This is a genomic window from Massilia frigida, assembly GCF_011682175.1.
GTDB classification, from domain to species: Bacteria; Pseudomonadota; Gammaproteobacteria; order Burkholderiales; family Burkholderiaceae_D; genus Telluria_A; species Telluria_A frigida.
This window is the reverse complement of record NZ_WHJG01000010.1, coordinates 1-57,671: the sequence shown is the minus strand read 5'-3', so window position 1 is coordinate 57,671 and position 57,671 is coordinate 1. Positions and strand designations below refer to the sequence as shown.

General features: G+C 64.3%; 42 protein-coding genes (1 of these 42 running past the window's edge). 23 read left to right on the top strand and 19 right to left on the bottom strand.

From position 1 onward, the window contains the following. From F2P44_RS12180 to F2P44_RS12170, 3 genes are all read left to right on the top strand, one after another. A protein-coding gene (locus tag F2P44_RS12180) for an NHL repeat-containing protein (RefSeq protein ID WP_167086966.1) crosses the window boundary here: on the top strand, nt 1-1,190 show its 3' portion. It extends 715 nt beyond the left edge of the window; the window shows 1,190 of its 1,905 coding nt (coding positions 716-1,905); the start codon falls outside the window, past its left edge; it ends in the stop codon at nt 1,188-1,190. 121 nt (nt 1,191-1,311) lie between these two features. Next, nucleotides 1,312-2,682 (top strand): signal recognition particle protein, encoded by a 1,371-nt coding sequence (gene ffh / locus F2P44_RS12175; RefSeq protein ID WP_054268437.1) that lies wholly within the window; start codon nt 1,312-1,314, stop codon nt 2,680-2,682. 384 nt (nt 2,683-3,066) lie between these two features. Continuing rightward, nucleotides 3,067-3,480: an SWIB/MDM2 domain-containing protein gene (locus F2P44_RS12170; protein ID WP_099875175.1), complete on the top strand. Its 414-nt coding sequence runs from the start codon at nt 3,067-3,069 to the stop codon at nt 3,478-3,480. A gap of 119 nt (nt 3,481-3,599) precedes the next feature. On the opposite strand, the gene F2P44_RS12165 is transcribed toward F2P44_RS12170, so the two are convergent. The 7 genes from F2P44_RS12165 to F2P44_RS12135 all read right to left on the bottom strand — a co-directional run bounded on the left by F2P44_RS12165 (nt 3,600) and on the right by F2P44_RS12135 (nt 19,730). Further along, complete coding sequence (locus F2P44_RS12165) at nt 3,600-12,653, bottom strand: calcium-binding protein (RefSeq protein WP_167086965.1); 9,054 nt, start codon at nt 12,651-12,653, stop codon at nt 3,600-3,602. Then, nucleotides 12,650-13,510 carry a hypothetical protein gene (locus F2P44_RS12160; RefSeq protein ID WP_167086964.1) on the bottom strand — a complete coding sequence of 287 codons (861 nt, stop codon included), beginning with the start codon at nt 13,508-13,510 and terminating at the stop codon, nt 12,650-12,652. The genes F2P44_RS12165 and F2P44_RS12160 overlap by 4 nt, the downstream gene beginning before the upstream one ends. A gap of 312 nt (nt 13,511-13,822) precedes the next feature. Then, complete coding sequence (locus F2P44_RS12155) at nt 13,823-15,220, bottom strand: alkaline phosphatase (protein ID WP_167086963.1); 1,398 nt, start codon at nt 15,218-15,220, stop codon at nt 13,823-13,825. Between the two features lie 26 nt (nt 15,221-15,246). Beyond that, nucleotides 15,247-16,686, bottom strand: coding sequence for an alkaline phosphatase (locus F2P44_RS12150; RefSeq protein ID WP_167086962.1), 1,440 nt, complete (start codon nt 16,684-16,686; stop codon nt 15,247-15,249). A 232-nt stretch (nt 16,687-16,918) separates the two neighbouring features. After that, entirely contained in the window at nt 16,919-17,245 is a 327-nt protein-coding gene (locus tag F2P44_RS12145; RefSeq protein ID WP_167086961.1) for a hypothetical protein, read from the bottom strand. A 134-nt stretch (nt 17,246-17,379) separates the two neighbouring features. Next, nucleotides 17,380-17,988, bottom strand: coding sequence for a lytic transglycosylase domain-containing protein (locus tag F2P44_RS12140; protein ID WP_370662681.1), 609 nt, complete (start codon nt 17,986-17,988; stop codon nt 17,380-17,382). An 8-nt stretch (nt 17,989-17,996) separates the two neighbouring features. Beyond that, nucleotides 17,997-19,730 carry a proline--tRNA ligase gene (locus tag F2P44_RS12135; RefSeq protein ID WP_167086960.1) on the bottom strand — a complete coding sequence of 578 codons (1,734 nt, stop codon included), beginning with the start codon at nt 19,728-19,730 and terminating at the stop codon, nt 17,997-17,999. A gap of 204 nt (nt 19,731-19,934) precedes the next feature. Here F2P44_RS12135 and F2P44_RS12130 point away from each other — a divergent pair, with 204 nt between their 5' ends. Together F2P44_RS12130 and F2P44_RS12125 are read left to right on the top strand one after the other, a co-directional pair. Continuing rightward, complete coding sequence (locus F2P44_RS12130) at nt 19,935-20,543, top strand: RNA pyrophosphohydrolase (RefSeq protein ID WP_167086959.1); 609 nt, start codon at nt 19,935-19,937, stop codon at nt 20,541-20,543. 183 nt (nt 20,544-20,726) lie between these two features. After that, nucleotides 20,727-21,152 carry a DUF1841 family protein gene (locus F2P44_RS12125; protein ID WP_054268428.1) on the top strand — a complete coding sequence of 142 codons (426 nt, stop codon included), beginning with the start codon at nt 20,727-20,729 and terminating at the stop codon, nt 21,150-21,152. Nucleotides 21,153-21,240: 88 nt separating this feature from the next. Here F2P44_RS12125 and F2P44_RS12120 read toward each other — a convergent pair whose 3' ends face one another. From F2P44_RS12120 to F2P44_RS12100, 5 genes are all read right to left on the bottom strand, one after another. After that, nucleotides 21,241-22,716, bottom strand: a complete 1,476-nt coding sequence (locus tag F2P44_RS12120; protein WP_167086958.1) for an amidohydrolase family protein — start codon at nt 22,714-22,716, stop codon at nt 21,241-21,243. 49 nt (nt 22,717-22,765) lie between these two features. Further along, nucleotides 22,766-23,920 (bottom strand): helix-turn-helix domain-containing protein, encoded by a 1,155-nt coding sequence (locus F2P44_RS12115; RefSeq protein ID WP_229423515.1) that lies wholly within the window; start codon nt 23,918-23,920, stop codon nt 22,766-22,768. Between the two features lie 7 nt (nt 23,921-23,927). Beyond that, on the bottom strand, nt 23,928-25,448 hold the full coding sequence (locus F2P44_RS12110) for a SulP family inorganic anion transporter (RefSeq protein WP_167086956.1): 1,521 nt from the start codon (nt 25,446-25,448) through the stop codon (nt 23,928-23,930). A 112-nt stretch (nt 25,449-25,560) separates the two neighbouring features. Then, nucleotides 25,561-25,902 carry a c-type cytochrome gene (locus tag F2P44_RS12105; protein WP_167086955.1) on the bottom strand — a complete coding sequence of 114 codons (342 nt, stop codon included), beginning with the start codon at nt 25,900-25,902 and terminating at the stop codon, nt 25,561-25,563. 10 nt (nt 25,903-25,912) lie between these two features. Continuing rightward, complete coding sequence (locus F2P44_RS12100) at nt 25,913-26,233, bottom strand: c-type cytochrome (RefSeq protein WP_167086954.1); 321 nt, start codon at nt 26,231-26,233, stop codon at nt 25,913-25,915. A 176-nt stretch (nt 26,234-26,409) separates the two neighbouring features. On the opposite strand from F2P44_RS12100, the gene F2P44_RS12095 reads away from it, so the two are divergent. From F2P44_RS12095 to F2P44_RS12075, 5 genes are all read left to right on the top strand, one after another. Next, a complete protein-coding gene (locus F2P44_RS12095; protein WP_054268423.1) occupies nt 26,410-27,276 on the top strand; it encodes an AAA family ATPase in 867 nt (288 codons plus the stop codon). Beyond that, complete coding sequence (locus tag F2P44_RS12090; protein ID WP_167086953.1) at nt 27,276-27,884, top strand: GNAT family N-acetyltransferase; 609 nt, start codon at nt 27,276-27,278, stop codon at nt 27,882-27,884. Before F2P44_RS12095 ends, F2P44_RS12090 begins: the two co-directional genes overlap by 1 nt. Continuing rightward, nucleotides 27,878-29,047, top strand: coding sequence for a vWA domain-containing protein (locus F2P44_RS12085; protein ID WP_167086952.1), 1,170 nt, complete (start codon nt 27,878-27,880; stop codon nt 29,045-29,047). The genes F2P44_RS12090 and F2P44_RS12085 overlap by 7 nt, the downstream gene beginning before the upstream one ends. A 141-nt stretch (nt 29,048-29,188) precedes the next feature. Further along, nucleotides 29,189-30,364, top strand: coding sequence for a cation:proton antiporter (locus F2P44_RS12080; protein WP_167086951.1), 1,176 nt, complete (start codon nt 29,189-29,191; stop codon nt 30,362-30,364). A 1-nt stretch (nt 30,365) separates the two neighbouring features. Further along, entirely contained in the window at nt 30,366-31,487 is a 1,122-nt protein-coding gene (locus F2P44_RS12075) for a YbdK family carboxylate-amine ligase (protein WP_167086950.1), read from the top strand. A gap of 140 nt (nt 31,488-31,627) precedes the next feature. Here F2P44_RS12075 and F2P44_RS12070 read toward each other — a convergent pair whose 3' ends face one another. Next, on the bottom strand, nt 31,628-32,626 hold the full coding sequence (locus F2P44_RS12070; RefSeq protein ID WP_167086949.1) for a gamma-glutamyl-gamma-aminobutyrate hydrolase family protein: 999 nt from the start codon (nt 32,624-32,626) through the stop codon (nt 31,628-31,630). 69 nt (nt 32,627-32,695) lie between these two features. Then, nucleotides 32,696-33,391 carry a response regulator gene (locus tag F2P44_RS12065; protein WP_229423514.1) on the bottom strand — a complete coding sequence of 232 codons (696 nt, stop codon included), beginning with the start codon at nt 33,389-33,391 and terminating at the stop codon, nt 32,696-32,698. A gap of 291 nt (nt 33,392-33,682) precedes the next feature. Between F2P44_RS12065 and F2P44_RS12060 the strand changes: the two genes are divergently transcribed. The 4 genes from F2P44_RS12060 (at nt 33,683) to parC (ending at nt 40,824) form a co-directional block, all read left to right on the top strand. Then, the gene (locus F2P44_RS12060) at nt 33,683-35,680 is read left to right on the top strand and encodes a DNA topoisomerase IV subunit B (RefSeq protein ID WP_167086947.1); all 1,998 of its coding nucleotides are present in this window, start codon (nt 33,683-33,685) and stop codon (nt 35,678-35,680) included. Between the two features lie 93 nt (nt 35,681-35,773). Then, on the top strand, nt 35,774-37,483 hold the full coding sequence (locus F2P44_RS12055; protein ID WP_167086946.1) for a molecular chaperone HscC: 1,710 nt from the start codon (nt 35,774-35,776) through the stop codon (nt 37,481-37,483). Further along, entirely contained in the window at nt 37,480-38,424 is a 945-nt protein-coding gene (locus F2P44_RS12050; RefSeq protein ID WP_167086945.1) for a hypothetical protein, read from the top strand. Before F2P44_RS12055 ends, F2P44_RS12050 begins: the two co-directional genes overlap by 4 nt. A 78-nt stretch (nt 38,425-38,502) precedes the next feature. Then, nucleotides 38,503-40,824 (top strand): DNA topoisomerase IV subunit A, encoded by a 2,322-nt coding sequence (gene parC, locus F2P44_RS12045; RefSeq protein ID WP_167086944.1) that lies wholly within the window; start codon nt 38,503-38,505, stop codon nt 40,822-40,824. Between the two features lie 196 nt (nt 40,825-41,020). Here parC and F2P44_RS12040 read toward each other — a convergent pair whose 3' ends face one another. Together F2P44_RS12040 and F2P44_RS12035 are read right to left on the bottom strand one after the other, a co-directional pair. Beyond that, nucleotides 41,021-41,500: a hypothetical protein gene (locus F2P44_RS12040; protein WP_167086943.1), complete on the bottom strand. Its 480-nt coding sequence runs from the start codon at nt 41,498-41,500 to the stop codon at nt 41,021-41,023. Between the two features lie 239 nt (nt 41,501-41,739). After that, on the bottom strand, nt 41,740-43,170 hold the full coding sequence (locus tag F2P44_RS12035; RefSeq protein WP_370662680.1) for an IgA Peptidase M64: 1,431 nt from the start codon (nt 43,168-43,170) through the stop codon (nt 41,740-41,742). Between the two features lie 137 nt (nt 43,171-43,307). On the opposite strand from F2P44_RS12035, the gene F2P44_RS12030 reads away from it, so the two are divergent. The 3 genes from F2P44_RS12030 to F2P44_RS12020 all read left to right on the top strand — a co-directional run bounded on the left by F2P44_RS12030 (nt 43,308) and on the right by F2P44_RS12020 (nt 47,110). Next, complete coding sequence (locus F2P44_RS12030) at nt 43,308-43,736, top strand: Fur family transcriptional regulator (RefSeq protein WP_167086942.1); 429 nt, start codon at nt 43,308-43,310, stop codon at nt 43,734-43,736. A 132-nt stretch (nt 43,737-43,868) separates the two neighbouring features. Beyond that, nucleotides 43,869-45,956 carry a TonB-dependent siderophore receptor gene (locus tag F2P44_RS12025; RefSeq protein ID WP_167086941.1) on the top strand — a complete coding sequence of 696 codons (2,088 nt, stop codon included), beginning with the start codon at nt 43,869-43,871 and terminating at the stop codon, nt 45,954-45,956. An 8-nt stretch (nt 45,957-45,964) separates the two neighbouring features. Continuing rightward, nucleotides 45,965-47,110, top strand: coding sequence for an acetyltransferase domain-containing protein (locus tag F2P44_RS12020; RefSeq protein ID WP_167086940.1), 1,146 nt, complete (start codon nt 45,965-45,967; stop codon nt 47,108-47,110). Nucleotides 47,111-47,113: 3 nt separating this feature from the next. Here F2P44_RS12020 and F2P44_RS12015 read toward each other — a convergent pair whose 3' ends face one another. Then, nucleotides 47,114-48,370 (bottom strand): cyanophycinase, encoded by a 1,257-nt coding sequence (locus F2P44_RS12015; protein WP_167086939.1) that lies wholly within the window; start codon nt 48,368-48,370, stop codon nt 47,114-47,116. A gap of 171 nt (nt 48,371-48,541) precedes the next feature. Between F2P44_RS12015 and F2P44_RS12010 the strand changes: the two genes are divergently transcribed. Beyond that, nucleotides 48,542-49,660 carry a succinylglutamate desuccinylase/aspartoacylase family protein gene (locus F2P44_RS12010; RefSeq protein WP_167086938.1) on the top strand — a complete coding sequence of 373 codons (1,119 nt, stop codon included), beginning with the start codon at nt 48,542-48,544 and terminating at the stop codon, nt 49,658-49,660. Beyond that, nucleotides 49,657-51,045 carry a YfcC family protein gene (locus F2P44_RS12005; protein WP_167086937.1) on the top strand — a complete coding sequence of 463 codons (1,389 nt, stop codon included), beginning with the start codon at nt 49,657-49,659 and terminating at the stop codon, nt 51,043-51,045. The genes F2P44_RS12010 and F2P44_RS12005 overlap by 4 nt, the downstream gene beginning before the upstream one ends. A 187-nt stretch (nt 51,046-51,232) precedes the next feature. On the opposite strand, the gene F2P44_RS12000 is transcribed toward F2P44_RS12005, so the two are convergent. Next, nucleotides 51,233-51,670, bottom strand: coding sequence for a GNAT family N-acetyltransferase (locus tag F2P44_RS12000; protein ID WP_167087084.1), 438 nt, complete (start codon nt 51,668-51,670; stop codon nt 51,233-51,235). 145 nt (nt 51,671-51,815) lie between these two features. Here F2P44_RS12000 and argH point away from each other — a divergent pair, with 145 nt between their 5' ends. The 4 genes from argH to F2P44_RS11980 all read left to right on the top strand — a co-directional run bounded on the left by argH (nt 51,816) and on the right by F2P44_RS11980 (nt 56,861). Then, nucleotides 51,816-53,213: an argininosuccinate lyase gene (argH, locus tag F2P44_RS11995; RefSeq protein WP_167086936.1), complete on the top strand. Its 1,398-nt coding sequence runs from the start codon at nt 51,816-51,818 to the stop codon at nt 53,211-53,213. Nucleotides 53,214-53,319: 106 nt separating this feature from the next. After that, nucleotides 53,320-53,910 carry a TRAP transporter small permease subunit gene (locus F2P44_RS11990; RefSeq protein ID WP_167086935.1) on the top strand — a complete coding sequence of 197 codons (591 nt, stop codon included), beginning with the start codon at nt 53,320-53,322 and terminating at the stop codon, nt 53,908-53,910. A 33-nt stretch (nt 53,911-53,943) separates the two neighbouring features. Then, nucleotides 53,944-55,632 (top strand): TRAP transporter large permease, encoded by a 1,689-nt coding sequence (locus F2P44_RS11985; RefSeq protein ID WP_167086934.1) that lies wholly within the window; start codon nt 53,944-53,946, stop codon nt 55,630-55,632. Nucleotides 55,633-55,637: 5 nt separating this feature from the next. After that, nucleotides 55,638-56,861 carry a M24 family metallopeptidase gene (locus F2P44_RS11980; protein ID WP_167087083.1) on the top strand — a complete coding sequence of 408 codons (1,224 nt, stop codon included), beginning with the start codon at nt 55,638-55,640 and terminating at the stop codon, nt 56,859-56,861. A 222-nt stretch (nt 56,862-57,083) separates the two neighbouring features. Here the strand turns inward: F2P44_RS11980 and F2P44_RS36110 are convergent. Beyond that, the coding region (locus F2P44_RS36110; RefSeq protein WP_223165027.1) for a hypothetical protein at nt 57,084-57,671 on the bottom strand (588 nt) is incomplete at its 5' end.

The following is a 57,671-nucleotide window of genomic DNA, read 5'->3' as shown; positions in this document are numbered from 1 at the left end:
TGGACGGCCCGGGCCGCACTGCCCGCTTCAAGTTCATCCGCCCCGAGACCGTCGTGCTCGACCCGGCCGGCAACCTGTACCTGGCCGACGCGTCGATGCTGCGCAAGGTCACGCCGCAAGGCGTGGTCAGCACCCTGGCCGGTGCCGACGATACCGCAGCCGCGCGCGACGGCACGGGCAGTGCCGCCCGCTTCACCGAGCCGGCCGGCATGGCGTACAAGGGCGGCCTGCTGCTGGTGATCGACAACGGCGTGCTGCGCCGCGTGAGCCTGGCCGGCGTGGTCACCACCAGCACGACCACGCTGCCGAACGCACGCGTGCTGCGGGCGGACCGCGACGGCACCGTGTATGTGGTCTTCCCCGACCACATTGCGACCCTGGGCGACGATGGCCAGGTGACCTTGTTTGCCGGCAAACCCAACCTGTCGGAAACCTCCGTGGACGGCATCGGCGCGGCCGCCCGCCTGCGCGGCCCGCAATGGCTGACGGCCGATCCGTCCGGCAACCTGTACGCCATCGAACGGCAAACGCTCGGCTACCGCAGTACCGGCCCCTATATCAACAGCGGCGTCAACTTGCGCAAGATCGCGCCGGACGGCAGCGTCACCAGCCGCTTCCTCGCCGCCGGCCTGCCCAGCGGCATCGCGGCCGACAAGGCCGGCAATGTGTATGTCTCGACCCACTGGTACAACTCGGTCAACCCCGGCGCCGCACGGGCCGGACGCGCCATCCACAAGCTCGGCCCGGATGGCACGTGGACCGTGTTTGCCGGCCTCGATGCCGGTCCGGATGAGAAAACCGACGGCACCGGCGCCGCCGCCAGGTTCAGCGCGCCGCGCATTCTCGGCTTCGACAAGGCCGGCGACCTGTACGTGGAAGATGCCGGCCCGGTGATCCGGCGCATCACGCCCGCCGCGCTGGTCACCACGGTCGCCAGCGCGCCTGCGGAAGTGGGCCAGGTGCTGGACGACGCAGGCAACCGCTACGCCGCAGACACGGCGCACAGCACGATCCTGAAAATCGTCCCAAGCGGCGCATCGAGCATCGTGGCCGGCACGCCGGACCGCGCGGCGACCGTGCCCGGCCCCCTGCCCGGCGCCGTCGAATACCCGAAGGGCCTGGTGCGGATCGGCATCAACAGCTACGCGTTTATTTCAGGCAACGCCATCGTCAGGCTGGCGCTGCCGTAATCGGGCGCGCGCGGTGTGAGGAGAGCGGCCCGGTGGCCGGTCTTTTTTCGTTGTGACTAGGGTAAAATGACGCCACAACCGGCACTCGCCGGCATCGCCCTATATATTAGTCAGGTCTGCCATGCTAGATAACTTAACCCAACGCCTTGCCAAGGTCGTCAAGACCATGCGCGGTGAGGCGCGTCTGACCGAATCGAATACCGCCGAGATGCTGCGCGAAGTGCGCCTGGCCCTGCTCGAAGCCGACGTGGCCCTGCCCGCCGTGCGCGAGTTCATCAGCCGCGTCAAGGAAAAAGCCCTCGGCGAAGAAGTCATGGCCTCGCTCAGCCCGGGCCAGGCCCTGGTCGGCGTGGTCCAGCGCGAGCTGGGCGCACTGATGGGCGCGGACCTGGGTCCGGAAGCGTCGCAGCTGAGCTTTGCGCAGCAGCCGCCGGCGATCATCCTGATGGCCGGTTTGCAGGGCGTGGGTAAAACCACCACCGTCGGCAAGCTGGCCAAGTACCTCAAGGAAGAGAAAAAGAAGAAGGTCCTGACCGTCTCGGCCGACGTCTACCGTCCGGCCGCGATCGCCCAGCTCGAATCGGTGACCAAGCAGGTCGGCGCCGACTTCTTCCCGTCCGCCGCCACCGACAAGCCGGTCGACATCGCCCTGGCCGCGCTGGACTGGGCCCGCAAGCACTACCACGACGTCTTGATCATCGATACCGCCGGCCGCCTGGGTATTGACGAAGCGATGATGCAGGAAATCTCCGCCGTGCACGCGGCGGTCAACCCGATCGAAACGCTGTTCGTGGTCGACGCCATGCTGGGCCAGGATGCGATCAACACGGCCAAGGCCTTCAACGACGCGCTGCCGCTGACCGGTATCGTGCTAACCAAGCTCGATGGCGACTCGCGCGGTGGCGCGGCGCTGTCGGTGCGTCACATTACCGGCAAGCCCATCAAGTTTGCCGGCGTGTCCGAAAAACTCGACGGCCTGGAAGCGTTCGACGCCCAGCGCATGGCCAACCGTATCCTGGGCATGGGCGACATCCTGGCGCTGGTGGAAGAAGCGCGCAAGGGCGTCGACAGCAAGGCCGCGGCCGACCTGGCCAACAAGATCAAGGTTGGCGGGCGCTTCGACATGAACGACTTCAAGTCGCAGCTGGGGCAGATGAAGAAAATGGGCGGCATGTCGAGCCTGATCGACAAGCTGCCGGCGCAATTCCAGCAAGCGGCCGGCGGTGCCAACATGGACCAGGCCGACAAGCAGGTGCGGCGCATGGTCGGCATCATCGATTCGATGACGCCGCAGGAACGCGCCAAGCCGGAACTGATCAAGGCCACGCGCAAGCGCCGCATCGCCGCCGGCGCCGGCGTGCAGGTGCAGGAAGTGAACCGCATGCTGGCCCAGTACGACCAGATGCAAGCCATGATGAAGAAATTCAAAGGCGGCGGCATGATGAAAATGATGCGCTCGATGAAGGGCATGATGCCGGGCGGGATGCGCTAAGCGCACCTCGTCTCCACATCGTTTCTTCCGACCGACGCCCCTGAAACCGTCGCCCCCGCGCCAAGGCGGCACTCGGCGGGGGCCCAAGTTCGTCGCTGATCCGCTAACTTGGGGGGAACGCATGCGTTCCCGCCGAGTGCCGCCTTGGCGCGGGAAGTCGGTTCCGCCAGTGGCGGGACCGACGACTCACCGGTTCCGGGCACAATCCCCCTGCACCATCCCCCGCCCCATCAAAAACCGCCTTCCGGGCCGTAGTTCTGGCTTTTCCCTATGAAAACGCCGAAAAATTCTTGAAAAACACTTGCGTCATCGGTAAATCCCCACCAATATAAGCCGTGCGATGAATTGCGCAATTTCCCATGTGTTCGTTAAGGAGGCTTGAAGATGGCAACAGCCAAAAAAACCCCAGCAGCAGCGCCAGCAAAAAAGGCCGCCGCAGCTAAGCCGGCCGCAGCGGCAAAGCCAGCAGCAGCGAAGAAAGCTGCTCCAGCAAAAGCTGCAGCCGCACCAAAAGCAGCAGCCGCAAAAAAACCTGCAGCAGCCCCACGCAAGCCGAACGCCGCTTTCATGAAGGCGATGACTCCGTCCGCCGTCCTGGCAGCCGTGGTTGGCGCAACGCCGCTGCCACGCACCGAAGTCACCAAGAAAGTCTGGGACTACATCAAGAAGCTCGATCTGCAAGACGCGGCCAACCGCCGCATGATCAATGCCGACGACAAGCTCAAAGCAGTTTTTGGCGGCAAAGCACAGGTATCGATGTTTGAAATGACCAAACTCATTTCCGACCATCTGAAATAAAAAACAGATTGCTCGTCCAAGCCTGATTACAAAAAGCCCCGGTGTCACAACCGGGGCTTTTTGTTTTTCCAGCCCGTGTCATGCGGCAGGCGCCGGACATGATGTCCGGCGCCGCACCGTTACGCCAGCCGTGGCGTCAAGTCCTGCAAGGCGCTACCGGCCTGCAAGTTCTGGACCGCCGCACCGAATGGCGCCGCCGCCAGCAAGGCGTCCGCCGGCGCCAGCGACAAGGCCGCCAGATTGCCATTTTTGGCGTACTGGTAAGCCAGGTCGCCGCCGATGGCCGCCGTATCGCTGCCGCCCAGGTGAAAGCCCAGCAGCGAGGACGACAAGGCCCAGCTGGTCAAGGCCGGATTGGCCTGGCGCGCCTGGTCGAAGGCCGTTGCCAGCCCATCGAAATTGAAGCGCTCGATCTTCTTGTTGTTGATCGCACTGGCCGATGCCGCGTTGTAGTCGCTGGTGCCCTCGATCACCACCTGCAGATTGGCCACGTTGCGGTTGTTGGCACTCAGGTACCAATCCTTGAAGCTGAGCTGCTCGCTGGTCCCGGTGACCAGCACCAGATCGTTGCCGGCCTTCTTGAACAGCAAGTCCGCATACTTGACACCTTTGCCCAGCGACAGCGTGTTGTCCTTGCCGCTGCTGGCCGCGACCGTATCCTGGCCATCGCCGCGGTTAAACGCAATGATGTCGGCGCCAGTCGAGGTGACGATGCTGTCGTTGCCGGTGCCGCCGATGAACAGCTCGTTGCCGCTGCCACCGGTCAGGCTATCGATGCCGGCGCCGCCATCGAACACGTTCTTGCCGACCGTGTCGTTCAAGGTATCGGCGCCCTCCCCGCCCTGCAGGATATCGTTGCCGTCCGCACCGGCCAGGACATTGGCGGCGCTATTGCCGATAATCAGGTTGTCGAGCAGGTTGCCGCTGCCATTGATGAGCAGGGTGCCCGTCAGGCTCAGCGCTTCGACGTTGGGGCCGAGCGCATGGGTCACGCCGGAGAACACCTGGTCCATGCCTTCGCCGGCGTTTTCGGTGACGCTGTCGGTGCTGTTGTCGAGCACGTACATATCGTTGCCGGTGCCGCCGGCGAGCTTGTCCGCCCCCGCGCCGCCATCGAGCCGGTCGTCGCCGGCGCCGCCGTTGAGGGTATCGTTGCCGCCCAGGCCATTGAGGCTATCGTTGCCGGCGCCACCGTTGAGCAGGTCGGCATTCGCGCTACCGTTGAGCACCTGGTTCTTCACGCTGACCACCAGGTCGAACACGTCGGACACGCTCAGGCTGCCGCTGTCGGTGGCGGCCAGGCGCACGCTGACGGTGCCGCTGGCCGGCGGCGTGCCGCTGAAGGCGCGCGTGGCCGGATTGAAAGCCAGCCAGGCCGGCAGTGCGCCGCCGTCGGCCAGGGTGGCCGTGTAAGCGAGCTTGTCGCCCGCATCCGGATCGGTAAACGCTGCCGAAGGCACGGTCCAGGCGAACGGCGTGCCCGGCGACGCGGCCTGGTCGGCCAGCGGCGCGGCCAGCACCGGGGCCCGGTTGGCTGCGCCGACCACCAGGTTGACGCCTTGCCCGGCGCCATTGCCGGCGCTGTCGGTGCCCCACAGCTGGAACTGGAGCGTGCCGATATTGCCGGCCGCTGGCGTCCCCGACAGCACGCGCGTCACCGGGTCGAACCTCAGCCAGGAAGGCAGCGCCGCGCCGCCGGCCATCTTGACGCTGTAGGTGACCGTATCCCACGCGTCCGGGTCGGTCACGGTATCGACCGGCACCGTGTAGCTGAACAGGGTATTGGCCTTGGCCTGCAAGGTCGGCAGATAGCTCTTGACCGTCGGCGGGCTGTTGCTGCCGGCCCGGTCGAGCATCAGCTGGACTTTGGCCTGGTCCCACACCGCGCCGCCGGCGAAGGCGATCTTGTCGAGCTTGCCGTCGGTGGCGGCGCCGTTGCCATCCTGGCCGGTGGCGAAGTAGCCCATCAGGGCCACCTGGTCGGTGCCGCCCTTGAGCATCAGGAACACGTCGTTGCCCTGCTTCATGGCCGATACATCGGTTTCCAGGATGCCGGCGCCGAAGCGCAGGATATCGATGGCGCCCGCGATATCGGTATTCTTGATGGTGTCCTTGCCATCGCCCTTCTCGAACACATACACGTCGTCGCCGGCGCCGCCGTCGAGGTAATCGCTACCCTTGGCGCCGGTGAGCACGTTATTGCCAGCGTTGCCCCACAGGCCGTTGGCCAGTGCGTTGCCGGTGGCGGTGAATGCCTCGTCGCCGTTGAGCGCCAGGCGTTCGAGGTTCTCGCCCAGGGTCCAGCTGAGATTGGCGCGCACGAAGTCGTCGCCCTGGCCGGCCAGCTCCTCGATGCGGTCGCCCTCATCGTCGACTTCGTAGTAATCGTCACCCGCCCCGCCGACCAGCAAGTCCAGCCCTTCGCGGCCAAACATGGCATCCTTGCCCAGGCCGCCGATCAGGGTATCGTTGCCCTCCAGTCCCAGCAGGTTGTTGTCGGCATCGTTGCCGGTGATGAGGTTATCGAGCTCGTTGCCGTTGCCGCGCACCGCCTCGCCCACCAGGGTCAGGTTGTCGACACCGTTGGCCAGGATATAGGTCGTGTCGTAGCTGCGGATGATGGTGTCGGTACCCTCGTCGAGCGCTTCGTTGACCTCGTCGCTCTCGCTGTCGGTCAGGTAGGTATCGTTGCCAAGCCCGCCGCTCATGGTGTCGGCGCCGGCGCCGCCATCGAGGCGGTTATTGCCCTCGTTGCCGCGCAAGGTATTGCCGGCCTCGTTGCCGCTGCCATCGACATCCAGGCTGCCGGTCAGGACCAGGCCTTCGAGGTCGCTCGCCAGGGTGTAGCTCAGGCCGGTTTCGACGGTATCGAAGCCGGCCTCGCCAGCTTCGACGATCTGGTCGGCCAGGGTATCGACCACGTAATAGTCGTTGCCCTGCCCGCCATCGAGCGTATCGGCACCGGCAGCGCCATCGAGGCGGTTGTCGTAATGATTGCCGGTGAGGCGGTTGGCGAGCGCATTGCCGCGCCCGTCGATGGCACCGGTGTTTTCCAGCACCAGCGTTTCGATGTTGTCCCCCAGCGCAAACGTGGCGCTGGCCCTGACCGTGTCCTGGCCCTCGCCCGCCGCTTCGACCGCCAGGTCGGTGCTGGCGTCGACGATGAAGACATCGTTGCCCAGGCCGCCGATGAGCACATCGTTGCCAGCCCCGCCGTCGAGCCAGTCGTCGCCGGCGCCGCCATCGAGGGCATTGACCGAGGCATTGCCAAGCAGGGTGTTGGCGAGCGCATTGCCGATGCCGTCGGCGGCGCCGGCGAGCGCGTCGAGCTCCAGGATCTCTACGTTCGCCGGCAAGGTCGTGCTGACCGAGGCGCGCACCGTGTCCATGCCTTCGCCCGGCAGTTCGAGCACGACGTCGGCCGTGCTTTGCGCCAGGTACAGGTCGTCGCCGGCGCCGCCGCTGGCGCTGTCGTCGCCCAGGCCGCCGTCGAGCGTGTCGTTGCCGGCGTCGCCGCGCAGCTGGTCGTCGCCCGCCTGGCCCAGCAGCAGATCGTGGCCGGCACCGCCGCCCAGCGTATCGGCGCCATCGCCGCCATCGATGCGGTCGTCGCCGCCGGCGCCATTGATGCTGTCGGCCTTGGTGTAGCCGGCAATGAGGTCATTGCCTTCGGTCGGCAGCAAAGCCTGTTCGAGGATCGCGGCCAGGTTCCACAGCGTGCCGTCCTGGAACGCAATCTGCTCGATGCGGCGCCCGGTGCCCGCTTCCTTTTCGAAAAATCCCGGTACGCTCAGGCTGTCGCCGCTGCCTTTCAATTGCAGCTGCAAGTCGTCATTGACGCGGGCGATGCGCACGCCGGCGGGGGTGACCCCGGCGCCAAGGCGGATCGTGTCGGTCTTGCCGGGCGTATTGTCATATTCACTGACCAGGTCCTGGCCGCCGCCGCTGCCGAACAGGAACACGTCGTTGCCCGCGCCGCCCATCAGGCTATCGTTGCCGGCGCCACCGTCGAGCGTGTCGTCGCCCTCCTCGCCGGACAGCTGATCGTCGCCGCTGCCGCCATCGAGCGCATCGGCGCCGCCATAGCCGGACAAGCTATCGTTGCCGCCCGCGCCAGCGAGCTGGTCGGCCGTCTCGTAGCCCGTGAGTTGATCGTTGCCGCCCGTGCCGAGCAGCACGCGGCGCTTGACCTCGGCCACGTCCCACAGCTCGCCGCCGGCAAATTCGATGCGCTCGACCCGGTTGCGCTGGCCATTGAAATAGTCTTCGATCGTCACCGTGTCGGCGCCGCCGCCCACGCTGAGCACCAGCGCATTGCCGACCCGCTGGGCGCTGGTGTTGGCCACCGTCACATTGGCGCCGAAGCGCAGCACATCGACCTCGCCCTCCGTGCTTTCCGTGTCGCGCAGCACATCCTTGCCATCGCCGCCCGCGAACTGGTACAGGTCGGCGCCACCGGCACCGTCGAGCAGATCGTCGCCCGCCCCGCCCTGCAAGACATCGTCGCCGGCGCCGCCCGCCAGGCTGTCGTTGCCGGCGCCGCCGTTCAAGCTGTCGTGCCCCGCGCCACCGAGCAAGGTATCGTTGCCGCCGGCGCCGGCAATGCTGTCGTCGCCGGGGAAACCGGCCAGCAGGTCGGCCTGGTCGGTCGGCGCCAGCACGCGCTGCTTGACCGCGGCCGCGTCCCACACCACCCCGTCGGCAAATTCGATCCGTTCGAGCTGGGTGACGAGCTGCGTGTCGTAGGTAAAGAAGCCGTTGACCTTGACGCTGTCGCCGCTGCCGAAATCGAGCACCAGATCGTCGCCGACGTGGCGCGCGAGCGTGGTCGAAGCGCTGATGCCGCTGCCCAGGCGCAGCACATCGACCATGCCGTCGGCATACCAGCCATTGTTGTCGGTGATGGTATCGCGTCCATCGCCGCGCTTGAAGACATACACGTCGCTGCCGATGCTGCCGTCGAGCACATCGTCACCGCGCCCGCCTTCGAGGGTATCGTCGCCGCCGTAGCCGAAGATGGTGTCATTGCCGGCCAGGCCGGCCAGGGCTTCGTTGATCTCGTAACCGTAGATGGCGTCGGCCTGTTCGGTGGCGATGCCGACCAGGGTCTTGACCTTGGCCACCGACCACACGGTCTGGTCGGCGAAAACGATCTGGTCGACCTCGTTGCCGCCGGCGCCATCGCGGTAGAAGTAATCCTTGATCGTCACCTTATCGGCGCCGCCGAAGGCCAACACCAGGCTGGCGCCTTCGCGCCGCGCCACGGTGCCGGCCGGGGTCAGGCCGGCGCCCAGGCGCAGCGTGACCAGCTTGCCGGCGCCGGGCTCGTAGGTATGGATCGCATCGCTGCCATCGGCGCGGTTGAACAGGAACACATCGTTGCCGCCGCCGCCTTCGAGCATGTCGTCGCCCGTCCCGCCGTGCAAGGTATCGTTGCCGCCCCGGCCATCGAGCGTATCGTTGCCGGCCAGCCCGCTCAGGACGTCAGCGCTGGCGGCATAGCCGTACAGCGCCTCGTCGCCGGCGGTGGCCACCAGCACCATGGCCTTGATCTTGTCGATCTCCCACAGCGTGCCATCCTGGAACTCGACGCGCTCGATTTGCAGGTAACCCAAGGCATCGTTGTGGAAGAACTGGCGCACCGTGACCGATTCTTCCTCGCTAAAGCGCAGCACCAGGTCGGTGCCGACGCGGCGCGCCTGGGTGGCGCCCGGCAGGAAACCGGCGCCCAGGCGCAGGGTGTCGATGGTCTGGTCGCCATTGTCCTGGTCATGGATGATTTCATGGCCATCGCCGCGTTCGTACAGATAGACATCGGCGCCGGCGCCGCCTTCGAGCAAGTCGTCGCCCTTGCCGCCGTGCAGCAAGTCGTTGCCGCCGAGGCCGCTCAAGGTATCGTTGCCGGCCCCGCCATCGATCCAGTCGCCGCGCTGGGCTTCACCTTGCAGCACATTCTTGCCGCGGTTGCCCAGGAGCATGCCGCCGTCCAGCGCATAGCCCACCGGCGTCGGATACGGCAGTTGCGCGCCGATCGCGCGCAAACGTTCGACCTCGAGCGGCGCACCGTCCGCTTGCAGGCGCGCCAGCAGGCGCGCCATGCTCACGGTATCGTCGTAGCTGGTGCTTTGCGCCAGTTTCAGCGCCAGGCTGTTGTTCAGGCGCGCCGGATCGAAGGCATCGAAACGGTCCTGGTCGACCGAGTAAAACACGCCATCGAGCCAGCCCTTGTCGAAGGCCTGGGCGGAAAAACTGAGCGCCATGCGGTCGGCGATGAAGCCGAAGCGTTCGGCGATATAGCTCTCGTCGAAGGTGGTGCGCCAGGGCGTATAGAAGGAATTGCTTTCGATGAGTTTCTTGCTGATATCGACGCCCGCCAGCGATTCGAGCATCCACACCTTGTCCATGGTGCTCAGTTCGCCACTGCGCACGCGGCCCTGGCGCACATAGGCCGCGTCCAGGCCGGTCCACTTGGCCATCAACTGGTCGATCTCGTCGCTGACGGCGGCCTTGCCGCTCCCGGCCAGCGCGCTGACATAGGCGCGCAACTCCAGGTTTTCCTGGATCGCATACGACAGGTCGCGCACGGCGCCGAAACCGCGCAGGCGCGGCAGCATCGCCACCTCGCTGTCGAGTTCGAGCTGTTCGTCCAGATGGCGGGCCGGATTCGAATCGGTCAGCGCAAAGTTGACCGCCAGCTCGATATCGGCCACCAGCCGGGCCTGGCCATCCTGGACAAACTCGCCCTGGGCGATGATGCGGTTATCGTTGCTGGCGATGGCCACCTTGGCCGATTCGGTGCCGATCGCGGTGATGCCCAGCTGGTCCAGCGTTTTCAGCTCGCCGGCCTGGGAAATGCCATCCTGGTTGGCATCCTGCCAGACCAGCAGTTCGCTGAACTTGGCGTCGCGGCGGTCGATCACGCCGTCGAGGTTGCCGTCGAAACGGCGCTTCAGGCTACTGAAACCATCTTCCTGGGCATTGCCGAACAGCTCGGACAGATTGTCGACGAAGCGGTTCTTGTTTTCGTCGGACACCAGCATGCCGTCCGCCGGGCTGATCCAGCCGGTGCGCTCGGCGATCGCATCGCTGTTGAAATCGAAGTACACGCTCGACTGGTCGGAGCCGACCGAATTGATCAGGCCATCGTGGTTCAGGTCCAGCACCAGTGGATCGACGCGGGCGCGGGTGCGGTTCGGATCGAACGGCGGCTTGGTCGGCACTTCCTTGTCGGTTTCCGACAGATAGATCTCGAGCTGGCCGTTGGACCAGTTCTCGATGGTCAGCGCGCCCTCCGGGCCCTTGACCAGCAGGGTCGAGCCCTGCTGGGTGTAGGAGATCTTTTTATCCCACGAATAGTAGACCGTCTCGCCCTTCTTGCGCCAGGCGCCATCGATATAGCGGCGCACGAAACGTACCGTTCCCTGGCCATCGCTGTCGCGGATGGTGTCGCCCCCGGCCGTGTGGTAAAAGTCGAAGCCGGCGCCGCCTTCGAGCGTGTCCGAACCCTGGGTATCCCACTTGTCGGTGGCGCCCTTGAGCACATCGTTGCCGCTGCCGCCTTGCAGGGAATCGTTATCGGCCTGGCCATCGAGGGTATCGTTGCCATCGCCCCCGATCAGGGTATCCTTGCCCTTGCCGCCGAGCAGCTTGTCGTTATCGCCGCCGCCGTCGAGCGTGTCGGCGCCGATGCCGCCGTCGAGCGTGTCGTTGCCCTCGCTACCGGAGAGCTGGTCGTCGCCGCTGCCGCCTTCCATATAATCCTTGCCCTTGCCGCCCGTCAGGACATCGTTGCCGGCCATGCCATACAGGTGGTCGTCGCCCTCGCTGTAGCCGGGCGCGTCGCCCGCAGCGGCGCCGAAGATGGTCTTATGATTCAGGGAGGAAGGGGTGAGGCGGCGGTCGGTCTTCAGATCGAGGAACAGGCGGTCGCCGGCCGGCGTGTCGGCACCGTCGGTCTTGTTATCGGCGAGCACCGCCACCAGCATCGCCGCCCGGTCTTTCAGGTAATTCTCGGTCAGCTGGCCGTTGCCGGTTTCTTCGTTGAAAACATCGAGCTCGCCGTCGTTATTGAAGGGCGCATAGTTGGCGCCCACCACGGCGAACGGCAGCATTTCGCGCAGCGCGTAGCGGATCGCGATCGCCTCGCCGCTCGAACCGGGTACATTGGCGCGCGCGGCGATGGCCTCGCTGCTCAAGCCAACCAGGTTGACCAGCTTCAGCGAGCCATTGAGCTTGGTGCGCACTTCATTGATCGCCGTTTGCATGACCGCGGTGTTAGCGTACACCAGGTCGGGCGGCGTGGGCGCTACCTCGGCGCCGGCGAGGATGGTGCGCAAGCTGTCCACCACTTTTTCCAGCGATTCGAGCGGCTTGTGCGAGGCCGCGTCAAGAATCTTGCGCGCGTCGACCAGGGTCAGCGCCGGGTCCATCCGCTCCAGCAATTCAGCCACGGCCAGCGATTGATTGAGCAAGTCGAGACTGTGGTTCGATACTGGCTGGTTCTCGATAAAGACCGGCAGCTGCTGCCCAAGGGCCTTGGTGAATATCCCTCCGGCACCGGAAATGATCTCGACACCGGCGTCGCCGTACACATGGGTGATTTTTGCGCCCACGGCGGATGGCGTATTCCCGTTGAGCAGGATATACGGCACGCTGATGCCGGGCGCTTCGAAAATGACGGCCTTGTCGACGTTCTCCAGATGACTGGCGGTAAACGCCGTGGCCAGGTGGCCGCCGAGCGAATCGCCGGTGACGTCGAAGGTGGTGCCGGCGGGCAGTTTGGCGCCGTCGGCGGCGAACAGCTTCTTATAAAAGGTAGCGAGTGCAAGAATTTGCGCGCCGGCCAGGCCGGTCTGGAAGATGGCCACATCGGCGGCGAGGTCGCGCAAGTCGCCCGAGGTCGCGCTGGCCAGTTCGGTGCCGCGGAAGGCGATCACCAGCTTGCCGGTCGCCGTGGTCCGGAACACCGAAGCGGCAAAGCCCGAGTCATCCGAATAATGGTAGACCAGCGAATAATGCTGCGTCACTTCCTTGGCGTGCTCGTCGCTGGCAAACTCGAAGACGATATGGTTGCTTTTGCTTTGCAAATCGGCTTCGGACATGCTCGATCCGGCGAATTCGGTATAGGCGGCGCGGGCCAGCATGGAAAGCTGATAGGTCTCTTTGATATTCACTGTCTACCTTTACTGGTTAAAATAGCTTCGATAAGTCCCTGGGCGCCGGAAGCGAAACGGCTGCCGCAAAAGTCATAGGGTGTATTGCTGTCGTACGGCGCCGGCGCCTCGGGAAACGCGGCCCGGTTGCGCCATCCGCCGACATACGCGTACGTCACCGCGCGTGCCACCAGGGTGCCCGTGGCGCGCTCGGTCATGGTCCAGCGCATGGCGCACAGACGGAACGTGGCCGCCGGCTGGGCGCACGGTTCCATCCTGTGTTCGAGCAGATAGGGGCTGGTGAAGGCATCGATGCGGCGGGCGCGGAAACACGTGCGCGGCAGCGGCAAGACCGGGCCGGGCGCGGCGCTGCATAGATTGTCGACCCGGTAGTAACCCGGCGCGGCCGGCTGGCCGTCGAGCGTCAGGGGCTGGGGCGCATTGCGCCCGCGGAAAGGTCCACCATCGACAGCGGCTGCGACGCTCGCCGAATCGAATTGAAACTCCACATACGCCAGTTGCTTGCCCACATGGTTAGCGGTATAGGTGGCGGCGATATCGACAATGTCGCCGCTGCCGCCGATGCCGGCCGGGTGCACGGCCAGGCTGTCGAGCCGGTCGAGGTGACGGGCAATCTGGTCGCCGCCGTCGGCCCGGCAGGCGGGCCTGACATAGCGCCACTCGCCGTACAGGCGGTCGATATTGACCAGCCAGTAGGCGGCAACCGGGGCGCCGAGCATCCCGGCCGTGGCCAGTGCGCGCGCCAGCGGCCCCGCACGCCCGCGCGCGGCGCGCCGGATGCAGAACCACAGGACCAGCGTGACGGCGCCGTAGCAAAGCAGGCCGACCAGCGGATCATGGCCGAAAAACGGCTTCATGCGCAGCAACCGAATGCGGCCGGCACGGCCGCTAGCAGCGGTAATGCGGGAGAAAAGTGGTGCCGGTGCGCTACGCCAATTCCTTGCCCCACCGTGAAAAATGTTTGCTTGCGGATTGCTTGTGGGTTCATGCGGAAAAAGGCCTCGGCCGATTGGCAATATCGGCTGATATTTACATGAAAATATAGCTCAAAAGCTACATTTTCGCTACGGAATTATTGCCCGTTTTATACAACCATTATTTTCCCCACAGCATCGGGATAAAAAAAAGCCCCACTCTCGCGAGCGGGGCCGGGATGGGGCAGCGCGCCGTCAGAAACCGAAGGCCGCTTTCATCAGATGAAACACCTTGGTGTTTTCCATCGTCCCCCTGAACACGCCCGAGCCGGCGCCGGTGGCGAACAGCTTGACGTCGCCGCCGCCGTGGGTTTCGCCCTTCAGGCGCACGCCGGTCTCCTGATGGTAGCTGTCGGCCAGCGCCGTGGCGCTGTCGACATCCACCCGCTGATTGAGGCGGTTCGGGCCATTGCCGAACACCAGCGCGGTGTAGGTCTTGCCATCGGCATCGCGCGCCGGCTGGCCGTCGTCCACATTGCGCACGATATCGAGAATCGGATTGCCGCGCCGGGCGTACCCGTTCATCACGATCGTATGGTCGTGGTCCGCCGTGACCACCAGCAGCGTATTGCGCAGGCCCGGATCGAGCGCCTCCATCTTGTCGAGTGCCGCCTTGATGGCATCATCGAAGCCGATGGTTTCGGCCAGCGCATTCTTCACGTTCGAATCGTGCAGCGCATGATCGATCTTGCCGCCTTCGACCATCAGGAAAAAGCCCTTCGGGTTGGCGGCCAGCAGGTCGATCGCCTTGGAGGTCATCTGCGCCAGGGCCGGCTGGCCGGCGCGCCGGGCCAGCGCGTAATCGAGGTGGCTCACATCGCTGTAGATGCCGACGAACTTCCTGCCCTGCGGCGCGGCCTGCATCTGCTCCGCATTGGCCGCCACCGTGTAGCCGCGCGCCGCGAATTCGGCCAGCATGTCGCGTCCGTCGGCGCGGCCCTTCGGATTGCGCGCCGCGTCGAACGGCGTGAAGTGATTGCGCCCGCCGCCCATCAGCACATCGACGCCATCCTTCAGCGCCGGGTTGTAGCCGGCGCCGCCCGGCACGATCTGCGCCGCGATCGAATACGCCATGTCGCGGTCGCACACATGCGAAAAGGTCGACGCCGGCGTGGCGTGGGTCAGTTCCGTAGTCGTGATCGAGCCCACCGACTTGCCGCTGGCCTTGGCCAGTTCGAGGATGGTCGCCGCCGCGCGCCCGTTGCCGGCCGGGCAGGCATCGATGCTGGCGTTTCCGTTGGCATCCTTCTGCGGAGCGAAGGGCTTGGCGTCGGCCATCGAGATGACATCGTTGTTGATCTTGATGCCGGTCATGTAAGCCCCCATCGACGGGGCGCTGTCGGTGGTCTGGGCGTCGTTCGAATAGGTCTTGATGCGCGCCGAGCGCTCCATCCGCTCGAAGTGCAGCAAGCCCTCTTCCTTGTAGCGGTAGATGCGCGCGGCGGTGATGGTGGTCGGCCCCATGCCGTCGCCGAGGAAGAAGATGATGTTTTTCGCGGCCGGCGCGGTGGTGGACGATGCGGCGGCCGCGAAGGAAGGCGCCAGCGCGCACGCAGCGGCCAGCAGGAGCAAGGGAAAGCGGGAAGGCGTCATGGTCAGTCTCATAAATGGGGCGCGGCTTACCAGCCTGCGGCCGCCTTGATCAGTTCAAACACGCGGGTGTTATCGATGGTGCCGCCGAAGCGCGCAGCGCCGGCGCCGATCGCGCCGAGGTACACATCGGTGCCGCTGTGGGTCTCGTAACCGGGCTCGGTGCGCACCACGGCCTCCTGGCGGTAATCGTCCGCGCTCACCTGGACGTCGGTCAGGTGCGGCGCCGCGCCACGGCTGCCCTGCACGCGTTTTTCGCCATTGCCGAAACCGATGATGGTAAATGGCGCGCCATCGGCATCGAGCTTGATCTCGTTGTTATCGACGCGGCGCATCAAACCCAGCACACCCGGTTCGGACGGCGTGGTCTTGCCGGTGCGGCGCGCGTAGCCGTTCAGGAGCAGCGAATGATCGTGATCGGCGGTGGCCACGATCAGCGTGTTTTTCAGGTCCGGATCGATGCTGCGCATCTGCGCGATGGCCGCCTTGAGGGTATTGTCGAACACGACCGTCTCCTGCAGGGCGCGGCGCGCGTTCGAATTATGCAGCGCCAGGTCGATCATGCCGCCCTCGACGACCAGGAAGAAGCCTTTCGGATTGTTCGCCAGGATGGCGATGGCCTTGCCGGCCATCTCGGGCAGGCCCGGTTCCTTGGCCGCATCGCGCATCGAATCGAAGCTCATGTCGTGCGTGGTGAACAGGCCGACCAGCGGCTGGGTGGACGTGGTGTCGACCGCCTTGAGCTGGGCGCTGTCGGCGACCGCGCGATAGCCCTGCGCGGCCAGTTCGGCCAGCAGGTCGCGCCCGTCGCTGCGCTTGCCGCCCTTGGCCGTGGTGGTGAAATGGGCGCTGCCGCCGCCGAGCAGCACATCGAGCCCGCGCGGGCCGAGGGCCGCGTTGTAGCCGGCGCCGCCCGGAACGAGGGCGGCAGCGATATCGTTTTCCATGGCGCGATGGCACACGTGCGAAAAGACCGCGCCCGGGGTGGCATCGGTGACGCGGGTGGTGGTGACCACGCCGACCGACATGCCGCGCTGTTTGGCCAGTTCGGCCAGGGTGGCGACGGGGCGCCCGCCAGTGCAGCGGCCGGCCAGCTTGTTGCCGGCGGCATCGAGGGCTGGAGCGGCGGGCGCCGTATCGGTGCTCATCGACAGCACATTGTTATTGACCTTCACGCCGGTCATATAGGCCGACATGGACGCGGCGCTGTCGGTGACCTGGGCGTCGTTGGAAAAGGTCTTGATGAAAGCCGATTCGGGCAAGGTATCGAGGGTCAGCTGGCCATCCTCGCCGACGGCGTAGATACGGGCAGCGGTCAGGGTATTGATACCCATGCCATCGCCGAGGAAGAAGATGATGTTTTTCGCTGGCGCGTGGGTGATGGCCGGGGCCGTGGCCGGCGGCTGGACGCTGGCGCATCCCGCCAAGACCGCCAGCGCGGACGCTGCGGCAAGAAGAGTCAATCGCATGTGCACTTTCGTGAGCTCGGAGAAAAAAAGCAGTCTACACCGCCGGCCACCGCCGCGCCTAACCGGGGTCAGCGCATTAACTTGCCCTATTCGCCAAAATCTCCTACAAGCGGCATCGAGCCTCCTACAACCGGGGTCTGACCTCTGATTAGAAATCTTTCCCGCATCCTACAACCGGGGTCAGAGCTCTGATTAGAAATTTTTCCGGTGCGTCAGCAGGGGGTGGCGTTGATCATTTGCCCATCCACTTGTGCATCAGGCGTTTTTTGATGGCCGCGCGTTCGTGCGGGTTCTGTCCCCTGCGCTCGGCGCCCCACTCCGCCCACTTCACCTGCTCCCTCAGAGGACGGTAAATATGACCGTCCTTATCCATCGCCCAGACGTTACTGACCTCACGTTCCAGCACGGACAGATGGGCTTCCAGGCCATCGGGCAAGGCGCAGGCCAGCGCTTGGCGTTCCCGGGTACGGAAGCGGCGATGCCAGGCCTTCTTGTCCCAGCGCTCACTGCTCGATATACAAAGACCCTTGATGGGCTTTTGGCGACGACTACGGCTCAAGATTGGGCAGGCCTCAATGTAGGATTTAGAGTGTCGGGCAGGCAAACCGGGGCTGCCTTGCTGCGCCAGCCGCCGGTTTTGCAATTCATTTCAGATTAGAGCTCTGACCCCGGTTGTAGGGGGACTCCGCGTTTTTAGCTAGGAAATTTCCACTTTTCCCAGGCGGCGAGCACTGAGTTGGGGTAGGCGGGCTTGCCGCGGCTGCCGTTGTAGCGGCCCAGCGCCAAGTAGGTGTTGCCATTCTCCATGTCGAGGTACATGCGCAAGATCGAGCAGCCGTAGCGCAAGTTCGTTTGCATGTGGAACAGCTTGCTGCGGTCGCTGTCGCCGATCACGTTGGTCCAGAACGGCATCACTTGCATGTAGCCGCGTGCTCCCACCATCGAGACGGCATACTTGCGGTACGCCGATTCGACCTGGATCAGCCCCAGCACCATCCCCGTATCGAGCCCGGCACGGTTCGATTCGTACCAGACCGATTGCAGGAATTCGAGCCGCACCTGGTCGTCCGGCAGCTTGCGCTTGAGCCGGTCCGACATCGCCGCCAGCCATTGCTGGTAGCGCGCCCGCCCCGCCTCGTCGCGAAACACGGGCTGCGGCGGATGCGTGTCCTTGATCGCGTTCGACAGCGCCAGCCGCACCGAGTCGGCCATCGCTTCTTCTTTCTGGTTGCCGGCCCAGGCCGACCAGGAACACAGCAGCCCCGCCGCCAGCGCCAACTGCGCCAGCGTATTGACAATCACCGACGCGCTCACTGGCTCAATTTGCCTTTGATGAACTCGACCATGCCGGCCACCGGCACGGCGGTCGCCTCGGCATCGCGCCGGCCCTGGTATTCGAGGTTGCCTTCCTTCAGGCCACGCTCGCCGATCACCACGCGGTGCGGCACGCCGATCAGTTCCCAGTCGGCGAACATGGCGCCCGGACGCAGCCCGCGGTCGTCGACGATCACGTCCACCCCGGCCGCTTGCAGCGCCGCGTACAGGCTCTCGACTTCAGTCTTGACCATCTCGCTGCGGTCCATCCCCATCGGGCACAGGACCACTTCGAACGGCGCGATCGCGGCCGGCCAGATGATGCCCTTGTCGTCGAAATTCTGCTCGATCGCCGCGCCCAAAATACGCGTCACGCCAATCCCGTAGCAACCCATCTGCAGCGGCGCAGGCTTGCCGTTTTCGTCCAGAAAAGTAGCTTTCATGCTCTCGGAGTACGAGGTCCCGAGCTGGAACACGTGACCGACTTCGATCCCGCGTTCGATCGCCAGCACGCCCTTGCCGTCCGGCGAAGCGTCGCCTTCGACCACGTTGCGCAGGTCGGCAACAAGCGCTTCCGGCAGGTCGCGCACCCAGTTGGCGCCCGTGTAGTGGAAGCCTTCTTCGTTGGCGCCGCAGACGAAATCGGCCATGTTGGCAACCGTGCGGTCGGCCACGATGGTGACCGGCTGCTTGGTGCCGATCGGACCCAGGTAGCCGGGAATGCTGCCGTAGCAAGCCAGGATTTCGGCTTCGGTGGCGAAGCGGTGCGTGGCCAGGCCGGCTACTTTGCCGACCTTGATCTCGTTCAGTTCATGGTCGCCGCGCAGCAGCAGCATCCAGTTTTCCAGCACCTGCTTGCCGGCGACTTCCTTTTCCACCGTCAGGGCGATGGTCTTGACAGTCTGCGACAGCGGCAGCTTGAGCATCTCGGCCACGCTCTCGCACTTGGTGGCGCCCGGGGTGGCGGTCTTGGTCAGCGGTGCGGCGGCGGCGGCGCGCGCGGCGGCCAGCGGCAGCGCTTCGGCCGCTTCCATGTTGGCCGCGTAGTCGGAGGTCGGGCAGTAGACGATGGCGTCTTCGCCGGTGCTGGCGATGACGTGGAATTCGTGCGAGCCGGAGCCGCCGATGGCGCCGTTGTCGGCCGCCACTGCGCGGAATTTCAAGCCGAAGCGGTTGAAGATGGCGGTGTAGGCGTCGTACATGATCTGGTACGAGACCTTCATGCTCGCTTCGTCGCGGTCGAAGGAGTAAGCATCCTTCATCGTGAATTCACGCCCGCGCATCAGGCCGAAACGCGGACGGCGCTCGTCGCGGAACTTGGTCTGGATGTGGTAAAAATTGAGCGGCAGCTGGCGGTAGGACTTGATCTCGGAGCGCACCACGTCGGTGATGACTTCTTCCGACGTCGGCTGGATCGCGTACTCGCGGCCGTGACGGTCTTTCACGCGCATCAGTTCCGGGCCCATCTTTTCCCAGCGCCCGGTTTCCTGCCACAGCTCGGCTGGCTGCACGAGCGGCATCAGCATTTCAATGCCGCCCGCCTTGTTCATTTCTTCACGAATAATCGCTTCGACCTTGCGGATCACGCGCAAGCCGGTCGGCATGTACGTATAGATGCCGGAGCCGAGGCGCTTGATCATTCCTGCGCGCATCATCAGCTGGTGACTGACGATTTCAGCGTCGGACGGTGCATCTTTTAAAGTTGAAATAAAAAAACGGGAGGCACGCATATCGGTGAATTCTTTTTAAAAAGAGAGGGTTATAATCAACCTAATTTTAAAGGATTAGCTGGCTGATGCGTCCAATCTTTATACAAATGGGCCCGTTTGACGCGGTTCCCGCCGTTTTCGTACCCCGAAAGCCTGGCGGGGGCCAGAATTTGTGGGTAAATATGTAAGAAGGACGCGCGCTGGCAGAAAGTTTCGAGGTGCACTATGCTCGACCGTGAAGGGTTCCGGCCCAACGTCGGCATCATCCTGCTGAACGCCCATAACGAGGTGTGGTGGGGCAAGCGGGTGCGCGAGCACTCGTGGCAGTTCCCGCAAGGGGGCATTAAATACGGTGAGACACCGGAACAGGCAATGTATCGCGAACTGGAGGAAGAGATTGGCTTGCGCCAGGAGCATGTGAAGATTGTGGGACGCACCCGCGACTGGCTGCGCTATGAAGTGCCCGACCATTTTATCAAGCGCGAGATTCGCGGCCACTACCGGGGGCAAAAGCAGATCTGGTTCCTGTTGCGCATGTGCGCGCGCGATAACGACGTCAACCTGCGCCTGACCGACCATCCGGAATTCGACGCCTGGCGCTGGCACGATTACTGGGTGCCGCTCGATGTGGTGATCGAGTTCAAGCGCGATGTCTACCAGCGCGCCCTGCAGGAATTATCGCGTTTCCTGACCTGGCCGGCCAACGGCGGCCATACGCACGAACGGCGCCACACGGCCCGTTACCTGCGCCAGCCGCACGCGCCGCGCCAGCCATCTCCGGAACAGCCCTGCGCTCCGGAAGCGGAGCTGGTACTGGTGCCGGGCAAGGAATAGCAAGTAATCGCAACACCCGACGGCGCTTCACGGCGCCGTTTTTTCACCCTCGGAGTTGCACATAAGGCAAGCCAGCGCGCCAGCATCGCACCCTTGCCCGCCCCGGGTCATTGGACGGGCCGGGACGGCGCCGCGGCGATGGCGGTACAATGTGGCCTACCTCATTTGCCTGTCCCGCCAACCATGTTCACCCCCTCTTCCGACGATGTGCGCCGTTTTTTCTGCGAAGCCTACCGCAAGCAGCGCAGCGGCGAGATTCTCAGCCCGATGGACGCCATCGCCGCCGACTGGATCGTCCAGCACCCCGAATATGCCGATGTACTGTCCGACGCCGAGGCGGCCCTGGCGCGCGATTACTCGGTCGATGGCGGCCAGGCCAATCCCTTCCTGCACCTGTCGATGCACCTGTCGATCGCCGAGCAGGTGTCGATCGACCAGCCGCCCGGCATCCGCGCCGCCTGCACTGCGCTGACCCAGCGCCTGGGCGCGCACGACGCCCATCACGAAATCATGGAATGCCTGGGCCAGATGATCTGGACCTCGCAGCGCAACGGCGTGCCGCCCGACAGCGTCGCCTACGTCGAATGCGTGCGCGCGCGCTGCGCGTGACCCTGCCCAAACCGTCATTCCTGCCATCGGCAGAAATGACGGTTTGGAGGATAACGATTTTTAGGTGCTGTATCGCGCTTAAACCACGCTATTTATAGTCGGCGGCCAGCGCCTCCCGCGCCGTCTGCTGCCCCCGCACCCACACCGTCACCACGCTGTCATACGCGCTCACATCCTCCAGCGGCGAGGTTTTCATCAGCAGCAGGTTGGCCGCCTTGCCCACTTCAATCGATCCAAGTTCGGCATCGAGCTTGAAAGTGCGCGCATTGTTGATGGTGGCCGCCTTGAATATCTGCGCCAGCGACAGGCCGGCCGCGTGCAGCTGCCGCATCTCGCGGTAGCCGTTCAGGCCGGGCAGGTTGCCGTACGTCGGCGACGATGGCGTGTCCGAGCCGAACACGAAATTGGCATCCCGGCTGGCCAGATACGCCACCACTGCGCGCTGGCGCCGCAGCGGTCCTTCCATGCCCTGCATGACGGCGGCATCGTCCTCCCCCTCGGTCACTTCGGGCTTGAACCACTGCCCTTGCGGCGTGGAAAACCAGGCCAGCAGCGACGCCGGCACCACCTTGCGCAGCGCCGGATCGTTCAGGTAGCCCGGTTCCACATAGGCGCGCAGTCCGTACAGCACCTGCATGGTCGGCTGAAAACCGGTGCGCCGCCCGGCGATCTGGTCGAGCAGCGCCTTGATCTGGTCCGGCAGGCCGGCCTGGCCATTCAGCGCGCCCCAGTGCCACATGCCGTGCGCCAGCACGTCGGCCTTGCCGGCCACCGCGAACGACTGCGCCTCGAACGAATTGGCGTGGGTGACCAGGACCTTGCCGGCTTGCGTGGTGGCGGCCCGCACTTCGGCAAATTTGGCGGTGCTCATCACCGGCAGGTTGCGGTTGGCCCCGAAGCCGCGCTCGAAGTGGGTCTTCACGCAAATGCCGCCAGCCTTGACCACCCGCGCCACCCCGGCGGCCACGGTGTGGCTGGACGGGGCAAATTCGGCCGGCACGGTGGTCGGCATGGCCGGATCGAACAGGAAATTGCCAAAACTCTTGAAGCGCGTGTCCGGCGCCATGAACGACATCGGGTAGCCGTTGGCCAGCACCAGCGCTTCACCGCAGTGGAATACGTCCGGATGCAGTGGCTCCTTGCGCAAGCGCTCGATCACGCCGTAGTCCGATACCGCCAGGTCGATCACGCTGGTAAAGCCGTGATACAGGAAGGAACGCGGCATCTGGCGCAAGTAGTTTTGCGCCAGGCTGTCGCCCGACGCGCCCTGCTCCATGCTCATGCCCGGCACGGCGTGCAGGTGCACATGGGAGTCGATCAGGCCCGGCGTAAGATAGTAGCCCTTGCCGTCGACCACCTTGGCGCCGCTCGGCGCCGCCCCGGACGGCCCGCGTTCGACCCGGGCGATGCGCCCGCCGTCGATCAGCACACTGCCCGTTTCGATGCGGTCGAGCTTTTCCGGAGAGACCAGTTTGACGTTGGAGATCCAGATCCGGTCGGCGCAAAAGGCCGGGTTGCACAACATCAGGGTGGCCAGGCAGGCCGACAACAGGGTGCGTTTCATGAAAACTCCGTGGCTGTGAGTGAAGGGTGAATGGACCCATTTTCACGATTTAGCCCGGGAGAGTCGTCCCAGATGATGATTCGGCACCTGTTTCCGGGCCCGCGCCGGCGCCGCCACGGCGACATTCGGACGGGGTCAGGCCGGTCTGCTTCTTGAAGGCGCGGTTCAAGGTCGTCTTGCTATTAAAGCCACATGCGAGCGCCAGGTCAAGGATGCTGGCGCTGGCCTTGTCGGACGCATGCAGCGCCAGTTTGAGCGCGTCGACCCGGTAGCGGTTCAGGTATTCCTGCAGGTTGACGCCGCAGGCATCGTTAATCAGTTGCGACAGTTCGTGCGGCGTCATGGCCAGCAGCGCGGCCAGTTCGTCCAGGGTCAGTTCGCCGTTGCGGTAAACCTGGTCGACTTCCATACACCGTTTCAGTGCATCGAGAAAGCTGGCGCGGTCCGGTTCCGACAGCCGTTTGTTGGCGTAGCGCGGCGCGGGTTCAGGCAAGGTGGCGGGCGCCGGCAGGTGCTCGCGGTAGCCGAGCGGCAGGCGGATCGCCAGGAACGCAGTCGCATACACAAAACAGGCCAGCGCGATGGCGCCCAGCGCATCCGACGACAGCGGCAGCGCGATGTCGAGCAATTCGATGCCGAAGGCGGCCACGCTGCCGGCCGCGCCAAGCACCCAGATCCGGGTCAGGCGTGCCAGGCCGGCGGCCAGCGGGCCGTTTGCAGCGCCGCGAATCAGGCGGTAGCTGGCCACCACATACCAGATGAATAGCAGCGTTTTCACGAGCACCGACACGCCGATATACCACGGCAGCGCCGGGCGGTGCTGCATCCAGGCCAGCTTGACCGCAGCGCTTTGCAGGTAAAACGGCAGCATGGCGGCCGTCGCCAGGAAAAATGGCGCCCCGTGGAGCCAGTCGCGCGCGCGCAGGCGCTGTCCGGTCAGGACGCTGCGCAGATATAAATACAGCAGCGGCCCGCTCAGCAAACCGATGGTGGCAATCGCCAGGGCGCTGTGCGGATAAGTTGTATACAGGCGGTTGATCCCGAGCCAGGCATGGCCGATGACGGCCACGCTCCCCAGCAGCAGGGCGGCCAGCAGCCGGTTGGCTCCGCGCAGCTCGGCCTGGCGCGCCGCCAGCAGGGCAAGCGCGAGGAACACGCCCTGCCCCATGGCCAGCAGCAGGAGCAGGGAGAGCGCAGTGTGCATCATCGATTCAGGCCAGTTTATCGTCGGCGATGCGGTAGCGCGGATCCTCGGCCAGGTTCACCTCGATCATGTCGCGCGCGCTTTCCAGCAGCTCGCGGCAGTCGGGACTGAGGTGGCGCAGGTGCAGGTGCTTGCCGGCCTGGCGGTAGCGCAGCGCCAGCGCGTCGATGGCCTGGATCGCCGAATGGTCGACCACACGCGCGCGCGCAAAATCGATCACCACGTCCTGCGGATCGTCCTTTGGCGCGAACAGCTGGTTAAATTGCGCAACCGAGGCGAAAAACAGCGTTCCTTCGAGCGCGTACACCCGCTCGCCCTGCTGGCCGGGATGGATGGCGGCCCGGATCCGCTTGGCGTGCTCCCACGCGAATGCCAGCGCCGAGACGATCACGCCGGCGACAACCGCAATGGCCAGGTCGAAGATCAATGTGAGCACCGCCACCAGCAGGCCGACCGCAATATCGGCGCGCGGCACCTTGCCGAACAGGCGAAAACTGCCCCAGGCGAAGGTCTTCTGGCACACCACGAACATCACGCCGATCAGGGCGGCGAGCGGAATGCGCTCGATCCACTCGGACGCGAACAGGATGAACGAGAGCAGGAACACGGCGGTGGCGATGCCCGACAGGCGCCCGGTGGCGCCGTTGTTCACGTTGATCATGCTCTGGCCGATCATGGCGCAGCCGCCCATGCCGCCGAACAGGCCGGTGACCACATTGGCCACGCCCTGCGCCATGCTTTCGCGATTGGGCTGGCCGCGGGTGTCGGTAATGTCGTCGATCAGCGTGAGCGTGAGCAGCGATTCGATCAGTCCGACGGCGGCGAGCACCAGCGCATACGGGAAGATGATGCGCATGGTGGCCCAGTTGAACGGCACGTCGGGCAGATGAAAGAGCGGCAGGCCGCCCTTGATCGAGGCCAGGTCGCCCACGGTCCTGGTATCGATGCCGAGCGTAGCGACCAGCACCGACACCAGCAAAATACCGGCCAGGGTCGAGGGAATGGCGCGGGTCACGCGCGGCAGCAGGTAGATCACGGCCATGGTCAGCGCCGCCAGGGCGAGCATTGTATACAGTGGCGCACCCGCCATCAACTGCTGCGCGCCGTCCGGCCCCGTGACCTTGAAGTGGCCGAACTGCGCCATGAAAATCACCATCGCCAGGCCGTTCACGAAGCCGAGCATCACCGGATACGGCACCATGCGGATGAATTTGCCCAGCCGGGCGGCGGCGAACAGCAGCTGCAATACTCCCATCAGCACCACCGTGGCGAACAGGTATTCGACGCCGTGCGAGACCACCAGCGCCACCATCACCACGGCCAGCGCGCCGGTCGCGCCCGAAATCATGCCCGGCCGCCCGCCGATGGCCGAGGTGATCAAGGAAACCATGAAAGCCGCGTACAACCCGGTCAGCGGCGACACATGCGCCACCAGCGCGAACGCAATCGCCTCGGGCACCATGGCCAGCGCCACGGTCAGGCCGCTGAGCAGGTTCGACTTGAGGTACTGGGGCGATAAAGTCGGCAAGGCGGCTCCGGGGACAATCGAACAAGGGGACAAAAACAAAGCGCCTCCCACCTTCCCGGCGAGGAGAAGATGGAAGGCGCCTTGGTGACAGCGTCGGTATTGCCGGTGCGGTTTAGCGCTTCAGGACCAGGTCCGACGGAAGGCTGTGCAGGTAAGCGGCGATATCGGCCATGTCCTGGTTGGACAAGTCGGCGACATTGCTGGCCATGCTAGAGTTGTTACGGCCGTACGGGCCATCGCCACGCTTGTAGGCGATCAGCGCGTGCTTGAGGTAATCGGCGTGCTGGCCTGCCAGGCGCGGGTAGATCTCGTTGGTCGGCTTGTTAAAGTCGGCGCCGTGGCACGATGCGCAGGTGCGCTTCTTGACCAGGGCTTCGCCGTTGGCGATATTGCCGCCGGCGGTGGCGCTCAGGGAAACAGCGCCGCAGAACAGGGCGATCATCAGTTTTTTCATGGCTCTGTCCTTATTTTTTCACTTGCTGCGAATAGTAGGCAGCAGCGTCGGCGATGTCCTGGTCGGACATGCTGCCCGCGATACCGCGCATCGAAGGGTGCTTGCGCTCGCCCTTCTTGTAGGCGTTGAGCGCGTTTTCGATGTACTTGGCCGACTGGCCGCCAATCATCGGCACCGAATAGACTTCAGGGAAAGTCGCTTTGTAACCGGGGATGCCGTGGCAGCCGATACATTGTTCAACTTTTGCAGCCTTGGCGTTTCCAACGATGTCCGCTGCGGCGGACACGTTCGCGACGCAGGCGAGCACGAGGAGTGCGATGAATTTTTTCATGGTGGCGAGGGTAAGTGATAATCGGGTATCGCACGTGCAAAATTATTATGTTTTGCACTATCAACCTGAGATTTTAACCGAAGTGAAGTGACCCGTCCACTTTCACGGTGTTGCAGTGCCGCCCTTCCGGTTCTGGCATATACTCCAAATAATTCCACTTTTGACCAGACACGCACATGCACGCATCGCATTCGCAGGCGCACCGCTTCCAGGGTTCGGACAGTTACGTCGCCACCGCCGACCTGAAACTGGCGGTCAACGCCGCCCTCACCTTGCAGCGTCCCTTGCTGATCAAGGGCGAGCCGGGCACCGGCAAAACCATGCTGGCCGAAGAAGTCGCCGCCGCGCTGAACATGCCGCTGATGCAGTGGCATATCAAGTCCACCACCAAGGCCCAGCAAGGCCTGTACGAGTACGACGCGGTATCGCGCCTGCGCGATTCCCAGCTCGGCGACGAGCGTGTGCGCGACATCCACAACTACATTGTCAAGGGCGTGCTGTGGCAGGCCTTTACCGCGCCCGAGCCGGTGGTGCTGCTGATCGACGAAATCGACAAGGCCGACATCGAGTTCCCCAACGACCTGCTGCGCGAACTTGACCGCATGGAGTTCTACGTCTACGAGACGCGCGAAATGGTCGTGGCCAAGCACCGCCCCCTGGTGATCATCACCTCGAACAATGAAAAAGAGCTGCCGGACGCGTTCTTGCGGCGCTGCTTCTTCCATTACATCAAATTCCCCGACAAGGATACGATGGAGCAGATCGTCAAGGTGCACTACCCGACCTTGAAACAGGACTTGCTGGCGCAGGCGCTGCAAAGCTTCTACGAAGTGCGCGACGTGCCGGGCCTGAAGAAAAAGCCCTCGACCTCCGAATTCCTCGACTGGCTCAAGCTGCTGCTGGCCGAAGACATCCCGGCCGAAGCGCTGCGCAGCCAGGACGCCAAGGCCATCGTGCCGCCGCTGCACGGCGCCCTGCTCAAGAACGAGCAGGACGTGCACCTGTTCGAGCGCCTGGTCTATATGTCACGGACCAACCGCTGATGATCCAGGTCGACGCCCTCACCCTCGAATTCAATGGCGTGCGCCTGGAGCCGCTCTCGCTCGCGCACGCGGACGGCTTGCGCGCGGCCGCCAGCGACGGCGAACTGTGGAACATCCGCGTCACCTCGGTGCCGGAACCGCAGGACGTGGAGCCGTACATCCGCAACGCCCTCGAGATGCCCGACCGGCTGGCGTTTGCCGTGATCGACGCCTCCAGCGGCCTTGTGATGGGCACCACCAGCTACCACGACATCCTGCCCAAGGTCGACCGGGTGGAAATCGGCTGGACCTGGTATGCCAAAAGCCGCCAGCGCAGCCACGTCAACACCAGCTGCAAACTGCTGCTGCTCTCGCACGCCTTCGATACGCTCGGCTGCGCGGTGGTGGGCCTGCGCACCGATAACTTCAATCACGCCTCGCAGGCCGCCATCGAGCGCCTTGGCGCCAAAAAAGATGGCGTGATCCGCCACAGCGCCCTGCGCCGCGACGGCACCGTGCGCGACACGGTCATGTACAGCATCGTGCGCGGCGAATGGCCCGAGATCAAATCGCAGCTGCATTACCAGCTGCAGCGCGCGGGAGCGAGGGGGGAGAGCATAAGGTGCTGATCGACTTCTTCTTTTCGCTCAAGGATGCCAAGATCCCGGTCACGATCAAGGAGTTCCTCACGCTTCTCGAAGCGATGGAGCGCAACGTCGTCGGCGCCTCGATGGACGACTTCTATTATGTATCGCGCCTGACCCTGGTCAAGGATGAAGCGCACTACGACAAGTTCGACCGCGCCTTTGCCCAGTATTTCAAGGGCATCAACGCCGCCTTCGAGACGAATGCCGCCATTCCGCTCGACTGGCTGGTCAAGCGCATGGAGCGCGAACTGTCGGACGAGCAGAAACGCCAGCTCGAAAAATTCGGCTACGACAAGCTGATGGACCGCCTGAACGAACTGCTCAAGGAACAGAAGGAGCGCCACGAAGGCGGCAGCAAGTGGATCGGCACCGGCGGCACTTCGCCGTTCGGGAACGGCGGCACCAATCCGGAGGGCGTGCGCATCGGCGGCAAAGGCGGCAACCGTACCGCGGTCAAGGTGTGGGAACAGCGCGCCTACCGCGACTACGACGCCGAACGCGAACTGGGCACGCGCAACATCAAGGTCGCGCTGCGGCGCCTGCGCAAGTTCGCGCGCGAAGGCGCCGAAGACGAGCTGGCGCTCGACGCCACCATCCAGGCCACCGCCAACAACGCCGGCTACCTCGATATCAAGATGCGGCCGGAGCGCCGCAACAAGGTCAAGGTACTGATGCTGCTCGACGTGGGCGGCTCGATGGACGACCATATCGAACGCACCGAGGAACTGTTCTCGGCGGCGAAGACCGAGTTCAAGAACATGGAGTTCTTCTACTTCCATAACTGCGTCTACGACTACCTGTGGAAGAACAACCGGCGCCGCAACGCCGAACGCTTTCCAACCTGGGACATCCTGCGCAAGTACCCGGCCGACACCAAGCTCATTTTCGTCGGCGACGCCACCATGAGCCCCTATGAAGTGCTGCATCCGGGCGGCTCGGTCGAATACAACAACGAAGAAGCCGGCGCCGCCTGGCTGGCGCGCTTCTGCACGGCGTTTCCCAAGTTCGCCTGGCTCAATCCCGAGCCGGAAGGGGTGTGGCAGTACCGCCAGTCGATTTCCGTGATCCGCCAGATTGTGAGCAACCGCATGTTCCCGCTGACGATCGAAGGGCTGGAACGCGCCATGCGCACCCTGAGCAAATAAGGGGCAGGCCAGCCTTTGCGGCGCTTCCCGCCGCGCATGATTGTGATTTGGGCAACATTTTTCGTTATGCGGAATCGTGCGCGCGGCATGGTCTTGTAGAATCTTGCGGCACCCATCGACCCGATGGAACGAAAGGAATACATGCCCGATCTGCTGACGATCCTCACCAATCTCGCCTGGCCCGTTGCGATCTGTCTCGCGTGGATGGCCGGCGAATTCGGCAAGCGCTGGACCGGCCTGCCGCGCATCAGCTTCTACGGCATCGTCGGCTTCGCCCTCGCCAGCACCCAGACCGGCGTGCTGCCGCCCTCCGGCGCCGGCCCGGTCCTGGTCATGGCCGATATCGCCTTCGGCCTGATTCTGTTTGAACTGGGCTACCGCATCAACCTGCGCTGGCTGCGCACCAATCCCTGGTTCGGCATGGCCGCGCTGGTCGAAGCGCTGGGCACCTTCGTCGCCGTCTATTTCGTGGCCATGTGGTTCAACGTCACCACCATGACCGCGCTGATGCTTGCCTCGCTCGCCATGTCCACCTCGCCCGCCACGGTGGTGCGCATCATCAATGAACAGCGCAGCTCCGGCCAGGTCACCGAACGCGTGCTGCACCTGTCCGCGATCAACTGCGTGCTGTCGGTATTTACGTTCAACGTCATCGTGGGCTTCTGGATCTTCCACAGTTCGTCCGACATCGGCGACGCCACGATCAACAGCCTGGTGGCGCTGTTGATGTCGGGCGTGGTCGGCGCCCTGTTCGGCGTGGTGGTGCCGGCGCTGCTGCGCCACCTGGGCAACCTGGCGCAGGACGCCACGGTCGGCTTTGCGCTGGCCGTCATCTTGCTCGTCTCGATCACCTACACCACCCAGCTCTCGCCAGTGGTGGCCACGCTCGCCTTCGGCCTGACGGCGCGCCACCGGCGCGTGGCCTTCAGCCAGGCGCAGCGCAATTTCGGCGCCCTCGGCGAGCTGCTCACGGTGCTGCTGTTCGTGTACGCCGCATCGACCCTGGAATGGCGCGAAGTGTTCGCCGGCGGCGCGCTGGCCGTGACGGTGGTGATCGTGCGCCTGGCCACCAAGACGCTCGGCGTGACGGTGTTCTCCAAGTTGTCCGGCATTTCCTGGCGCAAGGGTGCGCTGACCGGCCTCGCGCTGGCGCCCGTGTCGGTGTTCGTGATTTTGCTGCTCGAGCATGCGCGCCTGCGCGGGATCGACGTGCAGGAACTGCGCTCGATGGCCGCGGTGACCATGCTGCTCGAAGTATTCGGCCCCATCATCATCCAGCGCGCCCTGATCTGGGCCCGCGAAACCACGGAGGCCTGAGATGGCGCTTGAACCGTTTGCCCAATCGAAGGCACTGACCTTTGGCGTCGAACTGGAGCTGCAACTGGTCAGCCTGTCGGACTTCGACCTGACCGCCGCCAGCCCGGACTTGCTGCACCTGCTGGCGCAAAAACCCTTCCCCGGGAATGTGACGCCCGAAATCGCCGAGAGCATGATCGAGATTAATTCGAGCGTGCATTCGAGCCACCTGCCGCTGCTGGCCGAACTGCTGGAGATCCGCGACATCCTGGTGGCCGCGGGCGACCGCCTCAATATCGGTTTGTGCGGCGGCGGCACGCATCCGTTCCAGCACTGGTCGGAGCAAAAGATCTTTCCCAAGCAGCGCTTCCAGGAACTGTCGTCGCTGTACGGCTACCTGGCCAAGCAGTTCACGGTGTTCGGGCAGCACGTGCACATCGGCTGCGCCTCGGGCGACGATGCGATGTTCCTGCTGCACTCGCTGAACCGGTATATTCCGCACTTTATCGCGCTGTCGGCGTCGTCGCCGTTCGTGCAGGGGCACGACAGCCTGTTCGATTCGGCACGCCTGAATTCCGTGTTCGCGTTTCCGATGAGCGGACGCGCGCCGTTCACATTGAGCTGGGACGAGTTCGCGAATGTGTATTTCGCGAAGATGGAACGCACCGGCATCATCAAGAGCATGAAGGATTTTTACTGGGATGTGCGGCCCAAGCCGGAGTACGGAACCATCGAGCTGCGCGTGTGCGACACGCCGCTGACGGTGGAACGGGCGGCGGCGCTGGCCGGGTATCTGCAAGCGCTGTGCCGGCATCTGCTGGAGCGGCGCGAAGAGCCGCCGGTGGAAGATGACTACCTTGTGTATAACTTCAACCGCTTCCAGGCGTGCCGGTTCGGGCTCGATGGGGCGATTACGCATCCGAAGACGTACGAGACGATGTCGCTGCGCGAGGATATCCTGACTACGCTGCGCAAGTTGGAGCCGCATGGCGAGGCGCTCGGAAGCCTGGGCGCGCTGCGGCATTTGTCGACGGCGGCGCAGGAGGCGAGCGATGCGACGTATTTACGCAGGCAGTATGAGGAACAGGGGAGCGCGGAGGGGATGGTGAATGCGGCGATCAGGCGGTTCCGAGGCAAGCGCTAACAACCGCCGCTTTTGCTATATCCACCGCCAAACCTGCCGCACCAACCTCCGTCGTTCATGGCGCCGCCCACAACGACGGAACGAACTTGGGTTCCCGCCTGCGCGGGAAGTCGGTTCTGGCAATGCCAGAGACGACGATGCTAGAGCCGCGTCTCGCGCGCGGCGCGCAAAAACTCATCCAGAATCGGCGTGCAATCCAATAAATCCACCCCGCCGGCCCGATGAAACTCCGGGTGCCACTGCAATCCCATCACAAAATTCGCCCTTTGATAGCGGATCGCTTCGATGATCCCATCCGGGTCCGACATCGCCTCGACCAGAATATCGCGCCCCAGGTCCTTGACCGCCTGGTGGTGAATCGAATTGACTACCGGCCGCCGCACATCCGGGAACATGCGCCCCAGCGACGACCCCGAGGGAAAAATCACCTTGTGCCGGTGCGCGTCGTAATCGCTGTGCACGTGCGCGTGCGCCGCCGGCACATTGGTCGCCACATCCTGGTACAAGGTGCCGCCGAACGCCACGTTGATCAACTGGCAGCCGCGGCAAATCCCCAGCACCGGCTTGCCCGCATCGACGAATTCGTGCAGCAGTTCGAGTTCGTACACATCGCGCGCGCGGTCGCCGCTCCACTCGGGCCGGGTGGGGCTTTCCGAATACGTCTGCGGCGACACGTCGGCCCCGCCCTGCAGCACCAGGCCGTCCAGATGGCGCGCGTAATGACGCAAGGTGATATTGCTCGGATGGAGAAGGCCGTTGGTATTGACCGTCGGGATCATAAATACCAGCACATCGCGCGACATCACCCACTGCGCGATCGACTCTTCCAGGTATTGCAGGTTCTTGCTGCGTAGCCCCGTCGACCCGGGCTCCGGATGAAAAATCCGCGCCGAGACGCCAATGCGCAGGGTGCGGCGCATGAAATCGCGCCCGATCCTGTCGCGCAGATTGCGCCAGCGCGAGGCCAGCACGCGGCGCGCCAGCGCCAGCGGCGTGTCGCTGTCCTTGTGGTAGCGCGGCAGCGCGTCGGAACGGCGGTCGGGCACGCGCGCCGCATGGACGCCATCCTTGTCCTGCTCGGGAGCAGGATCAGGAACTGGAACAGCGCTTGGCTGCAAGGGCTTGTCGGTATCGGGCATGCCTTAAATATAGCGCTCCCATGCAAGCGCACGATTCAAAGTTGTAACAAAATTGTGACCGGCACGCACTCAGGGCGGCAGCGACAGCAGCTTCTTGAGCGCCGCGACCAGGTGGCGGTCGGCCATCGGCTTGTCGAGCAGGCCGCGCACGCCGGCCGTGCGCGCACGCGCCGTGTCGTAGCCCGAGGCCTGGTTCACCAGCAGCACCACGGCGATGCGCTCGGCGCCTTCCTGCTGTTTGATCTCGCTGCACAGCGCATACGGATCGATGCCGGGGGTCGAGGTATTGATCATCACCACCGACACCGGCGTCTCCGCGCACAGGCGCACGGCGGCCGCCGCGCTCTCGGTCCACTCCACCGACACCTGGTGCGCCGACAGCAGCCGCGCCACATGGTCGCGCAGTGCGCCGCGCTTGTCGACGATCAGCACCGCGCCGTTCGGCGCAACACGCCGCATCTTGACGAAATCGACCGGATCGGTGATGTCGAGATCGAGGCGGATGCGGCGGCGCCGCTCGTGCACCGGCGGCGCCTCGGGCGCCAGCATGCCGGTCAGCGCGTCGGCGCGCTTGCGTCCCATCTCGGTGAGCAGCTTGAACATCTGGAACATGTCGAGCGGACGCGCCAGCTGGGCGCAGGGAAACTCCATCCCGGCCGAGCCGATCACCAGAGCGGGACGGGTCACATCCGGCTGCCACGCCAGCAAGGCGGCCAGCGCGCTCAGGTCGTCGCCATTGGCAATGACCAGGTCCGGCTCTTGCAAACTATCGCCGAGCAAGCAAGAATACGACGGCCCGTCGCGCGGGGGATGCGCGAGCGCCGTCCCCAGTTCGGATCCCTCGGCGGAAGGAAAGCCCAACAGGCGAACGCTCAGTAATTGCCTTTTTGCATGCATTTTTGCTAACTTATGGAATGTTTCTATACACACTTCTTGGTGTGCGTACAAATCTAACCACAATCGCCCGGGCTGGCAAGCACATTCATCCAAGTCAATTTATCTCCTTTTCCGTCCGACAAGATAGAATGCGCAGGCATCCGCATAAAGAACTTAGACATGGCCACCAAAAAACCTGCATCCGACTACAGCGAATCCTCCATCCGGGTCCTCAAGGGACTCGAACCCGTCAAACAGCGTCCGGGCATGTACACCCGCACGGAAAATCCGCTGCACATCATCCAGGAAGTGATCGACAACGCCTCCGATGAAGCGCTCGGCGGGCATTGCAAGAACATCGGCGTGACGGTCAACGTGGACGGCTCGATCACGGTCGAAGACGACGGCCGAGGCATTCCGGTCGGCCTGCATCCCGAAGAAAACGTGCCGACGGTGGAAATCGTCTTTACGCGCCTGCACGCGGGCGGCAAATTCGACAAGGGCTCGGGCGGCGCTTACGCCTTCTCGGGTGGCTTGCACGGGGTTGGCGTCTCGGTCACCAATGCGCTCTCCTCGCGCCTGGAAATCACGGTCTGGCGCAAGGAAGACAACGGCAACGGCCTGCACAAGATGGCGTTTGCCGACGGCGACGTGATCGAGCCGCTGGCATCGATCCCCGCGCCGCGCGACGGCAAGAAGAGCGGCACCCGCGTGACCGCCTGGCCGAACCCCAAGTATTTCGACTCGCCCGCGATCTCGCAGGTCGAGCTTGCGCGCCTGCTGCGCTCCAAGGCGGTGCTGCTGCCCGGCGTGACGGTCACGCTCACCATCGCCAAGACGGGCGACGTGACGACCTGGAAGTACGACGAAGGCTTGCGCGGCTACCTCAATGAAATGCTGGCCCAAGGCACCAGCGGCGAAACCCTGATTCCGGTGTTCGAAGGCGCCCAGTATTCGAACGGCGAAACCGACGGCTTTGCCGAAGGCGAAGGCGCGGCCTGGGTGGTGGCGTGGACCGAAGAAGGCGCGGTGGTGCGCGAATCGTACGTCAACCTGATTCCCACCTCGAACGGCGGCACCCACGAATCGGGCTTGCGCGACGGCCTGTATGGCGCGGTCAAGAGTTTTGTGGAGATGCACTCGCTGCTGCCGAAGGGCGTCAAGCTGCTGCCGGAAGACGTGTTCGCGCGCGTCTCCTTCGTGCTGTCGGCGAAGGTGCTCGATCCGCAGTTCCAGGGCCAGATCAAGGAACGCCTCAACTCGCGCGACGCGGTGCGGCTGGTCTCGACCTTCGCCAAGCCGCCGCTCGAACTGTGGCTCAACCAGCACGTCGAATACGGCCGCAAGCTGGCCGAACTGGTGATCCGCCAGGCCCAGTCGCGCCTGCGTTCGCTGCAAAAAGTCGAAAAGAAAAAATCCTCCGGCGTGGCGGTTCTGCCAGGCAAGCTGACCGATTGCGAATCGAGCGACATCGCCCGCAACGAATTGTTCCTGGTCGAGGGCGACTCGGCGGGCGGTTCGGCCAAGATGGGCCGCGACAAGGAATTCCAGGCCATCCTGCCACTGCGCGGCAAGGTGCTCAACTCCTGGGAAACCGACCGCGACCGCTTGTTCGCCAACAATGAAATCCACGACATCGCGGTGGCGATCGGGGTCGACCCGCACAGCGTGGGCGACACGCCCGACCTGTCGGGCCTGCGCTACGGCAAGATCTGCATCCTCTCGGATGCGGACGTGGACGGCTCGCACATCCAGGTATTGCTGCTGACCCTGTTCTTCAAGCACTTCCCGGCCCTGTTCGCGCCCGGCCACATTTGCGTGGCGCGCCCGCCGCTGTACCGGGTCGACGCCCCGGCGCGCGGCAAGAAGCCGATCCAGAAGCTGTACGCGCTCGACGATGGCGAACTGGTGGCGATCCAGGACAAGCTGCTGAAAGAAGGCTTGAAGGAAGGCAGCTGGAGCATTTCGCGCTTCAAGGGCCTGGGCGAGATGAACGCAGAACAGTTGTGGGAAACCACGATGAACCCGGACACGCGGCGTTTGCTGCCGGTATCGCTGGGCGACTTCAGCCACATCGATGCTTCGGCGCGCTTCAACATGCTGATGGGCAAAGGCGAAGCCGCGGCCCGCCGCGCCTGGATCGAAGAGCACGGCAACGAAACCGAAGCCGACATCTGATTTGTCACAACACCGGGGTCTGACCTCTGATTCGAAATATTTCTAAACAGAGGTCAGACCCCGGTTTGCGGCAGCGCAAACGGACACTGAACCATGATTATCGGCATCGACCTGGGCACCACCAATAGTCTCGCGGCGGTGTGGCGCGACGGAAAGGCACATCTCATCCCGAACGCACTGGGCAGCTTCCTCACGCCTTCCTGCGTTGGCATGGATGATGACGGCACCGTGCTGACCGGCGAAGCGGCGCGCGCGCGCCTGCAGACCCATCCGCATATGACGGCGGCCATGTTCAAGCGCTACATGGGCAGCGAACGCGAAACCCAGCTCGGGGCGCGCAAGTTCCGCCCCGAGGAGCTCTCGTCGATGGTGCTGCGCTCGCTCAAGGAAGACGCCGAAGCCTGGCTCGGTGAAAAGGTCGAGGAAGCCATCATCACCGTGCCCGCTTACTTCAGCGACGCCCAGCGCAAGGCGACCCGGGTGGCCGGCCAGCTGGCCGGGCTGCGCGTCGAGCGCCTGCTCAACGAACCAACCGCCGCGGCGCTGGCCTACGGCATCCAGGACACCAAGCGCGAAACCAAATTCCTCGTGTTCGACCTGGGCGGCGGCACCTTCGACGTCTCCATCCTCGACCTGTTCGAGGGCGTGATGGAAGTGCGCGCCACCGCCGGCGACAATTTCCTCGGCGGCGAAGACTTTGTCAGCGTGCTGGTGGACGCCTTCCTCTCGCGCAGCGGCCTGTCCAAGGCCCTGGACGGCACCGAGTTGACCGGCACCCAGCGCCAGCGCCTGCGCGCGGAAGCCGAACGCGCCAAGCGCGCCCTGTCGGACAGCTTGAGCACGCGCATGGCCTACCACATGGGCGGCCAGGAATACAGCTGGGAACTGACCGAGGATTTGTTCGTGCTGCTGTGCGACCACCTGATCGCCCGCCTGCGCACCCCGGTCGAACGCGCGCTGCGCGACGCCACCATCAAGGCATCCGAACTCGATACGGTGGTGCTGGCCGGCGGCGCCACCCGCATGCCGCTGGTGCGCAAGCTGGCCGCGCGCATGTTCGGGCGCTTCCCGTCGATCAGCCTCGATCCCGACCAGGCGATCGCCCTCGGCGCCGCGGTGCAGGCGGGCCTGATGGCGCGCGACGCCGCCCTCTCCGAAGTGGTGATGACCGACGTGGCGCCCTACTCGCTCGGCATTTCGGTGGCGCGCGAAATCGGCCCGAACAAGTACGAAGGCGGCCATTACCTGCCGATCATCGAACGCAATTCGACGGTGCCGGTCTCGCGCGTGGAAAATATCACCACCATCAACGACTACCAGAAGGAACTGGTGGTGCACGTGTACCAGGGCGAGTCGCGCCGGGTGTCGGACAACGTCTTCCTCGGCAAGCTCAATTTCCCGATCGAGGCGAAACGCGCCGGCGAAGTCAGCGCCGACGTGCGCTTCACCTACGATATCAGCGGCGTGCTCGAAGCGGAGATTACGGTGCTGCCGACCCAGGAAAAGCACACGCTGGTCATCACCGAAAATGCCGGCGTGATGACCCAGGCCGACGTGGCAAAGCGCCTGGCCGAACTGAGCGAACTGAAAATCCACCCGCGCGACAAGATCGAAAACCGCACCCTGGTGGCGCAGGCCGACCGCCTCTACGAGCAGTTGCTGGGCCATGAGCGCGAATACCTGGCGCAGCACATCGCGGCCTTTACGGCGGTGCTCAATACGCAGCAGCCATCGGCCATGCGCAGCGCGCGCGAGACGCTCACGCGCGTCATGCGCGACCTTGGCGGGAGTTCCTTCCTATGAACGTCTGGAGCGTGCTCGGAATGAAGGCCAGCCGCGATGAGCGCGCCATCAAGCGCGCCTACGCGGCCATGCTCAAGGTGACCCGTCCGGAAGACGATCCGGTCGCCTTCCAGATCCTCAACGATGCCTACCAGGCCGCGCTGCAGCTGGCGCGCCAGGCGCATGACATGGACTGGCCGGACGAGGAACCCGCCCCGCGCCAGCCGGAGACGGAGACGGAGACGGAGTACGAGCCGCCGGTCTACATGGCGGCCTACGAATTCGACCCGGATGCGGCGCCGGCGCGCGAGGAAGCGCCGCAGGACGTACCCGTCTACACCGCCTTTTATGAATTCGATCCGTCGCAGCCGAAGCCGGAACCCGAGCAATATCGCTTGCCGCCGCCCTTGCCCGTCCCGATCCCGGGGACCGGATCCGCTTCGCCCGTGGTGGAAGCGCGCCGCGTCTGGGCCGCATTCCTGACGCGCGCGCACCAGGACACGCGCCAGCGGCTGGCACAGCTGTTCGCCGGCGAGGAACTGCTCAATATCGAGGTGCGCGACTGCTTCGAGGAGTGCGCGGTCCAGTATTGCGCCGGCGAAGGCTGCGAGGACGACTTCCGCGAAGCGATGGCAGTGCACTTCGGCTGGGTCGACGACGCCAGTTTCGTGGGGCGCCAGATGCCAGACGAAACCGGCATGATGCTGGCGCGCCTGCGCGCCCAGCGCTCGTACGCGCACTTTTGCCAGCTGGCCCTGGAGGACGAGGTGGTGCGGGCGCTGCTCGACGGCGACCCGCGCGGCGTCATCGGCAGGTATCCCGATGCCGCGTTCACGGAACGCATGCGCGAACTGCTTGAACTGGTCCACTGCTACCATGGCGAGATGCTCGACCTCAGGCTCGATGCCGATATCGTCGAACGGTGGGTAGCCGTCGTCCAGGGCAGGGGATGGTCGCGCTGAGCCCCGCCCCTGCCGCGCGCGGGATCGAGCGCCGCACACCCAAACAAACACACTCAATTTTCATAAGCACCTACGTACATGTCCTCACAATCGAATCTGTTTGAACCACCTCCACCGCCGCCACCGGAAGACGTCGAAACGCTGACGCTGTCGACCTTCGCCGAGCGCGCCTATCTCGATTACGCCGTGTCGGTCGTCAAGGGCCGCGCCCTGCCCGACGTGTGCGATGGCCAGAAGCCGGTGCAGCGCCGCATCTTGTACAGGATGAATGAACTGGGACTGAGCGCGACCGCCAAGCCAAGCAAGTCGGCCGCCGTGGTCGGCGACGTCATGGGAAAACTGCACCCGCACGGCGACCAGTCGATCTACGACGCGCTGGTGCGCATGGCGCAGGACTTTTCGCTGCGCTATCCGCTGATCGATGGCCAGGGTAACTTCGGCTCGCGCGACGGCGACGGCGCGGCGGCGATGCGCTACACGGAAGCGCGCCTGACCCCCATCGGCAAGCTGCTGCTCGAAGAAATCGATGAAGGCACGGTCGACTTCCAGCCCAACTACGACGGCGAACACGCCGAACCGAAAGCCCTGCCGGCGCGCCTGCCGATGGTGCTGTTGAATGGCGCCTCCGGCATCGCGGTCGGCCTGGCCACCGAAATCGCTTCGCACAACCTGACCGAAGTGGCGCGCGCCACCGTGGCCATGATCCGCAATCCCAAGATCACCCACGCCGAACTGATGACGCTCATTCCGGGGCCGGATTTCCCGGGCGGCGGCCAGATCATCACGCCGCCGGCGCAGATCTCGGACATGTACGCCAGCGGACGCGGGTCGATGAAGGTGCGCGCGCGCTGGAAGATCGAAGAGCTGGCGCGCGGCCAGTGGCAGGCGGTGGTGTCGGAACTGCCGCCGGGCGTGTCGTCGCAAAAGGTGCTCGAAGAGATCGAGGAGCTGACCAACCCCAAGATCAAGCTGGGGAAAAAGGCGCTCACGCCCGAACAGCTGGCACTCAAGCAAACCATCCTCGGCTCGCTCGATACGATTCGCGACGAATCCGGCCGCGCCGCGCCGGTGCGCCTGGTATTCGAGCCGAAATCGAAGAACCAGGACCAGGCTGAGTTCATGCTGATGCTGCTGGCGCATACCTCGCTTGAGTCGTCCAGTTCGATCAACCTGGTGATGATCGGCGGCGACGGACGGCCGCGCCAGAAGGGCTTGAGCGAAATCCTGCAGGAGTGGATCGATTTCCGCTTCGTGACGGTGCGCCGCCGTACCGATTTCAGGCTGGGCAAGGTCAACGACCGCATTCACATTCTGGAAGGACGCGAAGCGGTCCTGCTCAATATCGACAAGGTGATTCACATCATCCGCAATTCGGACGAGCCGAAGGCCGCGCTGATCGCCGAATTCCGCCTCTCCGACATCCAGGCCGAGGATATCCTGGAACTGCGCCTGCGCCAGCTGGCGCGCCTGGAGACGATCAAGATCCAGCAGGCTTTGGCAGAACTGCGCAAGGAAGAAGGCAGCCTGCGCGACATCCTCGACAATCCGTCGACCATGAAGCGCCTGATCATCCGCGAGATCGAGAGCGACGCCAAGCAGTTCGGCGATGCGCGCCGCACCGTGATCGAAGAAGCGCAGCGCGCCACCGCCGAGCAAAAAATCGTCGACGAGCCGGTCACGGTGATCGTGTCCGAAAAAGGCTGGGTGCGCGCGCGCACCGGCGTGGGCCACGATGTGGCGCAGTTCACCTTCAAGGCGGGCGATTCGCTGTATGCGGCCTTCGAGTGCCGCACCGTCGACACCCTGCTCGGCTTCGGCGACAACGGCAAGGTGTACTCGGTGCCGGTGGCGGCGCTGCCGGGGGCGCGCGGCGATGGCGTGCCGATTACCACGCTGGTCGACCTGTCGGGCGGCGCGCGCATCCTGCACTATTTCGCGGGTAGCGCACAGACCGTGCTCTTGATGGCGTCGAACGCGGGCTATGGTTTCGCGGCCAAGGCGGGCGACATGGTCAGCCGGCTCAAGGGCGGCAAGTCCTTCATCACGCTCGACGAAGGCGCGCAGCCGCTGCCGCCGCGCGTGATCGCGGCCAATGCCAGCGCGGTGGCCTGCCTGACCGAAAAAGGCAAGCTGCTGGTGTTCGGGATGGATGAACTCAAGACGCTGACCAACGGCGGACGCGGCGTGACCCTGATCGAGCTGGAAGACAAGGAAAAACTGCTGGCGGTGCAGCCGATTTCGCAAAAAGGCGTGACGGTGCACGGGACCTGGGCGGGCGACAAGCCGCGCGCGGTCGATTTGTCGGCCTCGGGCCTGGCGGTCCACTTCGGCAAGCGCGCACGCAAGGGCAAGGCGCTGGTGGCCAGGATCAAGGTCATGACGCTCACGCCGATTGGCTAAGTAGCGCTCCTCCCGCGCACCTCCGTCATTTCTGCCATTGGCAGAAATGACTTCCCGCGCCAAGGCGGCAGCAGGAACGATGGGCGGGGCGGCCAACAACAAAAACGGGGTAAGTGTTGCTTAACAGGGGTCAGACCCCGGTCAGGCAATACTTACCCCGTTTTCATTCCATCACCCTGCAAGCAGGGCGGATAGATTAGTGCTTGGCAGCAGCTTTTTTCACGTCCGAAGCGGCTTCAACTTTGGTTTCGTGGGTTTTTGCCGCGGCGGTCGCTTTGTCGGCGCCAGCTTCAACTGCCACTTTTTCCGCTTTTTCGTCGGCCTTGATCATTTTTTTCTCGGCTTTCAGATTGGCTTTGGCGACTTTTTTCTCGGCCTTGGCTTCGGCTTTCATTTTGTCTTCCGGATCAGCCTTGGCGACGTCGGTGCTCGCTTCCGCGTGGGCTTTTACCGCTTTCGAATGCGCCTTGGTTTTTTTCTCGGTAGCGTCGGCGGCGGCCTTGGTGGTTTTTTCGTCGGCTTTGGCGCCTACTTTGGCTTCCTTGGCTTCGGCTTTGGCGATGTCCTTGTTGGCGGTCGCTTCAGCTTTGACAACGGCCGGGGTGGCGGCTGGCGTTTGTGCATAAACCGAAGTAGCGAACAGGCCGGCGATCAGGGTAAGGAGTAATTTGTTCATGGTTGTACCTTTTAGAAGATTGGTTGGGGTTTCTTATCCGTGGACGTTTTGGACCGGAGTCCGTCGCCATCTATCGTTCTCAACTTTATATTTCGTCAAGGAACGGCATCCAGAATATGTCTTGCGGCACACTGGGTCTGTGCGCTAGCGCACGCATTCCAGAGCTAACCAAAAGCAACTTCCAACCAGGCGAACTGGACAAGAAAATTCCAGATCGCCCGCCGTTGCAGGCCTTACGCCTATTTCCCCGCCCTCTTCCCCGCATATAAATCGATGATGGTGGTGATGCCATCGTTACAGACGTTACAGAATCTTTCACTTCGATCGAACATCAGGCACTGCATTTCCGACCGATAGTAGCCGCTCGCCTCGTAATTGGCCCCCTCGAAGGCACCCACGTCGTGCCGGTGCGCGGCCTTGGCGAACAGGGTATTGGTATGGGTCAGGTCTTCGTGGAACAGTGCGCTCATCTCCGACTCGGGCCGGTTGGCGGCGCGCAGCGCGGCGCGCCGCTTCTGGTAGGCGCGCGCATAGTCCTCGTACTGGGCCTTGGGCCAGACGGTCGGCAGCGGCGTACCGGCCTTGACGTGGCGCTGCCATTTCAGCTTGGCCGGGTCGCGCAGCGCGGTCACGTTCGGCTCCCACGGCTCGATCCGTCCGGCGCTCGACTGGTAGGCCACGGGCGAGGTGTAGTACTCGTCGGCCAGGCCGGCGAAATGGTGGCCGAATTCGTGCACGAACAGGTAATTGGCCCAGTCGTTGCCGGCCGCCGCGGTACTGAACTGGCCGAAGATGCCGCCGCCGCCGTAGGTATCGTTATTGACCAGGATTTCGATGAACTCGTACGGCGCATGCTGGGCGATGTCGCGCAGCGCGCGGTTGTCCAGCGTGAGCACATAGCGCTCGCTGCCGAAAATATCGTAGCGCGTGCCCAGCGCCGATGCGCGGTGCACGCCGGTCGATGGACGCGACACGCCGCTTTCCAGGGTCGGCACCGCGATGGCCCACACATTGAAGTCGCCCGCACGCTCCTTGAACGGCGACACCGTGAACAGATGATCGGCCAGGCGGCGCGCGTCGGCCTCGAATTTTTTCATCTCGGCGGCGGTGTAGCCGTCACCCATGACCAGCAGGTCGACCTTGGCCGGGGACGGTCCGCTGACGCGGATCGGAATCGGTTTGGCCGGTGCCGGTGCCTGTTTGCGCACCACATCCGGCGCGTCCGGGTCGACCTCGACGCTCCATGCGACCGAAAACTGATTGCGCTCGTCGCGCTTGAGCACCCGCACCCGCACCGGCTTGCCGAAGGCCGGAAAGCGCACCGACTCCTCGAAACCGCGGCTGATGCGCATCGCTTCCTCGGTGGTGCGCCATTCGCCGAAAATGGTGGAGAAGCCGCGCGAATACAGCAGGTCGCCCGTTTTGGCGTCCACCACTTCGACCATGTTCTGGCCACGGTTGGTGGTGTCGACGTTTTGCGACAGGTCCCCGGGCCACGGCAGCGGTTCGATCACCACCCGTTCGAGCGCGTATTGGTCGGACAGGGCATTGCCGCTGTGCTGATAGTCGACGCGGACGGTGGCGGGCGGCTGGGCGTGGGCCTGGGCGGCGGCGGCCAGCGCCAGCAGGCCGGCGGCGCGGCGCATGAAACGGACGGGGGACAGCGGCATGACGGTTTCCTTGCAAGCGTGGGTCGTGCTGTATTGTAAACCCGCCCCGGACGGCGCAAAAGAGCGTAATCGGCATAGCGTTCCGGCCCCGTGCGGCGCCGTGGTAGCATGTCGCTTCCCTTGGAATCCCAGCGACGATGTACACAACGATTGAAAGCCAGGCTGAATCACTGATCCGTGACACCGGCGCGCGCCTCACCAAGCCGCGCTCGCGCGTGCTGGCGTATCTGCTGGCGCAGAACAAGCCCCTGACCCACCACGACATCCAGGAAGGCCTGGCCGGCGCGGCGCTCGATTCCGTGACCTTGTACCGGGTGCTGGAATGGCTGAGCGAGCACGAACTGGTGCACCGCATCGCCGGCGCCGACCAGGTGTGGCGCTTCAACGCGGGCGCGGGCCAGCACGGACACCAGCACGCGCACTTCCAGTGCACCCGCTGCGAGATGGTGACCTGCTTTACCGACATCGCCCTGCCCGCCCAGATCACGCTTCCCGACGGCTTCACCAGCGACCAGGTCGACTTCCTGATCAAGGGCGTGTGCCAGGTGTGTAACGCCAAAAAGTAAAACCGGTGCCGCATTCATCACGCGGCTAACGCAAGCCTATTGCATTAAAGAGGTATTCGACCTATTATGGCAACTCAGTTGCATTAATATCTTGCCCTATCCGGCTCCGCCACGCCTGAAGAAATCCCACGCATGCACATCCCGACCGCCAGCGCCATCCTCCTCGCCAGCCTCGCGCCGCTGGCCGCCACCGCCGCGGCGGAGCCGCTCGACAAGGTGGTGATCGGCGGCCAGCGCGAGCACTATCGCAGCCTGTCGGCCACCGGCGCGACCAAGACCGATGCGCTACTCAAGGACCTGCCGCAAAGCGTACGCGTGCTCACCAGCGAGGTGCTGCGCGATGCCGGCGTGAGCACCCTGGCCGGTGCGCTCGACCTGGCCAGCGGCATTGCGCGCCAGAGTAACCTGGGCGGCTTGTGGGACAGCTACGCCATGCGCGGCTTCACGGGCGACCCCAATTTCGGCTCCGATTTCCTGGTCAATGGCTTCAGTTCGAGCCGCGGCTACAACGGCCTGCGCGACACCGCCAACACGCAATCGATCGAAGTGCTCAAAGGCCCGTCCGCCGCCCTGTACGGGCGCGGCGAGCCAGGAGGCACGGTCAACATCGTCACCAAAAAGCCGCGCTTCGTCCAGGAGCGCAGCATCAGCGCGGCGGCCGGCAGCTTCAATACCTGGCGCACGGCGCTCGACGTCACCGGCCCTGTGAGCGAGACGCTGGCCTACCGCGTCAACGCCGCCTGGCAGCAGGGCGAGAGCTTTCGCGACAGCGGCCGGCGCGACACGCTGCTGCTGTCGCCATCGTTCGTGTGGCTGGCGGGCGAGCACACCACGGTCTCCTACGAGATCGAAGCGAGCCAGCAAAAGGCGCCGTTCGACCGTGGCCTACCTGCGCTGAACGGCAAGCTCGGTGCGGTTCCCGCGTCGCGCTTCCTGGGCGAGCCTGGCGATGGCCGCACCACCGTCAAGTCGCTCGGGCACCAGCTGTTCGTGCAGCACGCCCTGGACGGCGACTGGTCGCTGCAATCGGGCCTGTCCTACCGCGACAGTGAACTGACCGGCTTTTCGACGGAAGCCAACAACCTGCTGGCCGACGGCCGCACCTTGCGCCGCCAGCGCCGCCACCGCGACTTCTCGGCCACCGACCGGTCGGGCCGGGTCGAACTGCTCGGAAAACTGGACACGGGCGCCTTGCGCCACAGCGTGCTGTTCGGCGTCGACGCCTACCGCTTCGACGACCGCCGCGTGCAGCTGCGCCGCAATCCGTCAAGCGCCAATCCCTACACGATCGATATTTTCCAGCCGGTCTACGGCGCCGTTGCCGATCCGCTGACGCTGTCGATCGACACGCTGGAGCGCCAGCGCGCGCACGGCGTCTATGCGCAGGACCAGATTGACCTGGGCAGCCAGTGGAAAGCCCTGCTGGGCATTCGCTACGACAGCGCCGATCAAACCGTCACCAACAACCGTATCAAGGCGGGCAGCGCGCAAAGCCTGCACGCCAGCAGCCCGCGCGCGGGCATTGTGTACCAGCCGGCCAAGGCGCTATCGCTGTATGCGAGCGCGGCGCGTGCCTATCGCCCGAACAGCGGCATCAGCATCGACAACCGCGCGTTTGAGGCGGAAAAGAGCCTGTCGTATGAACTGGGCGCGAAAATCGACGCCCTCGACGGAAAACTGAGCAGCACCGTGGCGCTGTACAAGATCGACAAGAAGAACGTCCTGACGACCAACCCCGCCAACACCGACTTTGCGATCCCCGCCGGGGAGGTCGGCAGCCGTGGCCTGGAGCTGGACGTGGCCGGCACCGTGGCGCGCAAGCTGCAGCTGTCGGCCGCCTACGCATACACCGACGCCACCGTCACCAGGGGCGACAAGACGATCCTTACCGGCAGCCGCTTTCCGAACGTGGCGCGCCACAGCGCCAACCTGCTGCTGGTGTCCAGCTTCAAGCTGGGCGAGGCCAAGGCCAGCGCCGGCGCCGGCGCCAGCTACGTGGGCAAGCGCATGGGCGACGTGGCCGCATCGAGCAGCTTCGAACTGCCCGCCTACAGCACCGTCAAGCTGGTGGCGGCCTACGCGCCCCACCGCAAGCTGCGCATCGCGCTCAATATCGATAACCTGTTTAACACGACCTGGTATGCCAGTTCGTACAGCCAGATGTGGGTGGCACCGGGCACCGAACGCGCAGCCACGCTGACGGCCAGCTACAGCTTTTAAGGCGCGCCATGCACGCCATCGCACCCGCGCCGTCCAAACGCATCGCCGCCATCGATGCGATGCGCGGCCTGATCATCCTGATCATGACGCTCGACCACGCGCGCGAAACCTTCTTCCTGCACCACCAGGTCGGCGACCCGATGGACCTGGCCACGACCGAGCCACCGCTGTTTTTCAGCCGCATGGCGGCGCACTTCTGCGCGCCGATGTTCGTGTTCCTCACCGGCCTGTCGGCCTGGCTGTACGCCAATCCGCCGTCCGGCCCGCGCAGTGCGCGCGGTTTTTTGCTCAAGCGCGGCCTGTTCCTGATCGTGCTGGAACTGGTGTTCGTCAATTTCGCGTGGTCAGGCCGCTTTCCGCCGCCGGTGCTGTACTTGCAGGTGATCTGGGTGATCGGCCTGTCGATGATCGCGCTGGCCCTGCTGCACAAGGTGCCGCTGCGCTGGCTGGCGCTGCTCGGCATCCTGATCGTCGGCGGCCACAATGCCTTGTCCTTTCCCGGACTGGAACCGGGCAGCCTGGCGCACGCCGCGTGGACGCTGCTGGAGCAGCGCGGCTTCCTGGTAAGCGAGGGCGCCACCCGCGTCAAGATCAGTTATCCGCTGCTGGCGTGGATCGGGGTGATTTTGCTCGGCTACGCTGCCGGTCCGCTGTTCTCGGCAACGGTGCAGCCGCCGGCGCGGCGCCGCATCCTGCTGCTCGCCAGCGCGGCCTGCCTGCTGCTGCTTGCGCTGCTGCGCGGCTTTAACATCTATGGCGAGACGCGGCCGTGGACCGTACAGGCCGACCTGCTGCACACGGCGATGGCGTTCCTGAACCTGACCAAGTATCCGCCCTCGCTCAACTTCCTCCTGATGACGCTCGGCGTGGGGATGCTGGCACTGGCATGGATGGAAGCGGCGAACCGGCGCGTAGTGGCCTTTTGCGCCACCTTCGGCGGGGTGCCGCTGTTCTATTACCTGGCGCACCTGTATCTGCTGCTCGCGCTGCGCGGCCTGACGGCGGCCGTCTCAGGCGGGCAGGCGCACCAGGCGGGCGGGATCGGCGAAGTGTGGGTGTGGGCGCTGGCCGTGATCGCGGCGCTGTACTACCCGTGCCGCTGGTTCGGGCACTACAAGCGCACCAGCGGCCGGGCGTGGGTGCGCTACCTGTAGCGTTTACTTATACTGGTACAGCGGCTGGCGGATCAGGATCGGCAGCACGTCGAGGCGGATGTTGAAGACCGAGTAGGTATCCGAAATGGCCGACATATAGCCGATGCTATCCTTGGTGCGGCTGAAGCGGAACTCGAAGCCCAGTTCCGGCTGCAGGTCGCGCGGGCTGCCCAGGGTCAGGCCGATGGCGTCGGTCTGGTCGCTGTCGATCAGGCGATGCATCAGGTCCACCACCGTCGTGTTACCGAGGATATCGGCGAAAAACAGCGGACCCCGGTAGTACGGCGCGGCCGGATCGAGCTTGTTGGCCAGTTTTTCGCGCGAAGGCGTAAATACCCCGCTCAACAGATTGAAGCGGTCGCCGTTATCGAGGTAACTCAGTTTGGCGTTGCTGACATTGAAGTCGCCCGGCGTCGAGGTGGCGCCATTGAGGTCGATCAGCAGCGCGCCCTTGTAGCCGAGCACCTCGACGTCGCGGTTGCCGTGAATGATCATCGACGTGTTCTCGTCGATCCCCAGCCCCATCTTGTAGCCCTTGGCCAGCATGGCCGGCAGCATGCGCCCGAAGCGCCCGCGCACCAGCAAGTGCTGGTCAACGAAAACGTCCTTGCCGATGAAGCCCAGGCCCGGCGCCAGTTCCATGCCGTCGGCCACGCCGCGCTTGAGGGTGGAGAGCACCGAATTGACATCGTAGAACATGGTGCTGCTCATGATCGCCGCGCCGGCGCTGGTGCCGGCGATCACGCCGCCGTTGCGGTACATGGACCACAGCGCGTCGAGCACCAGGCTGCTGCTGCCGTCTTTCTTGCGCAGCGCTTCGATGATGCGGGCCTGGTTGCCGCCGACGAAATAGGCGCCGTCGGCGTGGCGCACCGCATCGGCCAGCACCGGATCGTTGGCCGCCACACGATAATCGACACCTTCCAGCTTGACGGCGACCGGCACGAAAAAAGCATCGGCGCCGTAGGAATTGAGCACTTCGACGTTGTTCTTGCCGGCGACGTCGGGGCTGGCCGAGGCCGAGCCGAAGACGGCGATGCGCGCCCCCGGACCGCCCGCCAGTTCGACGATGCGCTTCCACACCGCCGCGTTCTCGCCGCGCAGCGCGCCGCCGATGATCACCAGCGAGCCTTTCGGCCCACCTTGCGGCACGGCGGGCGCCGGGGCCGGAACCGGGACCGGGGAGGCGGCCTGCGCCTGGCCCGCCGCCAGCAGGACGAGGAACAGGAACTGTAAGTATCGGCGGGCCAGGTTCAGCATCGGTGGTTCTTCCTTATTCGGTAGGTCGGGCGGCGGAGTGCGCAGCCGGTGTTATGTGCAGGCAAGATGATACCCCGCGCAGAAATAATATGTCGTATTCCAGAAATGCACCCGGCGCGGCGGCGGCTTTTTATGCCACACTTCCGCTAACGTCATTTAACGGTCACGACCATGCAAGCACAAACCCATCGCATCTCCCTGGAGGACAGCAGCATGTCCTCGCAACTGGCCAGTTTCCATTTCGGTACGCCGGGCACCGGCAAGAAGGTGTATATCCAGGCCGCGCTGCACGCGGACGAAGTGCCGCCCATGCTGGTGGCGCAGTTTTTGCGCACCGAACTGCTGGCGCTGGAGGCGGCCGGCAGCATTCGCGGCGAGATCATCCTGGTCCCGGCGGCCAACCCCATCGGCCTGGCCCAGGCCATCCACGGCGCGCCCTTCGGCCGCTTCGACCTGTCGACCGGCACCAATTTCAACCGCGCCTACAAGCACGTGGCCGAGGACCTGAAAACCTCGCTCGAAGGCTTGCTCGGGCCGGACGCCGAGGCCAACGTGGCCCTGATCCGCGCCCACGCGCGCGAATCGGTCGGCGCCTGGCAGCCGAAAACCGATGCCGACGCGCTCAAGAAAATCCTGCTGGGGATGGCCATCGATGCCGACATCGTGCTCGATCTGCACTGCGATAACGAGGCGGTACTGCATATATATGCAGGCACCCCGCTGGCCGAGGCGGTGGCGCCGCTGTCGGCGCTGATGCAGGCGCACGCGGTACTGCTGGCGCTCGAAGCCGGCGAAGAACCGTTCGACGAAGCTTGCAGCCGCCTGTGGTGGGACCTGGCGGCGCACTTCGGGCCGGGCTTTCCGATTCCAGCGGCCTGCCTGTCGACCACCGTGGAGCTGCGCGGCGAGATGGACGTGAGCTATGAACTGGCCCAGCGCGATGCACACGCCCTGCTGCAGTTTTTGGCGCATGCCGGCGTGCTGGCCGTGGCGCAGCCCGAGCTGCCCGCCCCCCTGTGCGCACCGACCCCGCTCGAAGGCGTGGAGCCGATCGCCGCGCCGCATGCCGGCGTGCTGGTATTCCTCAAGCAGCTGGGCGAAAAGGTCAGGGCCGGCGACGCCATCGCCGACCTGGTCGAACCGGTGAGCGGCCGCACCACGACCTTGCGCTGCAGTGTCGACGGCGTGTTCTTCGCCCGCACCGCGCACCGCCATCTGCTGCGCGGCATGGCGGTCGGCAAGATCGCGGGACCAGTGGCTTTCCGCGCCGGAAAGCTGCTGAGCCAATGAAACTGCGCATCCCCAATACCTTCGTCCTGCTGTTTTTAATCCTGGCGATGATCGCCGTGGCCACCTGGCTGGTGCCGGGCGGCCAGTACGAGACGGTGCTGGTCGATGGCAAGCCGCGCATCGATCCGGCCTCCTTCCACTACGTGCAGAGTAATCCGCAGGGTTTCGTGGCGCTGATGATGGCGCCCATCAAAGGCTTCAAGGAAGCGGCCCAGATCATCGGCTTCGTGCTGATCGTCGGCGGCGCGTTCGCGGTGCTGCAAAAGACCGAGGCGCTCGACGCGATGATCCGCAGCGTGGCGCGCGCGCATACCCATTCGGCCTTCGTGCGGGCGATGCTCATTCCGGTGTTCGTGACCATCTTCTCGCTGGGCGGGGCCACCTTCGGCATGAGCGAGGAGTCGATTCCGTTCGTGCTCATTTTCGTGCCGCTGGCGCTGGCCCTGGGCTACGACTCGGTCATCGGCGTGTCGATTCCCTTTCTCAGCGCGCAGGTGGGCTTCGCGGCCGCCTTCCTCAATCCTTTTAATGTGGGCGTGGCGCAGAATATCGCCGGGATCGAGATGTTTTCGGGCGTGGGCTACCGCCTGATCGTCTGGTTCGTGGCGACCGCGCTCACCATCGCGTTCCTGATGTGGTACGCGGCGCGCATCAAGCAGGATCCGACGCGCAGCCCCACCTACGCGCTCGATCTCGACAAGCGCAAGGAAAGCGACGGCGCCGCCCTCGGCAACCTGACCGGCATGACGCTCACCCACGGCACGGTGCTGCTGCTGTTCGTCGGCTTCATGGCGGCGATGGTGGTCGGCGTGATCAAGTACGGCTGGTACATCAACGAGATCGCCGCGCTGTTCCTGGTGATGGCGATCGTGGTCGGCGTCATCGGGCGGCTCGACAGCGACGCCTTCGTGGGCGCTTTCCTGCACGGTGCGCGCGACCTGGTCGGCACCGCGCTGGTGATCGCCCTGGCGCGCGGCACCATGATCCTGGCGCAGGATGCCAAGATCATCGACACGATGCTGCATTCGCTGGTGCCGCTGGTGCAATCGTCCAATCCGGTGTTCGCGGCGCAGAAGATGTTCGTCATCCAGACGGTGATTAACTTCTTTCTTCACTCGGGCACGGGACAGGCCGCGCTGACCATGCCGATCATGGCGCCGCTGGCGGACCTGGTGGGCATCACGCGCCAGACCGCGGTGCTGGCGTTCCAGCTGGGGGAACTGACTTTGCCGATGATTCCCACCTCGGGCGTGACGGTGGGGGTGCTGGCACTGGCGCGCATTCCGTGGCTGACCTGGGCCAAGTGGATGGTGCCGCTGCAACTGGCGTATTTTGTGATGGCGCTGCTGTTGCTGATTCCGCCGTGTTTGATGAACTGGAGTTGACCTTCATCGTTCCCGCGCAGGCGGGAACGCATGCGTTCCCCCCAAGTCCGTAGTTTAGCCTGCGGCTACAGCACAGAATGAGGTTCCCGCCTGCGCGGGAAGTCGTTTCTGCCAATGGCAGGAACGACGGTTCATAAAATAGCGGTATTAAATGTGGTGCGCTTCGCCGAACCAATGAAAAGAGTCGTTAACTGACGTAGATATTCGGGAAATACCGCTCCATCAGCGACTCCGGCCTTTGCGGCGACGTGAATCCAAACTGCGCATACAGCGCATGCGCATCACCCGTGGCCAGCATCAGCCTGCGCAGGCCCTTCAAGCTCGGATGCGCCAACACCGTCTTCATCAACTCCTTGCTATACCCGCGCCCACGGTACTCGGGAATCACGAACACATCCACCAAGTTACCAAAAGTCGCAAAATCGGTGATCACCCGCGCAAACGCCACCTGGCGCCCGTCCACGTAGCCCCCGAAACACAGGGAGTTCTCGATCGCGCGCTCCACTACCGGTCGCGAAATACCAATGGCCCAGGTCGACTGCTCGCTCAGGAAGCGATAAATTAACGGAACGTCGAGCTGCGAGCGGTCGGTACTGATCTGTAAATTGGACATGGCTGGGCGCATCCCTTTAAAAGAAACAATTCTACCTTCGTTCGCTGCGAGCGCAAGGGCCACGCGCGAATTCGGAACACCTGTGCAACCCCCAACAGGAATTGCCCGCAGCCTGCTTTCCTTGTTTATAATCAGGTAACGCAAAGGAACTCTTCACATGACCGCACAACTTTCAAAGAAGGGCGAAGCCTGGTCGGCGCGCTTTTCCGAACCTGTCTCCGACCTCGTCAAACGCTACACCGCTTCCGTCTTTTTCGATAAACGCCTGGCCCTGTTCGACATCGCCGGGTCGCTCGCGCATGCCGAAATGCTGGCCGCCCAGAACATCATCAGCGCCGCCGACCGTGCGGAAATCGAACGCGGCATGGCCCAGATCAAGGGCGAAATCGAGGCCGGCAGCTTCGAATGGCTGCTCGACCTGGAAGACGTCCACCTCAATATCGAGAAGCGCCTGACCGAACTGGTTGGCGACGCCGGCAAGCGCCTGCACACCGGACGCTCGCGCAACGACCAGGTGGCCACCGACATCCGCCTGTACGTACGCGCCGCCATCGACGACATCGTGGTGCTGCTGAATGGCCTGCGCCTGGCCTTGACCGACCTGGCCGAACAGAATGCCGACACCATCATGCCGGGCTTCACCCACATGCAGGTGGCCCAGCCGATCACCTTCGGCCACCACATGCTGGCCTACGTCGAAATGTTCGGGCGCGACGTCGAACGCATGCAGGACGCCCGCAAGCGCGTCAACCGCCTGCCGCTGGGCGCCGCCGCGCTGGCCGGCACCACCTTCCCGATCGACCGCGAACGGGTGGCACGCACGCTCGGCTTCGACGACGTCTGCCACAACTCGCTCGACGCCGTCTCGGACCGCGATTTCGCGATCGAGTTCTGCGCCGCCGGCGCGCTGATCATGACGCACATCTCGCGCATGTCCGAAGAACTGGTGATCTGGATGAGTCCACGGGTCGGCTTCATCGACATCGCCGACCGCTTCTGCACCGGCTCGTCGATCATGCCGCAAAAGAAAAACCCGGACGTGCCGGAACTGGCGCGCGGTAAAACCGGCCGTGTCTACGGCCACCTGACCGGCCTCCTGACCCTGATGAAGGGCCAGCCGCTGGCCTACAACAAGGATAACCAGGAAGACAAGGAGCCGCTGTTCGATACCGTCGACACGCTGGTCGACACGCTGCGCATTTTTGCCGACATGGCCGGCGGAATCACGGTCAAGCCGGACGCCATGCGCGCCGCCGCCCTGCAAGGCTACGCCACCGCGACCGACCTGGCCGACTACCTGGTCAAGAAAGGCTTGCCGTTCCGCGATGCCCACGAAGCGGTGGCGCGCGCGGTGCGGGCCTGCGACGACCTCGAATGCGATTTGTCCGAGATGTCGCTCGATAAGCTGCGCGAGTTTTCGGACCTGATCGGCGACGACGTGTTCGCGGTGCTGACCCTGGAAGGCTCGGTGGCGGCGCGCGACCATGTGGGCGGCACCGCGCCACGCCAGGTGCGCGCGGCGATTGCCCGCGTGCGCGCCCAGCTGGCGGGGTAGGCGCAGCACCATCAGTGACCTGTTTTTAGTCGACCGGCGCAGCAGACGCCGGCGACTGTGCTTGTTTTTGAACATTTTGTTTGAAACTACTGGAGATACCAGCACCATGCTCACGTCACTTTTGATCCCGCTGTCGCGCGCGATCGACACTCTCAATGAGAAGATCGCCAGCGTCGTCAGCTGGGCCTTGCTGGCCGCGGTCGTCATCTGCGCCGGCAATGCCCTGATCCGCTACGTCTTCCATACCAGCTCCAATGCCTGGCTCGAAATCCAGTGGTACCTGTACGGCGCCATGTTCATGCTCGCTTCCGCCTACACCCTCAAGCGCGACGAGCATGTGCGCATCGACGTCATCGTCGGCCACTTCTCGAAGCGCACCCAGGTCTGGATCGACCTGTTCGGCTATCTGCTGTTCCTGCTGCCCGTCTCGCTGCTGATCCTCTGGTACGGCATTCCCTTCGCCCGCATTTCCATCGAAAGCGCCGAAATGTCGAGCAATGCCGGTGGCCTGATCGTCTGGCCCGCCAAACTGCTGGTGCCGCTGGCCTTTGCGCTGCTCGTCCTGCAGGGCGTCTCCGAAATCATCAAGCGCATCGCCTTCCTGGCCGGCCGCATCGACGCCAGCTCGTTCAGCAAGCAGGTGGTCACGCCGCAGGACGAAATCGACGCGATCAAAGCCGCCAACAAGATCACTTAGCGCAGCACGCACAGCCACTTCGGTCAGGGACACATGGAACAATTCATCATCGCCAATCTGGCACCCATCATGTTTGGGGCGCTGGTCATCTTCTTGCTATCGGGTTTTCCGGTCGCATTCTCACTGGCCGCCAACGGCCTGTTTTTCGGCCTGGTCGGCATTGAACTGGGGCTGCTCAAGCCCGAACTGCTGCAGGCACTGCCCAACCGGATCTTCGGCATCATGGGCAGCGAAAACCTGCTGGCGATTCCCTTCTTTACCTTCATGGGCCTGATCCTGGAAAGGTCGGGGATGGCGGAGGACCTGCTCGACACCATCGGCCAGCTATTCGGCCCGATACGCGGCGGCGTAGCCTATGCGGTCATTTTCGTCGGCGCGCTGCTGGCCGCGACGACCGGCGTGGTGGCCGCGTCGGTGATCTCGATGGGACTCATTTCGCTGCCGGTGATGCTGCGCTACGGGTACGACAAGCGCCTCGCCTCCGGCGTGATCGCCGCCTCCGGCACGCTGGCCCAGATCATCCCGCCCTCGCTGGTGCTGATCGTGATGGCCGACCAGCTGGGCCAATCGGTGGGCGACATGTACAAGGCGGCTTTCATCCCGGGGCTGCTGCTCACCGCGATGTACGCCGGCTATGTGCTGGCCCTGTCGATCTTCAAGCCCACCCACGTGCCGGCGCTGCCGCTCGAAGCGCGCAACCTGGGCGAGCCGAACGGCGACAGCGGCGCGCGCTCGCTGCTGGCCATGGTCGCCGCCACGGTGGCGATTGCGTTCGCGGCCGCCGCCATCCTGCGCGCGAGCCACCCGCAACTGGCCCCGGACGAAGCGGGGATCTACTCGACCGCCGTGGGCGTGATGCTCACGTTTGCATTCGCGCTGGTCAACCGCCGCCTGAAACTCGGCCTGCTCTCGCGCATGGCCGACCGCGTGGTGTTCGTGATGGTGCCGCCGCTGGCGCTGATCTTCCTGGTGCTGGGGACGATTTTCGTCGGCATCGCCACCCCAACCGAAGGCGGCGGCATGGGCGCGATGGGCGCCATCTTGCTGGCCATGCTGAACGGCCGCCTGTCATGGAGCCTGCTCAAGCAAGCCATGAATTCGACCACCCGCCTGGCCTGCTTCGTCATGTTCATCCTGATCGGATCGACCGTGTTTGCGCTGGTGTTCCGCGGCGTGAACGGCGACCTGTGGGTCGAGCACCTGTTGACCAGCCTCCCGGGCGGCGTGAATGGTTTTCTGCTGGTCGTCAACATCATGTTTTTCGTACTGGCCTTCTTCCTCGATTTCTTCGAGCTGGCCTTCATCCTGGTGCCGCTGGTCGGGCCGGTGGCGAACAAGATGGGCGTCGACCTGGTCTGGTTCGGCGTGCTGCTGGGCGTGAACATGCAGACGTCCTTCATGCACCCGCCGTTCGGATTTGCGCTATTCTATCTGCGCTCGGTGGCACCGAAAGAGGTCAAGACATCCGACATTTACTGGGGCGCCATTCCGTTCGTGGTGATCCAGGTGATCATGGTCGGCCTGATCATCGCCTTCCCGCACCTGGTGTCGGTGGAATCGAAGGTCGACATGAAAGAGGACCTCGAGCTGCACATCGACACCCCGGCCGCCGAAGCGGAACCGCTGAAGCTTCCCGCTAACGGCGCCGACAAGAAAGAGGAAGACAGCACCCCGGAGCTGAATTTCTCGACCGATACCGACCCTGACCCTAAAAAGAAATGAGCGCGATGAATATTGGTGGAAAAAGCATGGACGAGGCGCTGGCCGCCTTGTCCGACATGACCGGCGGGATGACCCCGATCGGCAAGGAAGAACACGAGCAGCGCATCGCCAGGGCCCAGGCCTTCATGCGCGAGCAGGGCATCGGCGCGGTGTTCCTGAACGCGGGCACCAACATGCGCTACTTCACGGGCACCAAGTGGTATGCCAGCGAACGCATGGTGGGCGCGATCCTGCCAGCCACAGGCAGCCTTGAATACATTGCGCCGGTGTTCGAGGAAGGTTCGCTGACCGACTTCATGCTGGTCAAGGGCAAGGTCAATTGCTGGGAGGAGCACGAGAGCCCCTACCAGCTGTTCATCGACGTGTTGCAACGCATGGGCATCGGTCCCGATGCGGCCGCGCCGCCACGCATCGGCATCTGCGAGAGCGCCGCTTTCTTCATCGCCGACGGCATTCGTCCACTGGCGGCGGGCTACGCGCTGGAAAACGCCAAAACGGTCACCGCATTCTGCCGCGCGCGCAAGTCGCCTGCCGAAATCGCCCTGATGCAGCGCGTGAAGGATATGACGCTCGAAGTGCACAAGGCTGCCGCCAGCATCCTGCATGAGGGGATCACCACGGTCGAGGTGAGCGACTTCATCGCGCGCGCGCACCGCAAGGTGGGTGCGCCGGGTTCGTATTTTTGCATCGTGCTGTTCGGCGAGGCGACCGCCTATCCGCACGGCGTCAGTTATGCGCAGACCCTGACGCCAGGCGACGTGGTGCTGATCGATACCGGCTGCCAGGTGCATGGCTACATCTCGGACATCACGCGCACCTATGTGTTCGGCGAGATCAGCGAGCGCCAGCGCTTTGTGTGGAATGCGGAGAAGGCGGCGCAACTGGCCGCGTTCGCGGCGGCGCAACTGGGCGTGCCGTGCCGCGAGGTCGATGCGGCGGCGCGTGTCTCGCTCGAATCGAATGGCTTCGGTCCCGGCTACAAGCTGCCCGGCCTGCCGCACCGCACCGGCCACGGGATCGGCATGGATATCCACGAGTGGCCTTACCTGGTCGGCAGCGACAGCACGCCGCTCGATGTCGGGATGTGCTTCTCGAACGAGCCGATGATCTGCATTCCGGGCGAATTCGGCGTGCGCCATGAAGACCACTTCTATATGACGGAGACCGGACCGAAGTGGTTCACGGAACCGGCCCACACCATCGACGATCCGTTCGGCATGGCCCGCTAAAGCCGCCCTGCGCGCCGGGCACCGCGATGGTGGTCCGGCGCACAATGCAATGATGCATTTAAGATAATGTCTTTAGGGTAATGCATTTTCCTTTGCCGCTTAGTCAGATTTCCTCGCTTTCGACCCTCCCCGCATGAAACAGTGTTGCAAAGAAGTAGAAAAACACTGGGTTGTTACAAAATAAACAAACCTTCGCGTTTATTTGTTTCCGCTAATCATCTACTATCTCTGGTTGTGGACATCCCGGGATAATTTCATGCAAGAACAACAAGTACTCGACGCAGCTAGCGCTGATGTCGATCTGGACGACAAGACCCCAACCATCCAGCTTGATGTTGCTGGAAATGAAGAAATAGGCGGCGTGTCGCTGGCCACGGCGGCCACCGCGCTGTTGTCGACCACCGTATTGGCCGCCTGCGGCGGCGGCGGCAGTAGCGGTGGTGGCAGCGTCAGCTCAACCCTGCCCTCGGTGGCAACGCCGCCGGTGATTTTGCCCACGCCGACCATGCCGGCCCCGGTGCCCACGCCAGTTCCAACCCCGGTGGTGCCAACGCCGACCGTTCCGACACCGACTGTTCCAACACCGGCCGTTCCGACGCCGACGGTTCCGACACCGACGGTTCCGACACCGACGGTTCCGACACCGACTGTTCCGACGCCGACAATTCCGACGCCGACAGTTCCGACACCGACGGGGCCGAAGCCGACTGTTCCGACGCCAACGCCAACCCCGACTGTTCCGCCGCCGACGCCGCCCACGCCGCCGCCCCCGCCGCCCGCGCCGCCGCCCCCCCCGCCGGCCGCGGCGCG

What these genes read in the sequence shown, in the direction of transcription:
- ffh (WP_054268437.1), top strand. Translation starts at nt 1,312, where the DNA reads ATGCTAGATAACTTAACCCAACGCCTTGCCAAGGTCGTCAAGACCATG.
- F2P44_RS12170 (WP_099875175.1), top strand. Translation starts at nt 3,067, where the DNA reads ATGGCAACAGCCAAAAAAACCCCAGCAGCAGCGCCAGCAAAAAAGGCC.
- F2P44_RS12160 (WP_167086964.1), bottom strand. Translation starts at nt 13,510, where the DNA reads ATGAAGCCGTTTTTCGGCCATGATCCGCTGGTCGGCCTGCTTTGCTAC.
- F2P44_RS12155 (WP_167086963.1), bottom strand. Translation starts at nt 15,220, where the DNA reads ATGACGCCTTCCCGCTTTCCCTTGCTCCTGCTGGCCGCTGCGTGCGCG.
- F2P44_RS12150 (WP_167086962.1), bottom strand. Translation starts at nt 16,686, where the DNA reads ATGCGATTGACTCTTCTTGCCGCAGCGTCCGCGCTGGCGGTCTTGGCG.
- F2P44_RS12135 (WP_167086960.1), bottom strand. Translation starts at nt 19,730, where the DNA reads ATGCGTGCCTCCCGTTTTTTTATTTCAACTTTAAAAGATGCACCGTCC.
- F2P44_RS12130 (WP_167086959.1), top strand. Translation starts at nt 19,935, where the DNA reads ATGCTCGACCGTGAAGGGTTCCGGCCCAACGTCGGCATCATCCTGCTG.
- F2P44_RS12125 (WP_054268428.1), top strand. Translation starts at nt 20,727, where the DNA reads ATGTTCACCCCCTCTTCCGACGATGTGCGCCGTTTTTTCTGCGAAGCC.
- F2P44_RS12120 (WP_167086958.1), bottom strand. Translation starts at nt 22,716, where the DNA reads ATGAAACGCACCCTGTTGTCGGCCTGCCTGGCCACCCTGATGTTGTGC.
- F2P44_RS12115 (WP_229423515.1), bottom strand. Translation starts at nt 23,920, where the DNA reads ATGCACACTGCGCTCTCCCTGCTCCTGCTGCTGGCCATGGGGCAGGGC.
- F2P44_RS12105 (WP_167086955.1), bottom strand. Translation starts at nt 25,902, where the DNA reads ATGAAAAAACTGATGATCGCCCTGTTCTGCGGCGCTGTTTCCCTGAGC.
- F2P44_RS12100 (WP_167086954.1), bottom strand. Translation starts at nt 26,233, where the DNA reads ATGAAAAAATTCATCGCACTCCTCGTGCTCGCCTGCGTCGCGAACGTG.
- F2P44_RS12095 (WP_054268423.1), top strand. Translation starts at nt 26,410, where the DNA reads ATGCACGCATCGCATTCGCAGGCGCACCGCTTCCAGGGTTCGGACAGT.
- F2P44_RS12090 (WP_167086953.1), top strand. Translation starts at nt 27,276, where the DNA reads ATGATCCAGGTCGACGCCCTCACCCTCGAATTCAATGGCGTGCGCCTG.
- F2P44_RS12080 (WP_167086951.1), top strand. Translation starts at nt 29,189, where the DNA reads ATGCCCGATCTGCTGACGATCCTCACCAATCTCGCCTGGCCCGTTGCG.
- F2P44_RS12075 (WP_167086950.1), top strand. Translation starts at nt 30,366, where the DNA reads ATGGCGCTTGAACCGTTTGCCCAATCGAAGGCACTGACCTTTGGCGTC.
- F2P44_RS12070 (WP_167086949.1), bottom strand. Translation starts at nt 32,626, where the DNA reads ATGCCCGATACCGACAAGCCCTTGCAGCCAAGCGCTGTTCCAGTTCCT.
- F2P44_RS12060 (WP_167086947.1), top strand. Translation starts at nt 33,683, where the DNA reads ATGGCCACCAAAAAACCTGCATCCGACTACAGCGAATCCTCCATCCGG.
- F2P44_RS12055 (WP_167086946.1), top strand. Translation starts at nt 35,774, where the DNA reads ATGATTATCGGCATCGACCTGGGCACCACCAATAGTCTCGCGGCGGTG.
- F2P44_RS12050 (WP_167086945.1), top strand. Translation starts at nt 37,480, where the DNA reads ATGAACGTCTGGAGCGTGCTCGGAATGAAGGCCAGCCGCGATGAGCGC.
- parC (WP_167086944.1), top strand. Translation starts at nt 38,503, where the DNA reads ATGTCCTCACAATCGAATCTGTTTGAACCACCTCCACCGCCGCCACCG.
- F2P44_RS12040 (WP_167086943.1), bottom strand. Translation starts at nt 41,500, where the DNA reads ATGAACAAATTACTCCTTACCCTGATCGCCGGCCTGTTCGCTACTTCG.
- F2P44_RS12035 (WP_370662680.1), bottom strand. Translation starts at nt 43,170, where the DNA reads ATGCCGCTGTCCCCCGTCCGTTTCATGCGCCGCGCCGCCGGCCTGCTG.
- F2P44_RS12030 (WP_167086942.1), top strand. Translation starts at nt 43,308, where the DNA reads ATGTACACAACGATTGAAAGCCAGGCTGAATCACTGATCCGTGACACC.
- F2P44_RS12025 (WP_167086941.1), top strand. Translation starts at nt 43,869, where the DNA reads ATGCACATCCCGACCGCCAGCGCCATCCTCCTCGCCAGCCTCGCGCCG.
- F2P44_RS12020 (WP_167086940.1), top strand. Translation starts at nt 45,965, where the DNA reads ATGCACGCCATCGCACCCGCGCCGTCCAAACGCATCGCCGCCATCGAT.
- F2P44_RS12015 (WP_167086939.1), bottom strand. Translation starts at nt 48,370, where the DNA reads ATGCTGAACCTGGCCCGCCGATACTTACAGTTCCTGTTCCTCGTCCTG.
- F2P44_RS12010 (WP_167086938.1), top strand. Translation starts at nt 48,542, where the DNA reads ATGCAAGCACAAACCCATCGCATCTCCCTGGAGGACAGCAGCATGTCC.
- F2P44_RS12005 (WP_167086937.1), top strand. Translation starts at nt 49,657, where the DNA reads ATGAAACTGCGCATCCCCAATACCTTCGTCCTGCTGTTTTTAATCCTG.
- F2P44_RS12000 (WP_167087084.1), bottom strand. Translation starts at nt 51,670, where the DNA reads ATGCGCCCAGCCATGTCCAATTTACAGATCAGTACCGACCGCTCGCAG.
- argH (WP_167086936.1), top strand. Translation starts at nt 51,816, where the DNA reads ATGACCGCACAACTTTCAAAGAAGGGCGAAGCCTGGTCGGCGCGCTTT.
- F2P44_RS11990 (WP_167086935.1), top strand. Translation starts at nt 53,320, where the DNA reads ATGCTCACGTCACTTTTGATCCCGCTGTCGCGCGCGATCGACACTCTC.
- F2P44_RS11985 (WP_167086934.1), top strand. Translation starts at nt 53,944, where the DNA reads ATGGAACAATTCATCATCGCCAATCTGGCACCCATCATGTTTGGGGCG.
- F2P44_RS11980 (WP_167087083.1), top strand. Translation starts at nt 55,638, where the DNA reads ATGAATATTGGTGGAAAAAGCATGGACGAGGCGCTGGCCGCCTTGTCC.